Genomic DNA, 56,618 nt, shown 5'->3' with positions numbered 1-56,618 from the left:
TACGAGGGTAAAGCCAAGGTTCTTTACGAAGGTACGGAACCCGGAACGATCATTCAGTATTTCAAGGACGACGCCACGGCGTTCAACGCCCAGAAGCGCGGCACCATTGCCGGCAAGGGTGTCCTGAACAACATGATCACCGAATTCGTCATGACCCGTCTGGCAGAAATCGGCATTCCGACCCACTTCATTCGCCGCCTGAACATGCGCGAACAGCTTTGCAAGAAATGCGAAATTGTTCCGATCGAAGTCGTGGTCCGCAACATCGTTGCCGGTTCGATGGCCAAGCGCCTTGGTCTGGAAGAAGGCGAACGCCTGCCGCGCCCGATCGTCGAGTTCTATTACAAGGACGACGCGCTCGGTGATCCGCTGGTTTCTGACGAACATATCCTCGCTCTGGGTTGGGCAAGTGCCGAAGAGCTCGAGGAAATCGTTGGTATGACCCTGCGTGTGAATGACTATCTCTGTGGTCTGATGCGCGGCATCGGTCTGAAACTGGTTGATTTCAAGCTTGAGTTCGGTCGCGTCTGGGAAGGCGACTTCCCGCAGTTGGTTTTGGCCGATGAATTCAGCCCGGACAACTGCCGTCTTTGGGATGCGATCACCAACGAAAAGATGGACAAGGACCGCTTCCGCCGCGATCTCGGCGGCGTCGAAGAGGCCTATCAGGAAGTTGCACGCCGTCTCGGTGTCCTCCCCGAGTCCGCCGAAATAGAGCAGCTTAAAAAAGACGAAAACAAATAACCACAAGGCCGCGTTCGCGCGGCCTTTTCTTATGGCTGGCCGCCGCTTGGTGTCGGACAGCGTTTTGTTTGCAAACAGAACCCCGCGCGAGACCCGCGCATGCGAACTTAAAGGAGCTTCTCGTGAAAGCACGTGTTCATGTCACCCTGAAGAACGGCGTTCTCGACCCGCAGGGCAAAGCCGTTCACCACGCCCTTCAGGGCCTGGGTTTTGATGGCGTCAACGACGTCCGTCAGGGCAAATTCATCGAACTCGAACTGGATGGCACCGATGCCGCCAAGGCCGAAGCCGAGGTCAAGGAAATGTGCGAGAAGCTTCTCGCCAATACCGTGATCGAAGATTACAGCATCGAGCTGGCCTGATCACCACTGATCACCCGGACGGGCTTTGCCAAGGCTTGGCCCTTGTCCATCGGGATTAAGTAACGGACACTAATCGAGAGACGGTATTCCATGAAATCCGCTGTCATCCTCTTCCCCGGCATCAACCGGGAGAATGACGCCATCGCAGCACTTGCGCAGGCCACCGGCACCGAGCCGACCCTGGTCTGGCATGGCGACACCGAGCTGCCCAAGACCGACATCATCATGGTCCCGGGCGGCTTTTCCTATGGCGACTATCTGCGTTGTGGCGCCATGGCCGCCAAGTCACCGATCATGCGTGCAGTTGCCGAACGTGCCAAACAGGGTGTCACCACCATTGGCGTTTGCAACGGCTTCCAGATCCTGACCGAAGCAGGCCTGCTGCCAGGTGCCTTGATGCGCAATGCCAGCCTGAAATTCATCTGCAAAAGCACGCATCTGAAGATCGAAAACGCCGATACCCGCTTTACCAATCTTTATGGCGCAGGCGAGGTTGTCGAATATCCGGTCGCCCATCACGACGGCAACTATTTTGCCGACAGCGAAACGCTTGACCGCCTTGAAGGCGAAGGTCGCGTTGTGCTGCGCTACTGCGATGTCGATGGCAAAGTCGATCCGGCGACCAACCTCAATGGTTCTCAGCGCAACATTGCCGGCATCATCAACGAGGCAGGTAACGTCCTTGGTATGATGCCCCACCCCGAGAACGCAATCGATCCGCTGCATGGTGGCACCGATGGCCGCAATCTGTTCAAAAGCATGGTGGAGGCCGCATCGTGAGCACCAACGATTTCAACACCCCGATCACGCCGGAACTGGTCAAGGAACACGGCCTGAACGAGGAAGAATACAAACTCGTTCTCGAAATCATGGGTCGCGAGCCCAACATCAACGAGCTTGGCATTTTCTCGGTCATGTGGTCTGAGCACTGCTCCTACAAGTCCTCGAAAAAATGGCTAAAAACCCTTCCGACCAAGGCTGACTGGGTCATTCAGGGCCCGGGCGAAAACGCCGGTGTCATTGATATCGGTGATGGTCAGGCTGCCGTCTTCAAAATGGAAAGCCACAACCACCCGTCCTTTATCGAACCCTATCAGGGTGCGGCAACCGGTGTTGGTGGCATCATGCGTGACGTCTTCACCATGGGTGCCCGTCCGGTCGCAAACCTTAATGCCCTGCGTTTTGGTGAGCCGGATCATCCGAAAACCCGCCATCTTCTGAGCGGTGTGGTCGAAGGCATCGGCGGATATGGCAACTGCATGGGCGTTCCGACCATCGGTGGCGAAACCAACTTCCACGCATCTTACAACGGCAACATCCTGGTCAATGCGATGACCGTGGGTCTGGCCGATACCGACAACATCTTCTATTCGGCAGCTGCCGGTATCGGTAACCCGGTTGTTTATGTCGGCTCGAAAACCGGTCGTGACGGCATCCATGGCGCGACCATGGCATCGGCCGAGTTCGATGATGACAGCGAAGAAAAGCGTCCTACCGTTCAGGTCGGTGATCCGTTCACCGAGAAGCTTCTGCTTGAAGCCTGCCTTGAGCTGATGGCAACCGACATGATCGTCGCCATTCAGGACATGGGGGCCGCTGGCCTGACCTCGTCCTCGTTCGAGATGGCGTCCAAGGGCGGCGTCGGTGTTGAGCTGTGGCTTGATAAGGTCCCGATGCGCGAAGAAGGCATGACGCCCTATGAGCTGATGCTTTCAGAGTCGCAGGAACGCATGCTGATGGTTCTCAAACCCGGTTGCGAAGATGCCGCCAAGGCGATCTTTGACAAATGGGAACTCGATTTTGCCGTGATCGGTACGCTGACCGACACCAAACGCATGGTTCTGAAATGGCACGGCGAACTTGCAGGCGACCTTCCGATTGATCCGCTGGCCGAAGCATCGCCGGAATATGATCGTCCGTGGGAACCGACCCCGAAACAGGATCGCATCGATCCGGCAAGCCTTTCGGGCAAGATGAGCCACATCGACGCGCTGAAAACCCTGATCGCATCGCCCGACCTCGCGTCGCGTCGCTGGATCTGGGAACAGTATGATCATCTGGTCCGTGGCAACACCGTGATCCGTCCGGGTGGTGATGCCGGTGTTGTCCGTGTCGAAGGCACCAACAAGGGCCTTGCGGCGACCACCGACTGTACTCCGCGTTATGTCATGGCCGATCCGGTCGAAGGCGGCAAACAGGCTGTTGCCGAAGCTTACCGTAACCTGGTTGCAACCGGTGCCAAGCCGCTTGCCATCACGGACAACATGAACTTTGGCAACCCGGAACGCCCGCGCATCATGGGTCAGTTCGTTGGCGCCTGCCAGGGCATTGGCGAAGCCTGCATTGCGCTGGAATTCCCGGTCGTGTCGGGTAACGTGTCGCTTTACAACGAAACCAACGGCATCGGCATCATGCCGACCCCGGCCATTGGCGGCGTTGGCCTGATTTCCGATCTTGGTCACCACGCAACCATCGGCATCAAGCGTGACGACAGTGCGCTGATCATGATCGGTGCGGCCACCGGTGAGCTTGGTCAGTCGCTGTATCTCAAGACTATTGAAGGTCGCGAAGAAGGCGCACCGCCGCCGGTCGACCTTGGTGCGGAAAAACGTGCCGGTACTGTTATCCGCGAACTGATCGAACTCGGTCTGGTTCGGACCTGCCACGATATCGCTGATGGCGGCCTGCTGGTCACCGTTGCCGAGATGTGCCTTGCCGGCAATATCGGCGCCGACGTCTACCTGCCAGAAAGTGGTAGCGAAATCGCATGGCTGTTTGGCGAAGATCAGGGCCGTTACGTGATTGCCACCCGCGATCCGGACAAGGTTCTGAATGCCGCAAGCAGCGCAAATGTTGCCGCCGCCATCATCGGTCAGGCCGGTGGCGATGCGCTTTGCATTGACGGCGACGCCAAAGTGACCCTCTCCGAACTGCGCGCCCTGAACGAAGGCTGGATGCCGTCCTTCATGGCCGAAGCAGTTCAGTAAGCAGAACTGAATTCAAACATAAAACCCCGCCAGAGTAATTTGGCGGGGTTTTTGTTTAAATACAGAGGAAACAGCCCTCTGCAAGTCACGATATATATGGGAAAACGGCTAAGTGAGACTACGAACCAAGTCTTGAACAACACTAATTTTCCAAACAATCCCAATATCAGACTCTTCATTGATACGACCGCTGTACACCCCAAAAATCCGGAAATTCTCTCCGTTGGAAGTGCATAGATCGCCATCCTTCATAAATACACGGCCTTTCGGGCGGTAAGCCACAACGGGAGAGCCGGATTGTCCCTTTCGCGTTCGGCAATCAATCAAAAACTGTGGCAAGTTCTCGTATCCGATATCAATTTCTGATGCGACGAAACCAGTCGCCCATATCGCTAAACTTCCACCGCCAGTTCTTCCAAAAGGAAAGCCAATTACACTCAGCGGGTCTGCTGGCCCAACACGAAATTCTGAATTGGGATTATTCAAGTCATAGGGAAGCAGTGATACCCCATCCAACGAAGTTAGGGGCAATGCGACGACATCAACTTTAGCACCGAGAGTCGGGTGTTCGAACCACCTAGGCTCTCCATCCGCATTGTATAAAAGTTCGAGGCGCTCAACTCCATCGCCTAACGATCCTTGCTTGTTGTGCCTTACAACGATGCGGTCTGGAATTGCTGCATGTTTTTCATCAAGTAATTCGCCGGTTAAGTTGTTCCTGCCTGTAACATTATGTCTGTTCGTAATTAACAACGGCCCGATATTAGAACTAACCACAAAAGCTGTGCCAGTGGCCAAACGCACATTTTCGAAGAACATACCTATACAGAGAGACATTGCGGATGGTCTCGCAATAAGTACGTCTGGATTTTTCGGCTGTTCGTTCACTGACACTAGAGCTAAACGCCTCACTTAAAGCTGATCTTGGGGAATAGGCCCTTTTTCTTCGGGGCCTCGACCGGTCCAACCTGCTCTTCCACCGCAGAAGCGATCTTTGCGGCAATCGCACCATAAGCCTTGGCGTGATCGCCATCGGGTTCGGTATCGACAATCGGCTTACCTTCATCCGCACCCAGACGGATTTTGAGATCCAGCGGGATTTCACCGAGGAACGGCACGCCCAGTTCATCAGCCGCCTTATGCGCCCCGCCATGATCAAAGACATGATCGACATGGCCGCATTCCGGGCATTTGTAATAGGACATGTTTTCGATCAGGCCAAAGACCGGCACATTGACCTTGCGGAACATATTGAGGCCCTTTTTGGCATCCAGAAGGGCGATGTCCTGCGGGGTTGAAACGATGACAGCCCCGGTGACCGGAACGCGCTGCGCCATTGAAAGCTGAATATCGCCCGTGCCCGGTGGCATATCAACCACCAGCACATCAAGATCGCCCCAATCGGTATCGCGCAGAAGTTGCTCAAGTGCGCCCATCGCCATCGGACCACGCCAGATCACCGGCTGTTCTTCATCAACCATGAAGCCGATCGACATGATGCGCATTCCAAAGGCCGATGGTGGGATCATTTTGCCCTGATGTTCCTTGGACGGCACCGGCTTGGCATCGCGAAGCCCCATCATGCGCGGCAGGCTCGGCCCATAAATATCGGCATCAAGCAGACCGACCTTAAGGCCCTGAGCCACCAGCGAGAGTGCAAGGTTGACCGAGGTAGTTGATTTACCCACCCCGCCCTTGCCCGAGGCAACAGTTACGATGCTGCGCACGGTTGGCAGCTCAAGCGGCATCTGACCCCCACCCTGCGGGCGTTGTCCCGGCTGGGCCGGGCGTGCTTGTGACGCTTGCGGTGCACGCGGCTGCGGCGCGGCCTTCGGGCGCTCTGCGGTAAGGGCCACACGGGCTGTTGTGACCCCGTTCACAGCAGCCACTGCCTTTTCGGCAGCCTGACGCAAATCTTCGAGTGCGGGACCCCGTTCGGGATCTACCGCGATCATGACATTGACGGTTTCATCATGTATATCAATGCCTTGCACCATACCCTTGGTTGTGATTGATTGGCCGTCGACCGGGTCGATTACGGCTTCGAGGGCGGCAGTAATCTGTTCACGGTTGAGCGAAGTCATATTGCGGTCTCCAAATTTCGGCTTAAGTCCGTGGTCACACAGAACTTGCAGGCGCGTATCATTGTTTTGCAAGGCAAGCTGTCATATAAGGCCATAGTGCTCGGTAAGCAAAGATAAACACCGAACGGCAAGAAGAGGAAGAAACTCGATGCCTTGGAATAATCAAGGGGGCGGCGGCCCCTGGGGCGGCGGCGGAAATAACGGTGGCGGCCAGAACCCGTGGGGACAGCGTCCTTCGGGTGGCGGCGGCGGCGGAAATACGCCCCCCGATTTTGATGAAATGATTCGTAAAGGCCAGGAACGCCTGAAACGGCTGTTCCCCGGTGGTGGCGGATATAAGGGCTTTGTCCTGATTGGTATCGCAGTCATCGGGTTGTGGCTTTTGACCGGTTTCTACCGTGTCCAGCCGGGTGAACAGGGTGTCACACTTCTGTTTGGCAAATGGGTTGGCACTACAGGCCCGGGTCTGAACTACTTCCTTCCGGCCCCGATTGGCGAGGTCATCAAGCCGAACGTCGAGCGGACCAACCAGATCGAGGTTGGCTATCGCGGCGCAGGTACCGTTGCTTCCAATGGTTCGCGTGACGTGCCGGAAGAAAGCCTGATGCTGACGGGTGACCAGAACATTATTGACATCGACTATGTCGTTCAGTGGCGTATCAGCGATGCTGGCGCCTATCTGTTTAATGTTCGTGATCCGGAAAACACCATCAAGCTGGCATCGGAAAGTGCGATGCGTGAGGTGATCGGTAAAACCAACCTGGAAGAGGCCCTGACTGTTGGCCGTGTCCGGGTTGAGGAACAGACCCGCACCCTGCTTCAGACCATCATGGATGGTTACGAGTCCGGTATTTTCATTGCTGAAGTGAAAATGCAGAAGGTGGACCCGCCCCGTGACGTTATTGATGCGTTCAACGACGTGCAGCGTGCCCGTCAGGACCGTGACCGTTCCCAGAACGAAGCACTGGCCTATCGCAACGACATCATCCCGCGTGCAAAGGGTGAAGCTGAACGTCAGGTCCTTCAGGCACGTGCCTATAAAGACCGTGTCACCAAGGAAGCAGAGGGTGAAGCAGAACGCTTCAACTCCATCTACAATTCCTTCCTGACCGCCAAGGATGTGACGACCCGTCGTCTGTATCTTGAGACCATGCAGGAAATTCTTGCCAAGTCTGACAAGATCATCATGGAACAAAATGGCCAGGGTAACGGCGTTGTCCCGTATCTTCCGCTTCCGGAAGTTCAGAAACGCGCGAATGCAGGAGGCAACAACTAATGGCAAGTCCTAAACTTATTGCCGCTGGCGTCGTCCTTGTTATCGCTGCTGTTGTTGGCTCGATGTGCGTGTTTACCGTGCGTCAGGACCAGCAGGCACTTGTTCTTCAGTTCGGTAATCCGGTTCATGCGGTGTCCGAGCCGGGTCTGCATTTCAAACTGCCGATCCAGAACGTCGAATATTACGAGCGTCGTATTCTCGAACTTGATCCGCCGGTTCAGCAGGTTCTTCTGTCTGACCAGAAGCGTGTCAATGTCGACAGCTTCGCACGTTGGAGAATCATCGATCCCCTGACATTCCGTCAGCGTGCCACCAACTCTGCCAACTTCGTGCAGCTGTTTGGTCAGCGTCTGAACTCGGTCATCCGCGGTGAACTGGCACAGGCCCCGCTTGTGACGCTTCTTTCGGACAACCGTGCCCAGATCATGGAAAAGATCCAGGCAACGCTTGTTGATCCGGCCGAGGAATTCGGGGTTGAGCTGATTGATGTTCGTATCGGTCGTACCGACCTGCCGCAGGAAACCTCGCAAGCGGTGTATAACCGTATGCGTTCTTCGCGTATTGCCGAAGCCGCACAGCTTCGCGCAGAGGGTGAAGAGCTGAAAGCGAAGATTCAGGCCGAAGCAGATCGCGAACGGATCGGCATCATCGCCGAAGCCAACCGCCAGGCAGAAGTCCTGCGCGGTGAAGGCGACGGACAGCGCAACATCATTCTGGGTAAAGCGTACGGCAAGGACGCGGAATTCTTTGAATTCTATCGTTCGCTCGAAGCCTATAAAACGGCGCTTGATAACGGCTCGACCATGGTGCTTTCACCAGACAGCGAGTTTTTCCAGTACTTTAATAAGTCTGGCCCGGCGACAAGCCGCTAGACAAAACATGGGGGCGACCGGCATATTGGCTTGGTCGCCCTTTTTGTTTTTATAAATTAGATTTGTCAGGCCACGGTCTGAAAGATCACAAAGAAACGCCGGAACGTCCTTACTCATGAAGGAACTTGCAACAGCCATACTTCTGGCCATCGCGTTGGAAGGGATGCTTTACACGCTGTTTCCCGGCGGCCTGAAAAGGGTGATGGAGCTTGTTCAGGAAATTCCTGAATCGCAGTTGCGCATTGGTGGATTGATCGCCGCCGTCGTCGCCATTGGCGGAATATGGGCAGTACGGACCTGGCTTTAACAAGGCCTTTGCTGCCGCACTCAGGCCCTTTCGCCACGAAGTTGCGCTCACAATTCCTTGATTTTTCCCAGTCCCGCCCAATTTCTGCCAAAGTCGGGGTTAATTTCAGAAGGGTCTAAACTTCGTTCAATGTTTCAAATGGTGTCAGAACAGACAAGAACTGCTAGGAAATCGCTGCGGCACGGGGGGATTCCCCGTGCAAAGGGATTGACGAAGCAGGGCGCAGAATGTTCTGACGTCCTACGGATCGGAGGAATTTGCACAGGATATTACGTCGTTTCATCTTGCAAGGCAGCGAGCCTTACTGCGAAGAAACTCCTTATCCCCGCACAAATTCCTCTCGACCATTTAAAGCATTGAACGGAGTTTAGACCCTTTGACTTAAGCGACGGGTGAAATACAGTCCCGCCGCGCGCTGCATAAAGAGAATGACAAATACCGTGAACGCGGCAACGAACAGGATCAGACACATGCTAGACGCATTATACAACCCGGTGCGGACGAAGGTAACCGCAGCACTGGTGATTGTTCTCCTTGGCGTGACCAGTGTTTCGCAGATCGCGAATGCCCGCCCCGCTCCTGAGAGTTTCGCAGACCTGGCAGAAAAGCTTCTGCCCAGTGTTGTAAACATTTCCACAAGCCAGATGGTCGCGGAGCGACAGGGACCGGACTTCCAGTTCCCTCCCGGTTCGCCGTTCGAAGACCTTTTCCGTGATTTCATGGACCGTAACGGTCAGGGTGGCCAGGGCGGACAGGCTCCGCAACGCCGCCGTGCAACTGCCCTTGGTTCCGGTTTCATCATCTCGGCTGATGGCTATATCGTGACCAACAACCACGTGATTGACGGTGCCGACGAAATCACCGTTCGCCTGCATGATGGTGACACGCTTGACGCCGAACTGATCGGTCGCGACCCGAAAACCGACGTCGCACTCCTGAAAGTCGAACCGACAGAAGATCTGCCGTTCGTCAAATGGGGGGACTCGGACAATTCGCGCATTGGCGATTGGGCCATGGCGATCGGTAACCCGTTCGGCCTCGGCGGTACGGTGACTGCCGGTATCATTTCCGCGCGTAACCGTGACATCAATCAGGGCCCGTATGACGACTTCATCCAGACGGATGCGTCGATCAACCGGGGTAACTCTGGTGGTCCGCTGTTTAACCTTGATGGTGACGTGATCGGCATCAACAGCGCGATCTATTCGCCGTCCGGTGGTTCGGTTGGTATCGGCTTTGCCATTCCGTCCGCCATCGCACAGAGCGTTGTCGATCAGCTGAAAGAATATGGCCGTACCCGTCGCGGTTGGCTGGGTGTTCACATTCAGACCGTGACCGAAGACATCGCAGACTCGGTTGGTCTTGATGAAGCATCGGGCGCCATGGTTGCCGGCGTATCGGAAGACGGCCCGGCACAGGCTGCTGGCATCAAACAGGGTGACGTCATCCTGACCTTTGATGGCAAGAAAGTCGAAAGCATGCGTCGCCTGCCGCGCATCGTTGCAGAAACCAAGATCGGCAAGGATGTCGATGTGGAAATCTGGCGCGATGGCGAAAAGCAGACCGTTCAGGTCGAGCTTGGCGAACTTGAGGAAGAAGTCGTCGCAGCCAGCGCAGGCAGTTCCGAAGAACAGGAAGCCCCGGCTGTTGCCGAAGCCAGCATCGATGCCCTTGGCATCAAGATCGCCAATGTCGATGAAGGCCTGCGTCAGCGTTACAACCTTGCCGAAGGCACCGAGGGTGTCATCGTGACCGAGGTTGCCGGTGACAGCTATGCCGCCGAAAAAGGTGTTCGCCCGGGCGACATCATCATCGAGGCATCGCACAGCTCGGTTAGCTCGGTTGAAGATGTTGTTAATGCGGTCGAGACTGCCATTGATGATGACAAACGCACCATCCTGATGTTGATCGAAACATCAGCTGGCCCGCGTTACTTCGGCCTGACCCTGTCGGGCGACGAATAAGCCACCGGCTTACACAGACATCAAAAAAAAGGGCGGCCTGTTCATCAGGCCGCCCTTTTTGTTTAACGTGTTCGTGCGTTACGAAACGAAGTCCGACTTCGCATAACCCTGCAGATACAGCAGGGCGGTCAGATCGCCGTGATTGATGCAAATACGCGCCTGCTCCTGCACGGACGGCTTGGCATGGAAGGCGACCCCGGTCCCGGCAAGCGAGATCATCTGAAGATCATTGGCGCCATCGCCAACCGCAATCGCATCATCAACCGTGATGCCCTGCTCGGCTGACAGGTTTTCAAGTGCATCGACCTTGGCTTGGCGATCAAGCACCGGCTTCTGCACCTTGCCGGTCAACTTGCCATCCTTTTCTATCAGGACGTTGGCCTGATCGTAATCAAAGCCAAGCTCGGCCCGCACCGCACCGGTAAAGAAATCAAATCCACCCGATACAAGGGCTGCAAATCCGCCATTGGCCTTCATGGTTGTGACCAGTTCCCTTGCCCCGCCGGTATATTCAACGGTTTTCCAAGCTTCCTTGAGCATTTCGGTCGACATGCCATCAAGCAAGCCCACGCGTTCATCAAGCGCCTCTTCGAAATCAAGTTCGCCATTCATCGCACGTGCGGTGATTGCGGCCACCCGATCCTTGACCCCTGCAAACTCGGCCAGTTCATCAAGGGTTTCACCGGTGACAATCGTGCTGTCCATATCTGCAATCAGAAGCTTCTTGCGGCGGGTTGCGACTTTCTGGGTGATGGCATCAACCCCAAGATCCTCTTCGGCCAAGGCGGTATCAGCAACATCAAGCGGGATACCATCAAAGGTCATATCGCAGGCCTCGCCATCGGCAAGCCAGGTCACATCCCCGACCAGTGCGCCAGCCCCGGTCAGCGCGATCGCCGCATTATCAATCACAGCCTTGGTCAGCGCATTCGAATTCGGGGCGGCAATCAGGGTGAGAACCAATTTCATGGTTAACAGGCTCCTTGGCGGGAAAGGCATAAAACATCGTTGTCGCCTTTATCCGAATTGCGCCGGACTGTGGCAAGTACGTTTGTTGCCTGAGTCGATTTTGTTGCCCATCACCCTCAAATGTAGTATTGTTGCTACAAACTCAAGCGAGATAGATCATGGGTATCACGACAATCTCAAGCCGCGATTTCAATCAAGATACCAGTGGCGCGAAAAAGGCATCCAGAGGCGGGCCTGTTATCATTACCGACCGCGGAAAGCCTTCCCACGTTCTGCTGTCGATAGAAGAGTATCAACGCCTGACAGGCTCACTGCCTTCCATAGTTGAACTTCTTGCCATGCCCGGTGCAAACGATGTTGAGTTTGAACCCCAACCGTCCCGGATCAATATGAAGCCGGCTGACTTGTCGTAATGTTTATCCTCGATACGAACGTCGTTTCGGAACTTCGCCGCGCAGGACAAGGTAAGGCCAACCAGAACGTTGTCAGTTGGGCGCAATCAGTCGATGTCACTAGCCTTTATATTTCGGTCATAACTGTGCTTGAAATTGAGGCCGGTATTCTGCAGGTCGAAAGACGTGACACGCAGCAGGCAACGGTTTTGCGCAATTGGTTTGAACACCATGTTCTCAAAGCTTTTGAAAACAGAATCCTACCCATAGATGAAGCAGTAGCACGGCGCTGTGCACAATTGCATGTTCCAGATCCCAAGTCAGAACGGGATGCAATGATTGCTGCAAGTGCGCTGGTTCATGGAATGACCGTTGTCACTCGCAACACCAAAGATTTTGATCAAACCGGCGTTCCGCTGCTTGATCCTTGGAGCTAAACCATGCCCATTGATCAAACAGAAATTGGGGTCTTTGACATCAGAAGCGCCGAAGCCTTTTTCAACTCTGGAGTAAACGCTTACAAACGATATCAGTCTGCAGATGAAAGCCGCAAATCGACCCAAGATATTTTGTATGTCGTTATGGTTCTCACTCATTTGCGCGAATGGATAGCACCGGGCAAGAAATTCGGCAAAGGCGCCATTGCCGAAGATGCCGCTCACCAATTTGGAATTGATCTCTTTGAAGAATGCGCAGCTTTTAGAGACCTTCAAGGGTTATGCAACGGTACAAAGCATAGCCAAGCTCCGCGAACTGAAGTTGGCGGAGGCCTGAATATTGATGATTGGCCAAATGTGGACGACGTGCTCAATTTCGACAACAGGCCGCCAACATATCATATCCTTGCAACTCAACGCGGCAAGGTCCGCGTCGATTACGATGTTTGCGAACTAATTGAAGGCGTGATCAAAAGATATGACAAATGGTTTGGCCGAGATTCTCTGAATGACTGACCCCAGCTTCTTACCCGTCCTGATCGTCGCTGGCCCGACCGCCAGCGGGAAGTCAGCACTCGCCCTTGACCTGGCGGAGGCGTTTGACGGGGTGGTGATCAATGCTGACAGCATGCAGATCTATAAGGAACTGCGTGTGCTTTCGGCCCGCCCTGATGACAGTGAGACCGCGCGCGCGCCACATCGGCTGTATGGCGTGCTGTCGGGGCGCGAGCCGTGCTCGGCCGGTAAGTGGCGCGAAATGGCGATGGCCGAGATTGCCGAATGTCACGCCAACGGTAACCTTCCGATCATTACCGGGGGGACTGGCATGTATCTGAATGCCATGACCGAGGGCATCGCACCGATCCCGGACGTTCCAGCGCGGATTCGCGATCAGGTCACAAGCGAACTTGAAGAACTCGGTCACGCGGAATTCTTTGCCAAGCTTCAAGAAAACGATCCGGAAACCGCCGCCAACCTTGATGGCAGCAATACCCAGCGCCTGATTCGCGCGGCCGAGGTTTTTGCCCATACCGGGCGCGGATTGGCAAGCTGGCACAAGGAGCCGGTGATTACCCCGCCAGAAAACATGAAATTCAAGAAACTTTGTTACATGCCGCCGCGCGACATTCTGTATGACCGCTGCAACCGGCGTTTTGATCTGATGATCGAACAGGGTGCGGTTGACGAGGTCAAAGGACTACTTGCCCTTGAACTGCCTGAAACAGCCCCGGTTATGAAGGCCGTAGGCGTTCGCGAGATCGCGGCCTACCTTGCCGGCGAGACTGATCTGGCCACCGCCAAAGAGAAATCCCAACGCGAAACCAGACGTTATGCAAAGCGGCAATTAACGTGGTTTCGGCACCAAATGTTAGCCAAGGAAATCATCGACGCGCAATATTCGGAAAGTTTGGCAGCAAAAATGCGTCATGATGTTAACCAATTTCTGTTGACCACGCCAAAGTGAGGCGATAGGTTGGCGCTTCTGCCGCCTAAATGGCGGAAAACCGCCGTTTCGGCGGATTTTTCAACTCCAATTCGAGGATAATTGGATCATGTTTCAATCACGCGGTTATCACGCGACACGTTGTTGTCGTTAAGTAAAGAGGCTCGAAAATCATGGCAGAACGTATTTTAAGCGGTTCGGAAGTAGTGTTGCAGGCCCTTGCAGATCAAGGTGTGGAAGTCGTGTTCGGCTATCCCGGCGGCGCTGTCCTACCGCTATATGACGAGATATTTAAACAGAACCGGATTCGTCACGTTCTAGTGCGCCATGAACAGGCTGCCGTCCACGCTGCAGAAGGTTACGCCCGCTCGACCGGTAAGGTCGGCGTTGTGCTGGTGACCTCTGGACCGGGTGCGACGAACGCCGTTACCGGCCTTACCGACGCGTTGATGGATTCCATTCCAGTTGTCTGCCTGACAGGTCAGGTCCCGACTCATCTGATCGGGAATGATGCCTTCCAGGAAGCTGACACCACCGGCATTACCCGCCCGTGCACCAAGCATAACTATCTGGTGAAAAATCCGGATCGTCTGGCCCGCACGATGCACGAAGCTTTCCACGTTGCTTCAAGTGGCCGTCCGGGCCCGGTTGTGATTGACCTGCCAAAGGACATCCTTGTTGGCAAGGCACCGTATCTGGAGCCAGGTCAGGTTCAGCACCGCACCTATAACCCGGTGGTCAAGGGCGAACGCAGCCAGATCGAAGAAGCCATGGAAATGCTGGCATCGGCCAAGAAGCCGATCCTGTATTGCGGCGGCGGTGTGATCAATTCCGGTACACAGGCGTGCAAGCTTCTGACCGAATTCACCCGCATGACCGGCGCGCCGATCACCCTGACCCTGATGGGCCTTGGTGCATATCCGGCATCGGATAAGCAGTATCTTGGCATGGTCGGGATGCACGGTACTTATGAATCGAACATGTCTATGCATGATTGCGACGTTATGGTCGCGATTGGTGCACGCTTCGATGACCGTGTGACTGGCAACCTCGATTTCTTTGCGCCGAACTCGCAGAAAATCCAGGTCGACATTGATCAGAGCTCTATCAACAAGAACGTTCCGGTCGATATCGGCATCGTTGGCGATGTTGGTCATGTTCTTGAAGACATGATCAAGATCTGGAAAGCCAAGCAATACAAGATCGAAGCAGCAGCGCTTGATAGCTGGTGGAAAGAGATCGAAGGATGGCGTTCCAAGCACTGCCTGTCCTACAAGCAGCCCAAAGACGTCATCAAGCCGCAGCATGTTATCCGCTCGATCCATGCCGCGACCCGTGATCGCAAGACCTATATCACCACCGACGTTGGCCAGCACCAGATGTGGGCCGCCCAGCATTTCGGGTTCGAACACCCGTATGAATGGATGACGTCCGGTGGCCTTGGCACCATGGGCTATGGCATGCCGGCTGCCCTTGGCGTTCAGGTGGCACACCCGGATGCGACCGTGGTCTGCTTTACCGGTGATGCGTCGATCATGATGAACATTCAGGAATGCGCGACGATGACGCAGTATCGTCTGCCGATCAAAACCGTAATCCTGAATAACCGTTACATGGGCATGGTTCGTCAATGGCAGCAGCTTCTGCACGGTTCGCGCTATTCCGAAAGCTATAGCGAAACCCTGCCCGACTTCGTCAAACTGTCCGAGGCCTTTGGCTTTACCGGGCTGACCTGTGACAAACCGGCAGACCTTGATGATGCCATCAAGAAGATGCTGGAAATCGATGGTCCGGTGATTTTGGACGTTGCTGTTGATGACAAGGAAAACTGCTATCCGATGATTCCATCGGGCAAGCCGCATAATGAAATGCTGCTTGGGCAGGAAACCGACGGCAATGAAGCCATTGATTCCGACGAAGGGATGGTTCTGGTCTGATCCGCACAAACGAACTGTGCGCAACGAACTCATCAAATCAAAATGAAAAGGCCGGCGCGGGCGGCATGTTCTGCCCCTGACCGCGCCCTAGCGGAGCGAAACCGTGAAAGAAACCGAAATTTCGAAACACACCATATCCGTTCTGGTGGATAACGAGTCCGGCGTTCTGGCCCGTGTTATCGGGCTGTTTTCCGGCCGTGGCTATAACATCGAAAGCCTGACCGTTGCCGAAGTCGACGCCCAGGCCCACCAGTCGCGCATCACTGTTGTCACCTCGGGCACGCCCATGGTGATCGAACAGATCAAGGCACAGCTTTCGCGCCTTGTCCCGGTTCACAAGGTCAGCGACCTTACCCTTGCCGGGCCGAGTGTCGAACGCGAGCTTGCATTGGTCAAAGTGATCGCAGCGGGTGAAAAACGTGTGGAATCCCTGCGTATTGCCGACATCTTCAAGGCACGCGCAGTGGATGCGACAAATGATTCCTTCGTGTATGAAATCATCGGCAGCCCTGAAAAAATCGACGCCTTCATCAAATTGATGGAGCCGCTTGGGCTTTCGGAAATTTCGCGTACCGGTGTGGCAGCGATTTCGCGCGGCACACTGACGATGTGAGTTTGCCCTGCCCGGTGATCCGCATCGGGTAAGGCATTTGGGGCCTGCCCCATAATAATTATTACCATCCGCCACGCATGAAAATCAGCGTGGTCCAACGTCCAGAGGTATCGAAAGATGCGTGTTTATTACGACCGCGATGCAGATGTTAATCTGATCAAATCCAAAAAAGTTGCCATCATCGGTTACGGTTCGCAGGGCCACGCCCATGCGCTGAACCTCCATGATTCCGGCGTTAAGGAAGTTGTTGTTGGTCTTCGTGAAGGCTCCAGCTCACGCAAGAAAGCCGAAGCTGCTGGCCTGAAAACCATGACCCCGGCAGAAGCTGCTGCCTGGGCTGACGTTGTCATGATCCTGACCCCGGATGAGCATCAGGCTGCGATCTATGCCAACGAACTGCGCGACAACCTGAAACAGGGTGCTGCCCTTCTGTTCGCACACGGTCTTAACGTTCATTTCGGCCTGATTGAGCCGCGCGCTGACCTTGACGTCATGATGATCGCGCCGAAAGGCCCGGGTCACACCGTTCGTTCCGAATACAAGCGTGGCGGCGGTGTTCCGTGCCTCGTTGCTATCGAACAGAACGCATCTGGCAACGCGCTTGAAGTTGCTCTGTCCTATGCTTCGGCAATCGGTGGCGGTCGTTCGGGCGTTATCGAAACCACCTTCCGTGAAGAGTGCGAAACCGACCTGTTCGGCGAACAGGCTGTTCTTTGCGGCGGTCTGACCCAGCTGATCAAATACGGCTTCGAGACCCTGACCGAAGCTGGCTATGCACCGGAAATGGCATATTTCGAGTGCCTGCACGAAGTTAAACTGATCGTTGACCTGATGTATGAAGGCGGTATGGCCAACATGCGTTACTCGATCTCCAACACCGCAGAATACGGCGACTATGTCACCGGCCCGCGCGTGATCGACGCTTCGGTCAAAGACCGTATGAAAGAAGTTCTTGCTGACATTCAGGAAGGCAAATTCGTACGTGACTTCGTTCAGGAAATGCATTGCGGCCAGCCGATGTTCAAGGCAACCCGCCGTCTGAACGCTGAACACGAAATCGAAGAAGTTGGTACCAAACTGCGCGCGATGATGCCGTGGATTGCAGCAAACCAGCTCGTCGACAAAGAAAAGAACTAAGCACCGCTTAGCTCGTTCTTACGCAAACGGCCGTCCCGATGGGGCGGCCGTTTTGCTTTATGCGCCGTGTTTCATCTGCCGGACCGGGAACCGCAATTCGGTGGCCGCCCAGATCACAACACACAGAACCGACACGCCGGATCCAAGAGCAACCACAGCAGGCCAGCCGCCAATACCATAGGCGATGGCTGAACTGGCAGAGCCACAAGCCCCACCCAGGAAGTAACTGGCCATATAGCCCGTGGTCAGGCGGCTTCGGGCTTCCGGGTTAAGCCGGTAGACCTCGCTCTGGTTTGAGATATGCGCGCCCTGAATACCCAGATCGATCAGGACCACACCAAGCGCAAAGGCGATCAGCGACCATTGCCCCCAATATAGCAGCCCCCAGCTTAGAACGGTCATCATCAGGAAACCGCCGGTGCTGAGCCTTGCCCAGCCCTTGTCGGCCAGCTTCCCAGCAATGCGGGCCGCCAGAATGCCGATTGCACCAATCAGGCCATAAAGCCCGATCACGGCTTCGGACATGCCATATTGCCGCACCAGCATGAACGCCATCGAGGTCCAGAAAATCCCGAATACAGCATATTGCAACCCGCCAATCAGGCTGCGGCGACGCAAGACCGGTTCATCGCGAAACAGATGCAGGATCGAAAGATAGAGCGTGCCGTAGCTGGTATGAGAGGTCGGCGGGATATGCGGGATGATCCGGTAACAGGCCACCGAATAGAACGCCATCAGGACAGAGGCGACGATAAACACCGACCGCCATCCGGCAAGCTCGGCCATGATGCCCGAAAATGTTCGAGCCAGAAGAATACCCAACAAAAGGCCGCTCATCACCGCCCCCACCGCAGAGCCGCGCTTGTCATCTGTTGCAAGGTGGGCAGCCAGCGGCACAAGGATTTGCGCCGTGACACAGGTGATCCCGACCGAAATGCTAAATACCACCAGCATCAGGAACGATGGGGCCAACCCCATTGCCAGCAACCCCACCGCGGTCAGCGCCGAGGTCACGGTTAGCAACTTGCGCCGTTCATGATGATCACCCAACGGAACGACAGCAATCAATCCGGTCAGATAGCCAAGCTGTGCCACGGTCACCAGAAAACCGGCACTTGTTTCACTTAAACCATATTCGCGGGCAAGCAGTTCAAGCAGGGGCTGCACATAATAAAGACTGGCAACGGAAAGGCCGCTTCCGACCGCCATAAAGGCCAGAAGGCCGGTTGTCAGGGTGGGCTTGGCATGCATGTTCGGGTGGGCCTTAAGTCGGTTGGTGGTGGCGATACGATAGCCGCCAAATCAGCGACTTACAATGCGGTCCCTGACACAGGTGCCGTGCCAGCGTGGCACCGGTTGCTATCATCACGCACGGCAGCCATTCGTAAAAGACCCTGCTTTGCGCTGGATTTCAAAGGCCGTTCTGTTTAATTCTGGCCTTTAAAACTTTAACTCAAAGACGAGCATGATGAATGTCGGACTATATTGATATCGCCCCCGAGGTCGCAGAGGCCTTTGCCGCAGGCAAGCCTGTCGTCGCCCTTGAATCCACCATCATTTCCCATGGCATGCCCTATCCGCAGAACCTTGAAACCGCGCGCGCGGTCGAACAGGATGTGCGTGATAACGGTGCCATTCCAGCCACCATTGCCGTGATTGGCGGTCGCTGCAAGATCGGGCTTTCGCCGGAAGAACTGGAATATTTCGCCAAGGGAACCGACATCCTCAAACTGTCGCGCCGTGACATCCCCTATTGCCTTGCCAAGAAACGCGACGGGGCGACCACTGTCTCGGCAACCATGATCCTGGCTGAAAAGGCCGGCATTCGCGTTTTTGCCACTGGCGGCATTGGCGGCGTGCATCGCGACCTTGCAGGCAATTTCGATGTGTCGGCCGATCTGACCGAGCTTGGCAAAACCAGCGTTGCGGTTGTTTGTGCGGGCGCCAAGGCGATCCTTGATATCCCTAAAACGCTCGAACATCTTGAAACGCTTGGCGTGCCGGTCATTGCCTATGGCACCGACGAATTCCCGGCATTCTATTCGGTTGAAAGTGGTCAGAAGGCACCGCTTCGCCTTGATACCCCCGAAGAACTGGCAGCGTTCCTGAAATCGAAATGGGAATTTGGTCTTGAAGGCGGTGCAGTGATTGGCAATCCGCCAGAGGCCGACAAGGCATTGGCGCGTGAAGCCATCGAAGGGGCGATTGAAGATGCCCTGATCGAAGCAAAGGAAAAAGGTATTCAGGGGCGTGACGTGACCCCGTTCCTGCTGGCGCGTGTCACCCAACTGACCGAAGGTAAAAGCCTAGAAGCCAATATCGCGCTGGTGCGCAACAATGCCCGCCTGGGTGCGAAGATCGCGGCTTCACTAGCCGAATCCTGATCGCGCATTTCCAATAGCGACGAATACTGCCCCCCCCCTGTGCAATGCGCGGGGGGGTTTTATTCTACGCCGAGCGTCAGATTAAGAAGGTCTGGCGTTTTTTTTTCAGAAAGCCTAGGTCGTACCTTGATCGTCACGTACCGCATCAACAGAAGGCACATCAAGATCTTCGTGTGATTCTTCGGGGACACCATTTCGGGATGCTTCAAGCTTTGCCGTTGCCGAGACGAGTTCGCGAATGATCGCCGGAATTGCCGGTGACTGGATATCAATGCCGAGCTCGGAACTCTCGTAGCGCTTCAGGTCCTCTGAGAGGAACTGCAAATTCGACAGGAAAATATCTGTTGTCTTGCTCGTGAGCTGCAATTGCCCATTATGGCAGTTAGCGTTTTTGCGAAGGAGGCTGGCTATTTCTTCTATTTGTTCGCTTAACATTACCTACGCACTTTTTTGTTTCCCCTGAACCAGACTTCAGCATATCACCAAAATTCGCGTAGAATAAACGGATATAGAGCTTTAAATTACAAAACTAGCGAAAAATTCGCGTTATTTTGTATTGGAAGTATTTCAAATTACCCACTTTAGGGGTAGTCTCCTATGCTATTAGGATAGAATCGCTTGGAAAGTCGGAAATGACAGAAAATGAGGCAAAGCTTCTTGGGCAGCGTATCAACCTTTGCGAAAAGATTGCCGGCTCACGTGCAGCACTCGCCGAGCGCACGGGCATATCTGCACGCACACTGGAAAATTACAGTCATGGCCGCAATGACCCAAAGGCATCCGCCTGCGTTGCAATCGCCCGCGCAACAGATGTGTCGATCGAATGGTTGCTGACCGGGCAAGGGGCACCTGTCAACGAGCCCGCCACCGCTGGCGAAGAACTCGACCGCAAGATTATCTTTAATATCGCCTACTTTCTGGCGAGCAAATCCAAGGCTGTCAAAGCGGATCCGGACGAGTTTGCAGACCTGTTTCTTTCACTGTTTGACTATTGCCGTGAGAAACAGCAGGCAGATGGAAAGAGTTTCGATGTTGAGGCGTTCGAAAACGTGGTTGAGTTTGCGTCAAAGCAGTTTCACCGCCATAGCGGTTGAGCAGCTTGGTCAACCGGGCACGTAGTGTTCGACAATCATCACAAACATACCCCACCTCGGGAATGGCGACGTTTTCAATCACGCGGTCGCGTTTCACCTCGCTACGCCAACCCATCTGTGCGTACCAAAGCCGGATAGGGTTGTCCTTGAAGGCCCACAATGTCGGCGGCGTCAAACCATGATTTTCCATGAAATCCAGCATGGTAAGCATCATCAACGGTCCGACCTCCCGCCCGCGATAGTCCGGAAGCACGTAGGCTGCATGCATCTCGCCGGAACCTGTAATGGCATCGTCCCTGTTCGGGCAGCAAAAGCAAAATCCGACCACGTCATTATCGACCTCCAACACGAACAGTGCCTCCCCCCTTGAACGGGATTCGAACCAGTTCAGCCATTGAAGCCTTCTAAACTCCTGGTTTCTGCTTTGTAAAACGGCTTCGGGCATGAAAGCGTATGTTTCGCGCCAACAGAAGGCATGGATCTTCGAAACCGTTGAAACGTCTTCCTTTTTAGCAAATCTGATTGCAACCATAAGCTTATTCCCTTGATAAAAGTTCCCGGGAATAACATTACACATCTTTCGCGTGTTGCGATTTAGGTATAAATCTATCTACAGTTATCAGATCGTAATTTAGACCACAGATTGAGAACGTCGGAACAGTCACATGCTTGATATTGATCTGCAAAAACGACTGGACAGTGCAACCCTCGTGGGCCGTACAAAAAAGGCGCCCCTGTCAAAGCCACAGCTTTGGGGGATGGCGATTGCGATTGCCTTGTCTTCGGCGACAATCGGCGCGGTCACGCATGCTTATGTAACAAACCCGCCGGCACTGCATGCCGACGATCTTGGAAGACTGACGGTTCTCGTGAGTGAAAAAAACAGCACCGTCCCGGCTGACATATGGTCAGCAATGGAACAGCATATCGGTAAATCGGCCAATGAGTTCACGTCAAAAGACCAGATGAAGGCAATCGCATTCCTGCTTTATCTGGTCGACAAGGAACCGCAAGAAACCATCAATATATGGTGACGACCGAACTTGTCACGATGACCGGGTAATCGCGCAAACGACGCCACATTGTGCGGGCCGGATACGTATTGAGGCGGGTTTCGCTGATCCCCGAACGCCCATCAACAATCATCAGACTTTCAAAGAAATCGTCCGCCAACTGCATCTGCGCTGGCGCGGTCATGATTGTCTCGCCCTCGATGGTAAAGGCCGAATAAAAGCATAGCCGACAGGCCCGCTCCGAGGGCAACCATGCATCAGGCGTCATGACAGCAACCAACACACCCATGACCGAACCCGACACACCGCGCAAAACACGCGTTACCGGTACAAAAGGAACGCCTGATTGCTTGCCAAGAACTGGCGTCTGGATCTGAATATGTTCATCGCCATGCGCCATCGCCTTTGAGAAATACGGGCGATCCGAAAGATCCAAATTTGCCGCCGGGTGGCGCGTTGTATCAAATTCGAGAATACCTTTGCTGTTGATGAACAACAGGGCGCGAACGGCCTCGACCTGGGAGGTATAGTTCGCAAGGCTTCCCTGGATCACAACATCATTCATGCCGCCAGCATTCCGCAGAAGATCCGCAGACCGACGCATCAGACCATCCGTCTGATTAAGGATGTTCTCCACGTGTGTCGCCATCAGAAGAACGTTTTCTTCCAAAGACACATTATTGGCATTTGCCAATGCAAAGCCCGGCTGCCCCAAAAGGCCTAAAACGACAATCAGCCACTTTTTCATCATCTAACCCTGCGTTGCGGCACGCCCCAAGATATCATTAGATCTTAGAGCACACATCAACACAGGGTCAGATGCAAGCAGAACTGACAATTAGTCATTCGGGTTTTAAGGCTAACGCACAATTCCGGGCTTCAAACGCGTATCATCAATCGGTGCACCCCATACCGTTGCACACGGTAATACCCCGGCCCAGACATCAAGGTCATAGTCTTCCTCGTCATCGACCGGATCACCGCTACGGACCTTTGCCGAAACCTCGTTCAAATCAAAGCCAAGGAACATGGTGGCCTTGAGCTCCTGTTTGTTGGGATGGCGGATCTGCTCCCAGCGGCCGGGTTCGAGTTTTTCGGTAAACAGGCGCGAATGTTCCATCTTGCCCGCGTCATCAGCAACCAGTGTGCCCTTGCCATAGATGATCACAGAGCGGTAATTAGCCGAATGGTGAAAGGCAGACCGTGCCATCACCAAACCATCAAGAAGCGTGATACACAAGCAGGCCTCGGCCCCATCCGCAATCGCGGCCAAAATCCGGTTCTTGGATGCGCCATGGATATAAATGCGCTCCCCCACGCGCCAATGGGCCGTCGGGATCATCACCGGACGTCCATCAATCACAGTGCCAACATGACAGATCAGGGCGTCATCGATTATGCCGTGAATCTGTCCGGGGTCATAACTTGCCCGGTTATGACCCCGGACAACTTTGGTGTGGGGATGGACTTCGTATTGTTCAGACATGGCGGGACCTCGTAGTCAAAATATCAGGCGTCGAATTTGGCCCGATCATGGATCAAATTGGACTTTCCAAAAGGTCCATTATAATAAAAATGACAGAACCAATTTGATCGAGGCCACCAGCAATGCCACGCAGTGATTACAGCTGGATTTATCCAAGCCAGTCCGACAAAGCCGGGGACACGGGCGGTACAACGGCTTATCGCCGCCTGTATCACGGCATCAGATCGGCCATTCTTGATGGGCGCCTGCATCCGGGCGAACGCCTGCCGGCAAGTCGTGATCTGGCAAAATCGCTTGGCATTTCGCGTAATACGGTGGTGACCAGTTTCGATCTGCTGACTTCGGAAGGCTATCTTGAAACGCGCGTCGGTGCCGGAAGCTTTGTCGCCCGCGCTCTGCCCGACCGGGACATGCAAACCGGCGCCACTGCCAAGGATAGCCACAACACGGCAACCAAGGACCGCCCCTTGCCGCTCAGCCAAAGTGCCCAGCGCATGCTGACCTATCAGCGCCGCTTTCCGCGCTTCCGCGTGGCCCGCCCGTTTAACCCGGCGACCCCCGATCTTGATGGCTTTCCCTTTGATCTTTGGGCGCGGTTGCTGCGCCGGTCATGGCGCGCGCCCGATATTGATCTGACCATTCCCGATGATCCGCTTGGTTTGCCGTTGCTTCGGACTGAAATCGCCAAATGGCTGCGGCAATCGCGCGGGGTCAATTGCGATACCGATCAGGTCATGATTGTTTCGGGCGCCCAACAGGCACTTGATCTTGCTGCCCGTGCCCTTGTTGATCCGGACGATATCATCGCCACCGAAGATCCGGGTTATGAGGGCATTCGCGGGGTCCTCGCGGCAAGTGGTGCAGTTGTGCAGCCCGTCACCGTTGATGAAGACGGACTGGATGTTGACGGTCTTGGCAAAACACCCTCGCCGGCCCGGATTGTCGTGACCACCCCGTCGCGAAATTATCCGTTGGGCACGACCCTTTCGCTTGCGCGGCGCTTGTCGCTTTTGCAATGGGCGCGCGATAACGATGCCTGGATTGTCGAGGATGATTATGACAGCGACTATCGCTATGACGGGCCACCGCTTTCATCCCTGCAAGGTTTGGACACCGATAACCGGGTGATCTATGTCGGCACGTTCTCACGTGTGCTGTTCCCGGGTATCCGGCTTGGCTATCTTGTCCTGCCTCGGGCACTGGTTCCGGCCTTTCGCGGCATTCGCGGATTTGCCGATGGTGTGCCTGCACCAACCACACAGGCTGCCCTTGGTGCGTTCTTCGCCGAGGGGCATTTTGGCAGTCACGTGCGCAAGATGCGCATGCAATATGGTGAACGGCGTGCGCATCTGATGAACCTGATTACGGATCAGGCCTCCGATATTCTGTCAGTGATGCCGTCAGACGGCGGCTTGCACCTCTGTGCCCGTTCGATCAGTGATCAGGATGACATCAGAATGCAGGAAGAGTTGGTCAAGGCAGGGCTCGATTGCCGTGCACTGTCGTCTTATTTCCACCGGCCCCGCCCGGGAAATGAGCCCTCTCCTGTACGCGGACTGGTACTTGGTTTTGCCGGTTGGAAAAAAGATGTGCTTTCGGAAAGTTTCGGTGAACTGGTCCGAACCATCCGCCGTATGTCTTGATGTACCCCGAGCCAGAGAGAGCGCCTCGACTTTCCCTCTATACGCTGTCACAGTCGTGTCGCTCTCTCCCCCTTTGGCTTCACCCCCCCCGGAAATTACCAAATCACACAGGAAGACAGATGACTGAACGCCCGATCGCCCTTATGTGGTTTCGAAGCGACCTTCGACTGGCGGACAATCCGGCCCTTCTGGCAGCCGCGAAATGGGCCAAGCAAAATGATGGCGCTGTGCTTCCGGTCTTTATCCTTGATCCGGTGATTGCCGATCAGTTGGGCGGGGCCACTAAATGGTGGCTGGAACAAAGCCTGTCTGCGCTGAACAATGACATCGCCGAACTTGGCGACAGCAAATCGGATCGCGCCCTTCGCCTGTTTACGGGGGATGCAAAAACCGTTCTGCAAGGTATCGCTGACGAGAAAGCTGTTCAGACCGTATTCTGGAACCGGGTTTATGACAAGCCGTCAACCAAGCGCGATACCGACATCAAGTCAGCCCTTCTGGACCACGGCCTGACGTGTGAAAGCCACAAAGCCAATCTTCTGTTCGAACCATGGGATGTCAAAACCGGTTCGGGAACCGATTTCAAGGTCTATAGTCCGTTCTGGCGCGCGTGTCAGAAGCTCCCGCCACCGCGCGAACCCCACGGGGCACCCGACAGCATGGCGCTGTTCAAGGGCGAGGTTTCCGGGCAAATCAACATTTCCGATTTTGACCTCTCGCCAAAGCCCGTTGACTGGGCCGGTGGCCTTGGTGAGCGTTTCACCCCCGGCGAGCAGGGTGCCAAAGACCAGCTGTTTGATTTTATCGATGATCGACTTACCGATTACGCCGACATGCGCGATCGCCCCGATCATCGGGTGACGTCCGAATTATCTCCGCATTTACGCTTTGGCGAAATCAGCCCCTATCAGGTCTGGCATGCCGCCAGTCACTATGCCGATGCCAATCCCGGTAAAGGCAAGACCGCATCGAAATTCATATCCGAGCTCGGCTGGCGGGAATTCGCCCATCACATTCTGTTTCACGCCGAGGACCTCCGCACTGTCCCGTTACAAAGCCAGTTCAAGCATTTCCCGTGGGCCGACGAAGCAAAGGGCCTTCTTGCCTGGCAAAAAGGCCAGACAGGCTTTCCGATTGTTGATGCCGGCATGCGCGAACTTTGGCACACCGGCTACATGCATAACCGGGTGCGGATGATTGTCGGCTCGATCCTCGTAAAGCACCTTCTGATCCATTGGCAGGATGGTCTGGCGTGGTTTGATGACACGCTTGTCGATGCCTGCCCGGCCAACAATCCGTTTTCATGGCAATGGATAGGTGGATGCGGCGCCGATGCCGCCCCCTATTTCCGCATTTTCAACCCGGTGCTTCAGGGCGAAAAGTTTGATCCCAAGGGCGACTATGTTCGTCAATGGGTGCCCGAACTGCGCGACATGCCCGAACAATATATTCACAAGCCTTGGGAAGCCTCCCCGCTTATCCTAAAGGCCGCTGGCGTGACGTTGGGCAAGACATACCCCGAACCCCTAGTCGGCCTCAAGGAAGGCCGTGAACGGGCTCTTGGCGCCTATCAGGACATGAAAAAGGCTGCTGCGTAAGCATGCTCTGATCACGGTTCCATTTTTAGATACCAGATCAGGTTTTCAACGCTGTTTGGCTTTAACGGGCCGTTGGAGCATATCGCAGTATCAATCAAGGTGTCGAAACCTTGATACGCATCAAGGTTTAATACAGCCAAGCCAAAGGAGCAGCGCTGGTGTTTTACACCGTCGCCAAAGGCAACCATTCCTTCGGCACCATTTGGATGCGACACTTTCTTCACAAGCTTTTTATGTTTAATCAGAACTGCAGCATTTCTTTCAAAGTTCTTCCTTGAAACAGCAAGGCTTTCCGCCCCCCTTGGAACACCTGCATCCCAGAACCCGATACGGACATACCCCCGCCCATCATCCAGTATCCATTTTTGGGCAAACTCGGCGCCCTCATAGATGCCAGTGCGCTCAACTTCGCTTACAGACGTCACTGTTCTGCCGGAAGCCTCTGCAATATTCAACTGCATGGCCCGGCTTACAATCTGATCGTCAATAGCCTCAGGCGCTTCAAACGTAAAGAATAACGCCAGTATCGGGCGGATAACCAACCGAAACACATTCTCGAAGAATTCCCAATCAAGGAATAATCCGGGAAACCTCATTTCCAAAACATCTTCTGATCGGCAAAGTCTGCCATGGCCGTGGCAATCCCCAGAAGCCGATGATCAGCGCGTGCAGCAAACCAGCCTGACACCAGACCAACTGCAACCATACCATCTTTTGAAAGTTGTGGCGTCAAGGCCATCAAGCGCGCTTCTGCAATGGCAGCATCCTGAAGCTGCCCCAGGATTTCCTGCATCGTGGTCAGTTTGGAGCGGAACTTCTTGACCTTTTTTGCACCGTAAATGGCCCCAAAGAACTCCGTCCCATAACGCATCTGTTTGACATCCAAACGAAGCGCATGAAGTTGTGGTGTAGTTAGGCCAGCAACGTGATCACCGCGTTTGGTCACACGTTTATAGGCCTGCTCTAGGAGCGGCTCGGCCATTTCCGAAACCGGTGCGGCCATCGCCTTCATCTGTGCGGCACTCGCCCCGGACGCCCAACGGGAATAGCTCGCCCAAGCACCGAGCAGCAAAAGCAACTGTCCGTATTCCGGCTGATCAAGCATCTTGCGTGCATTCGCAAGCGCTGCTTCGCGTTGCTTTTCAGCAGCCTTGCGCAGTTCTCCAACACCTGTGTGATCAGGGAACCGTTCCTCGATCATCGGCAGTGTCTCGGTCAGGAACACGTCCCAATCGCGAAGCCCATCAAGCCCCTTGCTACACAGCTTCAACAACCGATGCAGCAAGACGGCCTCGCCGGCTGGCAGGTTTTTCTTAAACAGGTTGAGTGCCACCCGAAGACGGCGCATACCAACCCGCATCTGATGGCAACCTTCGATATCGAGATCCTGACGAACACAGACCTCGTTGCTGAGGATCATCGTAAGGCCCTGCGCAATCACTGCACGGAAAGCGGTTTCTGCCGACATATCCGGCGTCAATTGGACGGCTGCTGCACGATAGGCGCCGGGTCCCTTACCCAGATAAAGATCACGCCCGCGCGATGCCTTTGAGCGCATGCTAAGCAACAGCGGCACTGTGCGCTGCAGCTCAAGCGCAAGATCAAACAACGCGGCGGGATGGCCTTTTTTAAGCTCGAACTCGACCTCGGAAATCGGGACTTCCTTCTCGCCGGACCGGACAACACCCTGATCAATGGCAAGTTCCATCACCGCATCACGATAGGTCAGGTCAACCGCTCCGCGTTTAAGATCGCTTTCAAAAATGCGGTCGATCTTCTTTTTCTTCACAAACTTCTTGAGAAGCTTTTTGACGTCCTTGTCGGTGAAGCGATCAAGATCAAGAACACCCTCTTCAAGCTCGACCGTCCATTCATTGCGTTCCGGAAGCGCTTCACGCAGGCCATTGGTTGCCTTGACGGTCTGTTCCCAGCCATGGGCACCCTTTTTGCGCAGGCGGACAGCAAGGCCCTTTTCAGCCAACGAGAGTTTCGGCGTGTCGTGATAGATGGAGACAAGGTGTGTGGTCACCAGACGACGACCTTCCTTGACCTCGCGTAGGACCGGCGCGCTTTTGAGGCGCGCAACATGTTTCGGATCGATGCGAAGTTTAAGTTCGATCTCGATCTGCTTCTCGGCCATCTGGTTCCCCTACGCGAGTTATTGTCACAGCGCAGCCCACGCTGTTCCGCCACCAAGTAGTAACCAATTTTATGTTTCAGCGGGTTGAAACACGAAGCGGGAATGATGGTAGCGAAATGTAAGATTTTCGCAACAAAAGGCAGAAATGCCCTCGAAATCAAGCCTTAAACGACCGATCAGCACTTTGCTCAGGCATCTATTTTCATTTGAAAACAATCTGACTGGATCGCGTTCATTTGGCCCGGATTGCTGGCAAAAACCTTATCCTTTCACATCTGCAATCCCCCGTATCAAGGCATTGATGCAATGGCGATTCTGGGTGATTGCGATGCCTTATATTGATAACAGCAACGCAGCATTTGCGTATTGCGTTATGTCAGTTACAGTCTGTTCAAAATCAACCTGCCAGAGGGCGAAGATGCTTACCCAATCCCGGACTTTGAAAACAGCCCTGATCATGGGTGTCGCCCTGTTTATTGGTGGCTGCGAAACCACCCGGGAAATCAGTTACGATGCGTGGCAGGCCAAACAGGCGGAATCACAAGACACCGTGCCCTATACCACCGACAAGATGGTCAAAATCAATCTGAACTGGTCGCGTATCGGTCCGTTTTCACGCTATGACACCAAGCTTCGCGCCAATGCCTTTGGCGGCATGATTGATGTCTATGGCGCCCAGACCTGCCTCGGAAAATTCGTCCGTGACGACAGGTTGGCGCCCGCTCACGGCTGGTGGGAACTGATCTGTCCGGATGATAGCTATGCCGCCGGAAACTTCCGACTGACCGAGCAAGGAACCATGCAAGGGGCGGGTACGGCAGTCAACGGCGAGAAGGTCACGTTTGATCTGCCAATCCGCGACTAGAACGGAACTCATGCGAGCTGAAAAACAAAAAACCCGGCCAGAAGGCCGGGTTTTTTTGGCTACCGAAAGATGGTGCCCAGGGGCGGACTCGAACCACCGACACGCGGATTTTCAGTCCACTGCTCTACCAACTGAGCTACCTGGGCAAATCCGACTTTCGTCTCCGTTTCCGGAGTGTTCCCTGCGGAACGAGCGGGGTTATACAAACTCCTTTGGGGCTTGTCCAGCCTCAAATCGCATTTTTTTTGAGATCCCGCGTCGCGTTAAAATTCTTCTTCATCTTCAAGGTCTTCGAGATACTCTGGCGGCTCGCTGGCGGGGATGGCATAGCTTTCATTCATCCATTTGCCAAGGTCGCGATCCGCACAGCGTTTCGAGCAAAACGGCTTGTATTTTTCATCAGCCGGCTTGCCACAAACGACGCAGTCGGAGCTGGCTGTTTTCGTTGTCTTTTTTTCGTTCATGCTAGTGTATCTCCAACCGATAGGCATCGTTTTCAAGCGTCAGGTCCACGACAATTTGCGGCGCAGTCCCAAAGGCATTTGTCAGGATCTGGATCGCATCACTGCGGTTCGCACCCCCCCTTGCTACACCGGGGCTGACCGACAGAGTGACGTTACCTGTCACCCCGTTTCGGCTTTCCGCCACAACAGCGCGCAGTACCGAATTCAGCGCAGCTTCCATCAAAAGCGGCAGATGTTCCTGTTTGGCAAACAGTTCCGCGTGAAGCGATTCGCCTCCGCGCTGGCGGCTGAACTCATAAAGCCCCAATCGCGTAAAGCCGCCAATCTGGACCGCACCATCAAGTTCCGGGCCAAAGGCACCGCGCATTGCCGCATCGAACTTGTCACGCCCGGCGCGGGATTTCATCCGCAGCGGGTCAATCACGACAAGGCCGCCAATATTGCGCAGACGGATCTGATGCACGATCTCGTTTGCCGCACGCAAATTAACCTCGACCGCCTGGGCTTCACTGTCACGGCCGGCCTCTGCCCCCGCCGCATTGACATCAATTGCACAAAGGGCGGTTGCCAAGTCAATCGCGATCCACCCGCCCCCTGACAGGTCTACGCGCGGTACCACGGCAGACGCTATTTCGTCCTCAACGTCCTGATCGTCAAACAGCAGGCGACTTCCAACATGACGCTTAAGGTGATCATCAGACTTGCCCAGCATGGTCAGCAAGCCACGCAAGCGCACGAATTCGTCCGTGCCATCGACGATACATTCACCACCCGCCATCAGGTGGCGTTCAATGACCTGATCGGTTTCCGATTGGGCCTTGCTGACCAATTTTGGTTTTGACGCATCAGACAGCGACTTTTGGGCCTTTTGCCACTGCGCTTTCAGAAGTTTGTATTCGGCTGTGATGGCCTCAAGCGTCCAGTCGAGTGCGACGGAACGCAACATGATGCCATCACCGTCTGTTTGAAGCGCACTCAGCAATTCCTGAAGTTCGGCGCGTCTGCCGTCATCTTTGAGCTTGCGCGGCAATTCAATATGGTTTGCGCTTGGGCGCAGGATCATACCGACACCTTCGATCGCAATCCGCCCGGTAAGCTTGACACCCTTGTCTTCAAAGCCAAGGCGGGAAATCTGCACCAGAACCCACTGCCCTTCATGAAGCGGGCCGTTATAGCGATCAAAGGGAAGAAGCCCGTCAGGAATGCCATCAAGAGCGACCATGGCCGCTGCCATTTCCGGCATCAGTTTGGAAATACGTCCAAGATGAATATCAAACCGCGCCGGCCCACCCCGATCAATCCATAGTCGAGTCAGACGATCATTTTCGATCAAGGCAACTCTGCGCTCAAGCGCAACAGCGTCAATCAGCAGGCGGGAGTTATGAATGCCGCCAACTGCCATGATCAAACCTCTTTGGGGGTATAGCCAAGGCCGCGCAGAAGACCATCCACCTCGCAAAGCGATAGCCCGACGACGTTGGAGTACGATCCCGAGATGGCCTTTACGAAGGTCGCGGCAAAGCCCTGGATGGCATAAGCCCCGGCCTTGCCCTGCCATTCATCATGGGACAGATAGCGATTAAGATCATCTGTTCCGAGGGTGCGGAATTTTACCTGTGTCTCGATCACGCGCGAACGTTCCGTGCCATCGGGCGCAACTAGGCACATGCCACCATAAACCCGGTGACGACGACCGGACAGAAGGGTCAGGAACTTGCGTGCCTCACCAACGTCCTCGGCCTTGCCAAGCGCACGTCGGCCACAGGCAACAACTGTATCCGCAGCCAGCACAAAGGCCCCGCCATTGGATTTGGCAACAAAACGTGCCTTTTCCTCAGCAAGGCGAAGCGCCAAGCGACGCGGACTTTCATCCGAATGGGGTGTTTCGTCGATATCGGCGGGAACGACCTGATCTGGCACAATTCCGATCTGCGCAAGCAGCTCAAGACGGCGCGGCGATGCAGATGCCAGTATCAGTTTTGACAAGATGCGGCTCCCGGATATCCGTTCCCAGACCATTTCAATCAAAAATGTGATGAATACTCACATTTCCATTTGGGCAGCAAAATGCACCCTGACGGCAAAGGTAAACGCACCGCCAGACAAGGTCAATTTGCGCTTGATCTTGGTTTCAGATTACTTGAAACGGAAGGTGATACGACCTTTGGTCAGGTCATAAGGGGTCATTTCGACGCTGACACGGTCACCTGCGAGAACGCGAATACGGTTCTTGCGCATTTTGCCCGATGTGTGGGCAAGGATTTCGTGGTCATTGTCCAGCTTCACGCGAAACATCGCATTGGGCAGAAGTTCAACGACAGTGCCCTGAAACTCGATAACGTCTTCTTTAGCCATGTGACTCCTAGCTTTCGTATTGCAATATCAAAATACCGGTGGGCCGCAAACTGCTCTGAACCGGGCAAAAGGTCAAGTCCTTTCACGTCCAAAGCAGGGCGTTACAGCACTGCGTTAAACGAATAGCGTAGACTCTGTCTTGCCAAATCGTCCTGAAACCGATCGCGCGGAAAGAACACCAGCTTACGCCTTTTCCAATGGCCACTTGCGCCCTAAGATGCCTGCTTGATCCTGACTTCTCGTGAAGGCCACCGCATGACCAATCCTCATACCACTGAAATTCGCCTTGCTGAACGTGATGACGCACCGGCACTCCATGCCATGATTTGCGAAATCGGCAAAGCCACAGGATGTGCGGATAAAATTGCCAGTTCGCCCGAGGATCTGGCACGTGACGGGTTTGGTGAAGACCCTGCGTTTGATGCCCTGATTGCGATTGCTGATGACACGCCGGTGGCCATGTGCCTGTTCTTTCCAAGCTATTCGACATTTCGCGGACGCGCCGGGCTTTATATCCAAGACCTTTATGTCGCACCAAGCCATAGGGGTGGCGGCTTTGCCAAGCGTCTGGTCGGGGCCGTTGCCAAACACGCCCAAGCAAGCGGAAAGTCCTATATCCGCTTATCCGTCGATGCGGAAAACATGATTGCCCAACGGTTTTACGAGAAACTTGGCATGCGCCATGCCGAGGATGAGAAAATCTATGTGCTGGATGGTGCAGCGTTCGACGCCCTTGCCAGATAGAACCAAGGCACGCGGTCAAACTTTTGGCGCAGGACCAATCGGGAAACGGTCAAGAATGCGCTTTTTGATCTGATCACGCACCTGACGATAGGCTTCAAGGCGGATTTCACGCGAACCCTCGACAATCGTGGCATCAAAGGTATTCCAGAATTCCACATCACAGGCCATCGTGCGGGTCATCTCAACCGCGCGGTGCTGGGCTTCTGGTGACATGGTGATGATCAGATCAAAGAAGCCGTCTTCAAGCTGATCAAAGGTTTTGGAATTGTATGAGGAAATATCAAGACCGATTTCCTCCATCACCGCCACGGCAAAGCCATCAAGGTCACCGGCACGCACCCCGCAGCTTTCGACATAGATGCGGGTTCCGTGATAGTGACGCATCAGGGCAGCAGCCATCACCGAACGCACGGCATTGTAGCTGCAGGCAAAAAGAACCGAGCCGGGGAGTTCTTCTGCCACCGTGCCTTAACCCCGGATGTGAAGGACACAAATCAGCGTAAACAGGCGACGGGCCGTATTTTCATCAATCGTCACCTTGTCGGCCAGAAGTTCACGCAGCTGTTCGGACCCTTCATTGTGAAGACCGCGACGCGCCATATCGATGGTTTCGATCTGGGCGGCACTGGCCTTCTTGATGGCGTCATAATAGCTTTCGCAGATCATGAAATAGTCTTTGACGATCCGGCGAAATGGTGAAAGCGGCACGGGAATGGTGGTCAGGTTTTCGGTATCGTCATCGCCACGCACATCCATATAGATGCGGTTGTCCTCAATACGCATATGGACCGAATATGGCCCTTCAAACCCGCCTGCCGGTTCGAAATGGTTTTCTTCCAGAAGGTCGTAAATTGCTACCGCCTGCTCGTGCTCGACCTCAGGACGGCGCCGTACCTTGTACTTTTCGTCAAGATAGATACCGGCAATACATTGGTTTTCTGCCATGGCTCTCTCGCTCCGGTCCCCTCACACGCTGCATTGCAACAGCTTACATCTGGTTTGAACGGATCGCTACTGAAAGTCCATGCGCCTGCAAACCTTCGCTTTCTGCAAGGGCGATGGCGGCCGGGCCGATCTTTGCCAGACTTTCGGGTGTGCACTTGATCAGCGATGACCGCTTGATGAAGTCGAGAACCCCAAGGCCGGACGAGAACCGCGCCGAACGCGCCGTTGGCAGGACATGGTTCGGCCCGGCAACATAGTCGCCAATGGCTTCGGGGGTATAACGGCCCAGGAAAATCGCACCGGCATGGTGAATGTCTTCTGCCAATGCATCCGGGTCGTCTACCGCCAGCTCCAGATGTTCCGGTGCGATCCGATCCACAAGAGCCGGAGCCTGCGACAGATTTTCGACCAAAACAATTGCACCAAAGTCGCGCCAGCTCGCACCAGCGATCTCTGCACGCGGCAGCGTTTCCAGATGGGTATCAATCGCCACCTGCACCTGATCAGCAAAGGCTGCGTCATCGGTAATCAGGATGGATTGTGCAACCGGGTCATGTTCCGCCTGCGACAAAAGGTCTGCTGCCACCCAGCTTGCATCATTGCTGCCATCGGCAACAACGAGGATCTCCGACGGCCCGGCAATCATATCAATGCCGACCTGACCAAATACGCGGCGCTTGGCTGCTGCTACGAACGCGTTGCCCGGACCGACGATCTTGTCGACCGGCTTGATGGTTTCCGTGCCATAGGCAAGGGCTGCAACCGCCTGCGCACCACCGATCCGGTAAATCTCGTCAACGCCCGCAATACGGGCTGCGGCCAGAACCAGCGGGTTCATTTTGTTGTCCGGGGTCGGCACAACCATAACAAGGCGCTTCACACCGGCAACCTTGGCCGGAATGGCATTCATCAGAACCGAAGACGGATAGGATGCCAGTCCACCCGGTACATAAAGACCAGCCGCCGAAACAGCCCGCCAGCGCCAACCAAGCTCGACACCACTTTCATCGGTGTAACGCTCGTCTGCTGGCATCTGCTTTTCGTGATAGGCGCGAATGCGGGTCGCGGCCAGTTCGAGCGACTTCAAAAGATCAGCATCAATGTTGGCAACCGCGGCATCAACTTCGGCAGCGGTAACCGCCATGCCCGATGCATCGATGCTCAGCCGGTCAAAGCGATTGGTATATTCGCAAACAGCTTCGTCACCCCGCGCGCGGACGTCATCGATGATGTTGGCAACGGCGGCATCAACATCGGCATCCGATTCCCGCTTCATACCCAGAAGCTTGACGAAATCTTCCTCAAAACTTTTATCCGTGATGGAGAGCTTAAGCGGCATTGAGCACCTCGGAGAAACGGTCGATCCAGGGCTGGATATCGGTCGGACGGGTTTTAAGTGCTGCACGGTTGACGATCAGACGCGAGGTCACGTCAGCAACATGTTCGATTTCACGCAGACCATTGGCCTTAAGCGTATTGCCCGTCGAAACAAGGTCGACGATGCGACGGCACAGGCCAAGTGTCGGGGCCAGTTCCATCGCGCCATTCAGCTTGATGCATTCGGCCTGAACGCCGCGTTTGGCAAAATGAGTGCGCGTGATGTTCGGGTATTTGGTTGCCACCCGGACATGTGACCAGCGCGACGGGTCATCGCCTTCGATCATTTCTTCGGGTTCGGCAACAGCAATCCGGCAATGCCCGATATTGAGATCCAGCGGTGCATAGATGTCCGGGTAATCGAATTCCATCAGGACATCATTGCCGCAGACACCGATATGAGCGGCACCAAAGGCCACGAAGGTCGCAACGTCAAAGCTGCGCACGCGGATGATATCGATATGCGGATGATTGGTGGCAAACCGAAGAGCACGGGATTTCGGATCATCAAATGCCGCTTCCGGTTCGATCCCGGCGGACCGCACCAATGGCATCACCTCGTCAAGAATGCGCCCCTTGGGTAGGGCAAGCACCAGCTTTTCGTCACTCATCAATCAGTCGCCTTACGCGTTTTTCAGTTATCCGGTGGCCTTGAAATCAGGCCGGAACCCGAACACGTTCGATCTGCGCCCCACAGGCCGCAAGTTTCTCTTCAAGTCGCTCATAACCACGGTCGAGATGGTAAACACGGTTAATAACCGTCTCGCCCTCGGCTGCCAAGCCTGCAAGCACCATCGAAACCGAGGCACGAAGATCGGTTGCCATGACCTCTGCCCCCGACAGCTTCGCACTGCCGCGTACAATCGCCGAGCGGCCATGTACATTGACATCAGCACCCATACGGCTCAGTTCCGGCACGTGCATAAAGCGATTTTCAAAAATCGTTTCGGTGATCATTGAGGCACCGTTGGCAACCGACATCAGCGCCATGAACTGAGCCTGCATATCGGTCGGGAAGCCGGGATAAGGTTCGGTCATCACATCAACGCCCTTAAGCGTGGCGCGGTTACCGCGGACCTTCATGCCGTCTTCGGTCTCTTCGACTTCGACACCGGCGGCACGCATTGCATCAACAAGGCTGTCAATCAGCTCAAGGCGCGTACCCGTCAGTTCGATCTCGCCGCCAGTAATGGCGGCAGCAATCGCATAGGTACCAGTTTCGATACGATCCGGGACAACCGAATATTCCGCGCCATGCAGGCGCGGCTTGCCGGTTACTTTCAGGGTATCGGTGCCAATGCCTTCAATCTCGGCCCCCATCGCGACCAGACAATGGGCCAGATCAGAAACTTCAGGCTCACGCGCAGCATTGCCAATCGTGACCACACCATCGGCAAGGGAAGCTGCCATCAGCGCGTTTTCCGTCGCCCCGACTGAGACCTGCGGGAACAGAATGTGACCGCCCTTGAGGCCTTCGGGTGCGCGGGCTTCGATATAGCCCTCTGTCAGGTGTATCTCCGCCCCCATGGCTTCCAGTGCCTTAAGATGCAGGTCAACCGGACGGTTACCAATTGCGCAGCCACCGGGTAGCGACACACGCGCAACACCGCAGCGAGCAACAATCGGACCCAGCACCAAGACAGATGCGCGCATTTTGCGCACCAGATCATAAGGTGCCGTGGTCGAGGTGATTTCCTTGGCAGTCATTTCCAGAACGCGACCTGTATGACCGCCATTCGGTGCATGCCCGTTCAGATGCAACGCCACACCGTGCTGGGCCAGAAGGTTGGCCATCGAGGTGATATCTGCAAGATGCGGCAGGTTTGAAAGGGTCAGCGTTTCATCTGTCAGCAAGGCTGCTGCCATCAGGGGCAAAGCCGCGTTTTTGGCACCGCCGATTGCAATTTTGCCCTGCAGCCGGCGACCACCGGAAATCTTGATCTTGTCCATTCAGTCCTCTTTGTGCTGTGCGCATTGGCACAGCAAACGCGTGTCTTGGCGTGTCACCACCAGATTTGTGCCATCCCTTTATCACAGGCGCGGCAAAGTGACACCTTTTTGGCCCATATATTTCCCTGCGCGATCCGCATAGGAGGTATCGCATTCACTTTCCGCTTTCAGGAAAATGAACTGACATGCACCTTCATTGGCATAAATGCGGGCCGGAAGCGGGGTTGTGTTGGAGAATTCCAGTGTCACATGCCCTTCCCATTCCGGTTCAAGCGGTGTGACATTGACGATGATGCCACAGCGGGCATAGGTCGATTTCCCCAGACAGATCACCAGCGTGTCGCGCGGGATGCGGAAATACTCCACCGTGCGCGCCAGGGCAAAACTGTTGGGCGGGATCACGCAGACATCGGTCTTGCGGTTGACGAACCCGTCATCGGAAAATTCCTTGGGATCGACAATGGCCGAGTCGACATTGGTGAAAATCTTGAACTCGTCGGCGACACGGGCGTCATAGCCGTATGAACTGACACCATAGGAAATCACACCGTCGCGTTTGAACCCGTCAACGAACGGCTCGATCATGCCTTTTTCCTGCGCCATCTGGCGTATCCAGTGATCCGGTCTTACCGACATAGTGCCACCCCTGTTTTTGCGAAAATCCCAACCACGTTCAGCACCCACGGTTTTACCCGCCCGTTGGCACCAAGATCAACCAAACGATGCGCTAGTCGACCAGTGCCTCGCGGAAAAAAGAACGCCGGCGATCAGTCGTCGCTTTTTTCGCCCTTGTCCGATCCGCCCTGGTCGCTTTTACGCGTGCGCTGCTGTTGCTTGCGCTTGGCCAGATTGGCGCGGAGCGCTTCGGCTTCACGTTTCAGGCGCTCCTCGTTCACAGCCGGGCGCATATCAGATTTTTTGGCAGTCATGGTGCAACAACCGTTTCATCAGATTTCTGGGGATGCTTGATTGGCCCGTTATAAAACAGCACGCGAAAAATTACAGCCGATCTTGACGAAAACAGGGCGAAAAGCCCTGCCACGGGAACAATCGAAAAACTTCGCATAATTCAGGCTTGACCAATTACTGATACGTGGCCTATAACCCGCCCGCACCGCAAGGGCTCATGCTGCTGTAGCTCAGGGGTAGAGCACTCCCTTGGTAAGGGAGAGGCCGGGAGTTCAAATCTCCCCAGCAGCACCATTGCCCACCGGTCAGCCTGATTATCGGGCTGCTGTAGCTCAGGGGTAGAGCACTCCCTTGGTAAGGGAGAGGCCGGGAGTTCAAATCTCCCCAGCAGCACCATTTTCCAAGTACAAAACAATTACAGATATAATATGCGCCGGCGCTAGGCCGTCTGCAAAGAGATATTGCAGTCTGAACACGCATGTGGCAACATTGGAACAAAATAAGAACAAATTTGTTCATTTAGTTAAGACGAATACGCTTATGCAAAAGCAATCTATCATAATGACAATTGTTCAAACCTGCAAATTGCAGACGCCTGGATAGACTTTTTAACTGTATTGTGTTTGTTTTGGGCTCAACAAACGAACCGCGTTTAAAGGGAAAACATGAAAGACGAACCTCTCTCAGCAAAAGACGAATTGAGATCCTTCTTAAATGGTCAGAAATTCGGCACTATCATGGCTGACCCTCCCTGGCGGTTCCAAAATCGGACCGGAAAGGTAGCTCCCGAGCATAAAAGGCTCGCACGCTATCCAACAATGGAGCTACCGGATATCTGCAGCCTCCCTGTATCTGAACATGTTGAGGACCGCGCACACTGCTACCTCTGGGTCCCAAACGCACTTTTACCTGATGGTCTTAAAGTTATGGAATCTTGGGGGTTCCAATATAAATCCCATATTGTTTGGGAAAAAATCCGCAAAGACGGTGGCCCTGATGGCAGAGGAGTAGGATTTTATTTCCGAAACGTGACAGAAATATTGCTGTTCGGAATACGGGGACAAAGTGCAAGAACCTTGGCACCCGGTCGATCGCAAGTAAACTTCATTTCGGCACCTGAGCTAGATGATGTTCTGGAAGAACCTAATGGCGACCTCCTAAAAACCCGCAAACGAGAACACTCCAGAAAGCCAGACGAACAATACGAAATTATCGAAGCTTGCTCTTGGGGACCTTATTTGGAACTCTTTGGAAGAGGACGGCGAAAAGGCTGGACTGTTTGGGGAAATCAGGCAGAAGATGATTACAAACCAACTTGGAAAACTTACGCCTACAACTCCTCCTTGAACACGGCACCAGCAGAATAATTTCCGCTTGAACTAGCCGCAAGAAATGATGTTACATTGAAGCAGTGATTTGATGCTGCTTCTTTTTTGGAGGATTTTTTTGGAAGAAGTCTGGAAACCGGGAAGCTTCACAAAAAATTTCTCGTGGGGTCGAAATAGTAACGGCCTAGTTGAATTGCATTCAATTATTCGGGCTGGGTTTAACGATGCACTTGAAGATGTTCCAAGAACTGAGTTCCGCGAACGCATCAAGAAAAGCGGTCACACCGAATACATTCCGATTAACTTTTTTCTATTCAACAGGACCATCGCCGGCGTCGATATGATTTGCGCCGATGAACTGGTATTTCAGGCACTATCTTGGGACCACTCCCCCGCTTTTGATAAAGTAGCACTTTTCGCTTTTCTATTTAGCTATGTCGGCAAATGGAAGAAGGCTGCTGCATATCAGCGGCGCCCAGCCCTTTGGGCAAATGCATATGTACTTGAACGCGTTGCGTCTAAGTACAACTGGAACACCAAAAGCGTTACCGCAGATGATATCCAGAACTTTGTACAAAACGACCCACGATACAAAGCTGAAACTAGCCGCAAATTAGCAACAAATCTAAATTTTTTGCTACATATCGGTAAAGTGCAAGATTTTGGCGAAAAGCGCCCCGGGAGATGGTGGGTTGATTGCCTGTTTTTAGCACTTGATCGACTTATCGAAGACTCCTTGATTGACGGTCGCACTTATCGCACTTCGGAATACATAAATTTACTTAGTCACAGTAAATTTTTCGAGCTTACTGGCGGGGAAAACCTAGAGAAGCAGCTCGCCACCACTCACCTTATAAGATTATACACTGCCCTTGGTGGTCGCGATCGTCTTTCAGAAGACGCTGTCAGAGATAAAATACTCCAAGAAGAACCTCAGTTTCAGTCAATGCGAGTTAATGATTCCAGACCAAGAGGAGCAACACATCTTACCAACCCAAGAATCCTAAAAAGCATCTCTCCATTCTGTGCGGACCTTGCCAAAAAAGCAGGCTTCGACGTCATATCGCCCGATGAAATGGACGAAATGCAAGCCGCTGAATTCATTAGAGGACGGACGGAGTCTGCGTTAGCTGTCCTCAATGAGAAAGGAATTCGTCCAAATATGACAATTGAAGAACTATTAAAAATTACCAGGGGCGGTGCATGACCACATTACTTGACACCAACATCGTAATTGCAATGCTCGATAACAATGACCGTTTTCATAAGTGGGCTATTGAAAAGTTCAATGAATGCAAGACCCAAGGCCCCATGGTTATTTCGGATATTGTCTATTGTGAAGCCTCGATAGGCATGGAGAGCCTAGAAGCGATGGATGAGGCAATATCCCGACTTGGGATAGATAGAATACCATCCTCAAACCAATCTCTTTTCAGAGCAGGTCGCGCATTCAAACATTACAAAGAAGTCAACCGCGGCCCCAAAACAGGAGTACTCCCAGACTACACGATAGGAGCGATTGCCGAAACAGCAGAGGTCCCTCTCTTAACAACCAATCCCGCTGACTACACTAGCTACTTTCCAGCTATCACGATTATCGATCCATCTGCAACAACATCATGATTTGCATCAATTTATATTTTTTTTCAGATATTTTTGAACCGACGGTCAAAGAAAAGGAGCTTCAAAGATAATTTACGTGGCTTCTGCATCCAAAATAATTCGCATAATAAATCTCGGATTCATTCGTAAAAAGACTGGTACCACTCAACAAAGCGACCAATACCGGTTTCAATCGAGGTGGCTGGCTTGAAGCCGACCGCATCGGTCAGGGCATCGACATCGGCATAGGTTGCCGGAACGTCGCCATCCTGCATCGGCAGCATGTTTTTCTCGGCCGTCTTGCCAAGTGCCTTTTCGATCGTTTCGATCATATACATCAGCTCGACCGGGCTGTTGTTGCCGATATTAAACACCCGATAGGGTGCCGAACTGGTTGCAGGATCCGGTTTGGCCGAATTCCAGTCCGGGTTTGGCTGGGCGACTGTGGAGATGCAGCGATAGACGCCTTCTACGATGTCATCAATATAGGTGAAATCGCGGCGCATCTTGCCTTCGTTAAAGACATTGATCGGTTTGCCTTCAAGGATCGCCTTGGTGAACAGGAACAACGCCATATCCGGGCGCCCCCAACGACCATAGACGGTAAAGAAACGCAGACCCGTCGTTGGTAGGCGATAGAGATGGCTATAGGTATGCGCCATCAGTTCGTTGGCCTTTTTCGATGCCGCATAAAGGCTGATCGGGTGATCGACATTGTGATGCACGGAGAACGGCATTTCCGTATTCATGCCATACACCGAGCTGCTTGATGCATAGACCAGATGCTTCACATTGTTGTGGCGGCACCCTTCAAGAATGTTGGTAAAGCCAACAAGGTTGGCATCAATATAGGCATGCGGATTTTCGATCGAATACCGCACGCCAGCCTGGGCGGCCAGATTGACCACATAGGTCGGCTTTTCAGTGGCGAACAGATCGGCAATGCCTTCGCGGTTTTCGAGGTCCATACGGACGAACTTGTAACCGGGCTTGCCTTCCAGACGTGCCAGACGCGCTTCCTTGAGGTTAACGTCATAATAGTCGTTGACGTTATCCAATCCGACAACAGTCGACCCCTGCTCCAACAATTTCAGGCAAAGATGGGAACCGATAAAACCGGCGGCACCAGTGACAAGTACCTTTTCATTGGCCGGAATGATGAAGTCAGACATGCGCGTTGGAATTCCTGATTAAAATACAGATGCAAGCGCTCAGCACGCTACTTGGAAATTCGAAATTTCTGATACCAGCAAGGGTGGCAATGTGCAAGCCATCAACCATGGCAATGCATGTGCGAAACACGCGATCAACAGGCACGCGTTGCAAACCGAGACTCGGGAACAAATTTCTGCTATGGTTGAAAAGTTATGAAGTCCGTTTCAAGGCGAATTGCGACGTAAAGACAAATGATTTCAGCGGGTCAAACCATAGCCAACCCTAGTGGCGGCGGATTGGGCGTTATCCTGAATGTTCGGGAAATCGCGCAAACTGCTGACGGGCGCGTTTTGGCCGAATATGAAGCCATCGAAGTCAAACGTCAGGGCGGAAATTCCGCATCTGTATCACCTTATGCAATTAATGGCGCTGGATCGGAGGCTGCACGTACCCGCATTGTCGACCCACGCACCCTGACAGAGGCACAAGCAGTTGCTGGTGGTGTCAGCCGCGCGGAATACCGTGAAGCGCGTGAAGCCAATGCCGATAATGGCATCAGCCAGAATGGTGTTTCCGCCGATGGCGACCTTGACCCAGCAGAGGAAGCCGTCGTCAATCAACTGCGCGCGCGTGACTCTGCTGTGCGTCAGGAAGAACAAGCTCATGCGGCCGCAGCCGGACCCTATGGATCGGCCCCGCAATACACTTATCAGATTGGCCCGGATGGCAATGCCTATGCCATCGGCGGGCATGTTGATGTAAGCGTCTCGATGTCGGGCAGTGCAGATGACCGTGACCGGGCACTTGCTACCCTGCAGAATGCAGCACTTGCACCGAATGCACCATCAGGTGCAGATATGGCGGCCTTCCGTCAGGCCAGCCTGCAAAGAGCAACCAGTGATGGTAGTGAATCGACAAATACTACCAAAGAATCCACATCAAATTCCGCAGCATACCGAAACGGTGAGCCGCAAAGCGTCTCGATCACCGTATAATTTTGTCTTCGTGTATCTGCTTGCCCCCTAATTATACTATTCAATACGCAACAAAACACTTACCCTTACGCCTATGCTCTTATTCACCCGGATAGTTCACCTAATCAAAAACTATCCTGCCGTTTGACAGGGGCTTGGTTTTGTTGAATGCTGCGCTCGCGTCCGGGGGGACGCTTGGATTGAAAATATCAGAATCGCGCGAAACCGTGTTGTTACGGTCCGCGTTTCCGAGGTCACTCGTCCCATCATTTGTAGTGAGCTTTGGACAAGAACAGGTACGGCATAAAAATGAACATCCTGCTAGCAGACGATCACGATCTCGTCAGAGACGGGATCACTTCCTTCCTTAAACTCGCAGCGCCGGAAGTTGAAGTCGCGCAGGCGAAAGACTTCGCAGAAGCACTTGCCGTCGTTGACGGGGAAACCAGCGTTGACCTGACCATCCTTGATCTGAACATGCCCGGCATGAACGGATTGTCCGGTCTGACCGTCATGCGTCAGAAACATCCGGAGATTCCGGTGGTTATTCTGTCAGGTTCTGTCAAACGCAGCGACGTTTTGAACGCACTGGAACATGGCGCGTCTGGCTATCTGCCAAAGACGCTGTCGGGCAAATCCCTGATCAATGCCCTGCGCTTGATCCTGTCGGGCGAAAAATACATTCCGTCCGCATTGCTTGAAGACGATGGCTCGCAAATTCGCCCGGGCGAGATTGATCTTGATGGCTTGGCGCCTGACAATCCCCTGCGTCAGCTGACCAACCGTGAACGCGAGGTTCTCGGCCTTCTGACCAAAGGCTTGTCGAACAAGGAAATCGCCAAGCAACTGACGGTCCGTGAAATCACCGTAAAGGTACATCTGACCGGTATTTTCAAGAAGCTTGGCGCGGCTAACCGCACGCAAGCGGTCAAAATTGCCATGCAGTTGGGTTGGGAAGCCTGATCGCAGCCAATCAAGGCCAAAAGATCAAAGCCCGGCAATTTGCCGGGCTTTTTCTTTGGGCTTCTGACATCATTTCGTGAAACGTCGGTCCTTCTTAGGCTGCAAACACTTCGCAAAGCTCGTCAAGTGTTGCCAGAAGCTCCTTGAGGTTAAGCGGCTTGGACATCACCATGACCGGTGCATCTGTGCCATCTTCATCTTCAACAGGCTTCTCGGCATCGCCGGGATGACCGGTCATCACAATGACCGGCAGTGCTGGATTGCGTTCCCGAAGTTCCTTGACCAGGGTGTTGCCGTCCATGTGGGGCATCCGGATGTCTGTAATCAGAATATCGGGTTGAACGATGCCGGCGATCGCCAGTGCGTCTTCGCCGTTGCTCGCAGCCGAAACATTAAAGCCCTGCGCTTCCAGATAGGCCGAGATGATTTCCATCGCGTCCAGTTCATCATCAACCACAAGGATGCGGATATTGCCGCGTGCGGCTGCGTTCGTAGGCACCTGCGACAGCCATCCGTCATCAAGCGTTCCGTCAGACAAATTGTCTACCTCGGTAATTTCGACATCGGCGAGCGGCAGGGTGATTTCAAAGCATGCACCATCACCTTCGTTTCGCACATCAATCCTGCCACCCATGGCCTCAACAATGCCGAAACTGACCGAAAGGCCAAGCCCGGTGCCTTTGCCGACATCCTTGGTTGTAAAGAACGGATGGAACAAAAGATCAATCGCAGCTTCGGGCACACCACCGCCATTATCATTAACCGAGAGTTTCAAGGCTTTGCGTGCCTCATCAACCATGGCACAGACCCGGATCAGGCCGCCGATGCTTCCGGCGTCATCGCCATTTTCATTGATGGCATCGCGCGCGTTGCTCAGCATATTGACCAGAACCTGTTCAAGCTGAACCTGACGACCATTCACAAAGCAGCGCTGCCGCGGCGGAACGACATCAATGGCGATGCCCGACAACCTGCAATCATGCTCAACCATGTCAACGGCCCGCTCAACCGCCTTCATCACATCAAAGGGGGCAAAATCATCGTCATCGGGGCGACTGTAAATCTGCAGGTGCTTGATGATCTCGGACATGCGTTCTGTCTGCGCACTAATTAGCGACAGACGTTCGCGCTGAAAGGCCGGTTTGACGGCATCAAGATCATATTGCAGAGCACAGGTATCCGCCGCCATGCGGATCACATTCAAAGGCTGGTTCATTTCGTGGGCCACGGATGCCGCCATCTCGCCAAGTGTTGCCAGCTTGGAGGTCTGAACCAGTTGACGTTCAACCTTGCGCTTTTCCGTTACATCCTCTGCCAGCATGAGCATCGCTGGCGCACCTTCATGGGTGAAGGCAATGGCCGAGACTTCAAGTTCGACATTTTCGCCTTCCGGACGTTGGCAAATGATGGTGAAGTCAGCGCGCCCCGGGTAACCGTTGCGATAACGGGAAATGTATTCTTCGAGTGCTTCACGGCTTGAGGGATGAACCATCTCCATAAAGGAGCGCCCGACCAGCTTGTCACTGTCGCCGGCGCCCAATATGGTCACCCCCTGCTGGTTCATATAGACGATCTCTTCGCCGCTCAGGACAGAGATCAGCTCTGGCGCCAGTTCAACCAGCTTGCGGTAGCGTTCTTCACTTTCCTTAAGCGCACGCTCCGCACGTGAACGTTCGATCGCATAGCGGATCGACCGGCGAATGGTACGACCGTCGGGAAATTCCTTGGTCAGGTAGTCTTCTGCGCCGTGCTGAAGGGCCTCAAACGCCAGTTCTTCGTCCTTGTGACCCGTAAGAACAACAACAGGGGCAACATTGGCACAGCTGCGCACGCGCCGGATGGTGTCAACGCCAGAAGAATCCGGCAATGTCAGATCCAGCAGCACAACATCAAAAAGTGCCTCGGCCCCGTCGCCATTCAGAACCGCCATCGCAGAGGCAAGATCGCTGCAATGTTCGATATCAAATGGTTCCCCGGTTTCCTCCAAAAGGGTGCGCACCAGAAACGCATCCCCGGGATTATCTTCGACAAGAAGAATTCGAAACCGTTGTTCAGGCATTGCAGTCTTTTCCAACTATCAGAGAAACGGATTTCCGTCCCACATAGTGGGGATCGAAAACCCGTTGATTCTGCATGCTTTCACCAATCCTAGCAATCCTGAACATCAACAAGCAGACGTCCCTTCACCTGACCTTTAAGGATCTTCTCCCCCCATGGCAGGATGTCAGAAAGCGCAACCTTGGTAGTTGCCGCTGCAAGCTGGTCCTTGGGCAGCTCCTTACCAAGGCGTTTCCATGCACGCACACGCGCTTCATATGGGCACATCACCGAATCAATCCCGATCAGTTTCACGCCGCGCAGCAGGAACGGAATGACCGTTGCCGGCAAATCCGGACCACCGGCAAGCCCGCAGGCAGAAACAACGCCGTGATACTTCATCTCGGAAAGCACATGTGCAAGGGTCGTGCTGCCAACACTGTCAATCGCACCAACCCATCGTTCGGTCAGAAGCGGCTTGCTGGTATCGGTAAGTTCACTGCGATCAATGATGGTGCTTGCGCCAAGATCACGCAGATACTGATGTGTTTCCGCGCGCCCGGTCGACGCCGCCACCCGATACCCAAGCGACGAAAGGATGGAAACGGCAACCGAGCCGACACCGCCGGCAGCCCCGGTTACAAGAACTTCACCATCCTGGTCTTTTGAAACGCCCTGCTCTTCAAGCGCCATCACGGCCAGCATTGCAGTAAACCCGGCCGTGCCTATTGCCATGGCCTGCGATGCATCAAGACCATCGGGCAATGGCACCAGCCAGTCGGCTTTTACCCCGGCAAACTGGCCATAGCCGCCCCAATGGGCCTCACCAACCCGCCAGCCCGTCAGAACAACTTCGTCACCGGGCTTGTAGCGATCATCGGTTGATGAAACGACCTCGCCAGAAAAATCGATCCCGGGGACATGGGGATAGGATCGCACCAGTCGCCCGAGCCCGTTCAGGACCATGCCGTCCTTGTAATTCAGGGTCGACCATTTGACCCGCACCAAAACCTCGCCTTCAGGCAGGTCGTCTATGGTCAGGTTCTTGAATTCTGCTGTGACGCTTTTTTCTTTCTGGTTTAGCACCAGTGCGCGAAATACTTCACCCATGGTTTCCTCCCGATCTGTTCGGTTGATTGATCAAGAGTATGGCGAGCCGCACATTGCGTCAAACCCGAGCGTCGGTATTGGTCAGGGAAAAGGCTCAATCGCTCGGAGAGGTTGCCGCTGGTTCAAACGCACTATCTGTGCCACCGGTTATCGCAATGACAATGACGACAAGCACCAGAATGGCCAGATAGATGAACAATCGACGTGACGTTGTGCTGGCTTCTGGTTCATTGGGAACAACTTCGCGTTGCACGTTATCGGGCAAGCTGCGATAGGATAACCATCCCAGAAGTGGCACAATCACAAGATCATCCAGCCAGCCCAAGCCGACCAGGATATCGGGCAACAAATCAACCGGACTGACCAAATAGATCAGTCCGGCCACCAGCAACAGTTTGGATTTCAACGCAACATCCTTGCGCAACAAGGTGCGCAGAAGATTTGGAATGATCATCCAGACCGATGCATTTTTCACAGATTTATATCCGTCTTAACGATGGAGCGGCGTGACAAAGGCAGAGTAGGCAACTTCGATGGCGCGTTCAAATCTATCGCGCTCCTTGGCCGTGTAGCCCTGCTTTTCTTCAACCTGCCCCAGCGAATTGCACCCCGCAGCACATTCCATACGCACAGTTGTTGGCAACTTGAATTCATAGGTAGCACCCAAGGTCTCACTGCCTTTGAGCGGCATCGCCTCAATCGATTTTGCCTGCAAATCGCTAGGCGGTACCGTCATCCAGGCCAGCACCAGACCAAAGCCAAGAACGGCAAGCATCGCCAATTTATCAAAATACAGCATGTCGTGTCCCAACCGCATTTCTGTTAATTGTTATTCGCAATTAAGAAATGCCGCGGCGACCGGTTTGTTCCCGTAAAAGTAAAAAAGCGTTAACTTTTTAAGCGCCTTCAAGTGTTTCAAACACATCCGCACCCGGCGCGTGACCGAGAACGTTCGCCTGATGCCAAAGCGCATAAAACAGCAAATGCCAACAAGCGGCACCTTCGCGCTTTCCGGGGGTATTGAACAGCTTTTCCACCCGATCCGCATCGGCGATTTCGGCAATACCAGCCTGCCCCGCCACCAGCGGGCCAAGTTGTTTGCCCCTGCCAGAAATCCACTCTGAAACCGGCACCGTAAAACCGCGTTTTTTGGCAAAGGGTTGAGCCATGGGTAGGCAGCGATCCAGCCAACTGCGCAACAGGAACTTGCCAACACCTTTGCGAACCTTGAGACGGTCGGGCAATTGATAGGCAAATTCGGCGACCACCGGATCCAGGAAGGGTGTTCGTCCCTCAAGACCATGAGCCATCAACATGCGATCAAGCTTCAGAAGCAAATCATTGGGCAGCCAGTCAGAACAATCGACCGCCTGCGCAATCGAAAGACGTGAACGTTTCCCACGGGCTTCCCGGCTTTCAGAAGCGGCAATACCGTCACGCCATCCTTCGAGCACGCCGGGACGCAAGACATCGATCTTGTCAAACGTCCCCTTGGAGCGCATAACCCGCCCGCCAAGCAAGAGTGGACGCATCACCGAACGATACCGCCCATAGCCGCCAAACAACTCATCACCACCTTCGCCAGACAGCACTACCTTGAAATCGCGCGCGGCTTCCTTGGCAAGTTTGTAGGTCGGAAGAATGGCGTAATCTGCCGCCGGATCATCCATGCGTGCTGCGACCTCAGGCAGAAGTTGCCAGAAATCACTCTCCGAGAACATCACCTCGACATGGTTGGCATTGCAGGCCTTTGCGACATCACGGGCCAGTTCGCGTTCGTCATGTACGCTGGTCGCTTCAAAGGCGGCCGTATAAGCCGTTACCGGTCTTTCATTAAGGCGATGCATCATACCAAGCAAGGATGCGCTATCCACGCCTCCAGACAGGAACATGGCGTAATCGACATCAGACCTTTGATGCAGACGGACCGTTTCCTCAAACACCCGATCCCACTCATAAAGTGCGCGATCAAGATGACTGCCAACGGCACCCGTGTCACTTAGAACCTGACGACGGCGCCGCTCCACGATACGTCCGTTCTTCAGGACGATGGTTTCACCGGGCTGCAGTCGCTTGATCCCGTCAAGGATCATGTCGGACCCGGTCGTGAACTGAACCTGCAGCAGTTCGGATCTGGCATCCTCGCGCAGTTCCCGTCCCACAAGACCAGCAGATACCAATGCCTGCGCCTCGGACGCAAAAGCAAAATACTCAGGGGTCTCGACGTAATAGACCTGCTTGATGCCAAACGGATCGCGACACAGCACCACCTGATTGTCGATCTCATCGTGAATGGCAAAAGCATACATGCCCCGCAGCTGATCAAACCCGGCAATCCCATCGCGCGCAAACACACGAAGGGCGGTTTCACTGTCCGAATGGGTTTTAAATCCCTCTTCGCCGAGTTCTTTTCTGAGTTCGAGATAGTTATAAATCTCGCCATTGGCGATCAGGGCACTACCATTCTCATGATAAAGCGGCTGGTCACCGGAATTCAGATCAATAATCGCAAGACGGGTCTGGATAAATCCGACAGGGCCTTTGAGATAACGCCCGTGACCATCAGGGCCGCGGTGCGCCAGGGCATCTCGCAAACGATCCAGCACATCCGGATCAAGGGTTTGCTTATCCTTGGCGATATAACCAGCAATTCCGCACATTAGGCATTCCACCACACCACCCTAAAGTGGCTTACATACATCAACCTAAACAACCCTAGATACACCTTATGGGATCAGTTGTTCAAATGCCTCGGCAGCCTGAGCCCAACCCCACGCACGTTGATTTTCGAGAGCTGCTTTGTGCTGCTCTTCCCATAGGAGATCATCATTTAGAAGTTGGGCAGTGCGTTTGGCAAATAAATCGTCATCGCTAGCAACAAATCCGGTCTCACCATCGACAATGCGCTCGGCCACGCAGCCAACATCCTGCACCACGCAAGGAACCCCCATAGCCTGAGCTTCCCCCAACGCTAGGCAGAAGGTTTCTCCAAAGTCTCCCCGATAGGGCATGACACGCGCGTGTTGCATCTCATCCAAGAGTTGGTTTTTGGGTACAGGCCCACGTAGAATAACTCCTTTATCACGCAATGTATCGGCGTGATCAAGAATGACCTTCATTCGCTGGGCTTTTTCATCTCCCGCGGAACCATAGGTTTGAGGTCCAGCAAAGACATGAAGCTCTGCATCCGGCGACAGAGGATGGATTTTTTCACTCCAGATATCCACGAGCCAATCAAGTGAACGCAATGGATTTGAGGTAAATATCGCGCGCTTTTGTCGAATTTCGTTGCTGACCTTTGCGGTAATAAACCTGTTCTCGATACCATAAGGAATAACAACTCGATCGCCACAAGGCGCCCAGTTTGGATAAGTCAGGAGATGGTGAAGCCCCGAAAAAACAATGGCTGGCCTAATTTTCCATAAACGCGAGAAATAACGCCATTTAAGCAAATACTTGGCCGGGTTGTGTATCCAAAAAATCGTCCGTTTTGCTCTTGGCATGCATCCCAACAGTTCATGCCCACGATTGGCAATATAGAGATCGGCAATCTCCGGGAAACCATCAGTTAGAGGACGCCACTTAACTCCATTGTTTTCATGAGGTTCATCACACTTATTGATGATCGTAACATCATGCCCGCGATCTGCCAGCCCCTCTGCCAACGAGATAAATGCCGTTTCAGCGCCGCCAAGAGGGCGTTGCTCCAACGTAAAACCGTCAAATTTGATACCAGCGTCAGCCAGAACGATTGTCGCCATAAGATCAATTTTCCTCGTGCTTGGCTTTTAGATACGAAATGACAGGAAACAAGCCCGCAAAAAGAGCTATCAGGAAACCGATACCCCCTTCCTTGTATCCTTTACGGCCGATGTAGCAGCGAATAAAGCGCGAGAAAAAACGCCTGATATTATTCGAAAAACTGCCTATTTTGCCACTATCACGCAAATCAGCTGCACGCGCAGTAGAATAACTGTCCAATCGCTTAATCATGTCCGAGATATTGCGATCAACATAGTGCCGCACCGGATGCGTCAACTTCGACCCTCTCTCGCCTTGAAAGGCAAGAGATGGGTGAACTCTTTCTGGTCCCCAGCGTTTGCAACCTGCACGAAACAATCCCGGATAGGCGGGCTTCCCAAATGAAGCGCCCCAACCATTTAACACCAAACGATCTCCAACATAGTTGTGAACTATCAGGTGATGAAAACCAAATTTACTGGTTCTGATTACTTCACGGATTTCCTTCGCCAGTTCTTCAGAAACATGCTCGTCGGCATCAACCTCAAGAACCCAGTCGCCACTAACTTGAGAAAGCGCGTAATTTCGGCGTTCACCTTCCATTTCCCAGCTGCCAACTAGAGTTTTTGCACCTGCCTGCTTGGCTATTTTCTCCGTACCATCGGTACATTTATCACACAGAACAATGATTTCGTCGGCAAAGGCAACGTGCGACAAACAAGAAGGGAGACGTTCTTCCTCGTTATGGGCAGTAATCACAACTGATAGTTTTTGCGTCCCATTTATCATTGAATGGCTCCATTCTTGCGCGCAAGCAACGCACGTGCGCCATCAAAAACCTTTTCAACAGGCAAGCTATCCATCCGGCTCTCATGAGAGCGCCAAATTTCGCCAGATTTCCAGATCTCTTCAAAAGATTTGTCGGTTCGCACATGTGCCGTAATCGGGCCACAAGGCCCATAATTATCTTCCCTTGTTGGGCCGAACAGGCCAAGGGTCGGAATGCCAGCTGCGGCCGCCATATGCATCAAACCGCTGTCATTTCCGACGTAGAGGTCACTACGTTCCAGACAGGCTTGAACTGTGAGCAAATGCTCGTCTCCAAAAATCACAGTGCGATCTTCGGCTTTTAAGGACTCAATCACAGGCTTAGCTGCATCGCGCTCGCTCGGAGCCCCCACCACAAGTAGATGGGCATTTGGTAAAAGGCCATCATTTGCACGAATACGCGCAATCAATTTAACGAAACGCTCAGCAGGCCAAGTTTTTCCACCCCAGTTCGCAGATGGCCCAACAGCCAACAATGCCTTGCCATGATCGGGGATTAGTTCTCTTGCGCGTGCGTCATCCTCAGGACGGGTCCAAATCATTGGCAATGGCGCCGGTTCAACACCGATCAGCTTTCCAAGCTGTTCAACACGGTGCAAGTCGTCGTCATTCCCCGGCAACACAACCCGTTTCCGCCCCGGCAACACATAGGCCGTCGCACTGCCGCGCAAATCGACGATGATGTCCCACCAGGTCAGGACGACTGATTTCCAGAGCTTCCACCAATGGCCGCCGCGCTTTTGCTTTGGCATTTCGATGATACGTTCTAGGTTCGGCACACCTTCGAAAATCGGGGCTGCAACCGGGCCACAGGCAACCGTCACGCGGATGCCGGGATAGGTTTCGACATAGTGGCGCAGCACAGATGTCGAAAGCACTGCATCGCCCAGACGGTTTGACGTAATGAACAGCAGGCGCACGGGTTACAGTTTCTCCAGCTCGCCGGCGACATGGATCCATTCGCGGCGATCATTGCGTGCGGCTTCGGACTGGCTGGCAAAGAAGGACCGGTCGGTCAGAAGCTGGGATGTGATATTACCAAATGCGGCCTCGTCCGGGACGATATAGCCGGTTTTGCCGTCCTCGACCCGGCTTTTGGCAATGCCGCCATAGGACACAACCGGTGTTGCAGCGCCCAGCGCATCAACAAGCCATTGCCCGACATAATCCGTGCCGTATTTGCCGTGATGGAGAAACGCGCGCGCATTGGCGACGGTTTCTGCCATATCCGCTTCGGGTTTGGGATGATGGACGCGCACACCCTTGTCGATGGCGGAGCGCACCATATCCAACAGGTCTTCCGACACGCTGTCATTTTCGCCAGCCATGGCGCTAAACAGGTCGTGGGCGTAGACTTCCAGGATCGCATTCGGCGCCTTGGGCGCGACATAGGTTTCCCAAATGCGAATGATCTGGGCAATCCCCGTCGAGCTGTTGGCAACGGTCACCGCCAATTCATCGCGCGACTCAAATGCCCAGTGCATGTTCGATGCCATGACAAAGGATGTAGTGGCGCCGGGCCTGACCACAATCGGCTTTTTGGCCAGATCGGCATCAAAGGCCTTTGCCTGCGCGTCATCGGTAAAGATGACCTGAACTTTCTTTTCCTGCAGAACCAGCCGCACATCATCGGCATTCAACCTTGCCGGATCACCATCAAACCAAAGTGCGACGGTTGCCCCATCGGGCACGCTTGCATGGCTGAGCAACGCCGGATCGCGCCAGACAATCACGGTATTGACCGCATCACCGCCGAACGGCGGCAGTTCAGCTTCAAGCTGTCGCCAGGCAACACCGTGCATGTCCTTGTCGATGCCGCCATTCCGGCGCGCTTCGACCTTGTGACCACGGGCAACAAGGGACTCTGCCAGGGCAATGAAAGCGCGCTGGCATGTTCCAAGCGGACGGGCTTCGCGATCCTTGGGATCAAAGCCGATAGACTGATCAAGCATCAAGATTTTCATAAGTTTGGTTCTATCCGTTCGACGGCGTTTTATGAAGGGTTTTCTTATAGCTTATCCGGCCTTTGTCCGCACAGACAGGTCTTGCGAAATTTGCGTGATTGCCCCACATTTCGCCCAAACAATTCCGTTTAACCGGAGCCATAAATATCATGAGTGAGACTTTCTATGCCCTTTTGCCGGATCGTGCGGTGATCCGTGTGAGTGGTCCGGACCGGGTCAGCTTCCTGCAAGGGCTTGTATCAAACAACATCGAAACCATTTCGCCCGAGAAATCAGGCTATGGCGCACTTTTAACGCCACAGGGGAAGTTCCTGTTTGATTTCTTTGTCTATCATCAGGATGAAGACAGCCTGCTGATTGAATGCGAGCGCGGTGAAAATGGCGCGCGCGCGGCCGAACTGTTTAAAAAGCTTCGCATGTACAAACTGCGCGCCAAGGCCGAACTGACTGATGTCAGCGACAGCTACGACGTCGTGGCTGTGTTTGGCAAAGATGCGCTGAGTTCGCTGTCGCTTAAGGCAACACCGGGTGCAACGGCCCATATGGCCGATGGCATCAAGGCGGTCGACCCCCGTCTTGCCGAAATGGGTGCGCGTGTTCTTCTGCCGAAAAATGCGTTGGCCGAAATGGGTGCCATCGGCGCGCAGGAAAGCGATGTTGAAACCTATCACCAGATGCGCGTTTCGCTTGGCATTCCCAATGGCAGCGAAGAAATGGAGGTCGAGAAATCCATCCTGCTTGAAAGCGGCTTTGAAGAGCTGGGCGGTGTGGATTTCAAAAAGGGCTGCTATATGGGCCAGGAACTTACCGCTCGCACCAAATATCGCGGCCTTGTGCGCAAGCGCCTGTTGCCAGTCAAGATTGACGGCCCCGCACCAAATGCGGGCACGCCGATCATGAATGGTGACAAGGAGGCCGGTATTATCCGGTCTGTCCATGGTGATTTCGGTCTGGCCTTGATCCGGCTTGAGCGGATTGAAGGCGATGCAGAACTGTTTGCGGGTGATGCAAAGATCACGGTTTCTGTGCCTGACTGGGTTCAGTTGCCGGAAAATGCGGCCTGAGTTCGCCCAAAAACCGATACCGATGTATCAAACGGGTTCCGCCTCGCGGGGCCCGTTTTTCGTTAAAACCTGTTGCAATGCACCAACAGCCCCTATGTTAAAAGAAAAGCAAAAATCGGGATTTGCGATGAAACTGTGGAACAGGGTCCTTTGTATCCGGGGCTTGATGGCCGTGCTTTGCGCGCTTGTCATCACACCTGCCATGGCTGCAATTCAGCAAGCTGCGCCGGATTTAAGCGACGTGCCCGTATCCGATATGTCGATTTCTGAAGCCGAAAAGGAGCTGGCGACAATCACCGAGGCCTATAACCGTAAGGGCCATCAGATCAAGCAGATGGCCCTTGGCACGTTACTTCGATTTTACCCGCAGAAGATTGTACCTTGCGGGGCGATTGTCACCAATGTTCGTGATTGTCTGGACAATTACTGGCCTGACCTAAAGACCTATCCGGGTCATTTTCTGGGGCCGGATGAAAAACCGGCACTCAAGCCGACCATCGAACAGGCCCGCATGACAGAGGAAAACTACCTTGATGCGGTAGAACGCCTGAATATGTTGCTGCGTGCTGTGCGCTATGAAAGCACCCTTCCGCCAGAGCAACGCTATCGTGCGCAGCTTGATGCCGTGATCACACACCTGACAGAACTGCGCGAGGCGGAATATCACAACCGCCTTCTTTACGAGAAGCTGTTCAAGATCGGCGGCATCATCCTGTTGCTTCTGGGCCTCGTGGTTGGCGGGATGCTGGTGATGAAACACCGCACCCAACGCAACGACCCGTCATCGCAATAAGACAAAAATAACAGCAACGAGTTGCCCCGTTGCCGTTTTTATCTTTTTCACGCGTCGAATTTACGAGCGGTAATTACTTACCAAGTGCAGCCTGTGCTGCGGCAAGACGAGCAATCGGCACGCGGTACGGGGAGCATGAGACGTAATCAAGTCCCTGTGCCTCGCAGAAGGCAATCGATGCCGGATCGCCACCATGCTCGCCACAGATGCCAAGCTTGATGTCGCTGCGGGTCGCCCGACCACGTTCGGCCGCCAGACTGACCAACTCGCCAACGCCATCCTGATCAAGCGATACAAACGGATCACCGGCAAAGATATCCTTGGCGATATAGGTATCAAGGAAGCGCGCCGCGTCATCACGTGACAGACCAAAAGTGGTCTGGGTGAGGTCGTTGGTGCCAAAGCTGAAGAATTCGGCTTCTTCGGCGATTTCACCGGCACGCAGTGCTGCGCGCGGCAATTCGATCATGGTGCCAACCAGATATTTCAGCTTGGCACCTTTTTCGTCTTCGACCTCGGCTGCGACCTTGATGATCGCGGCCTTGAGGATTTCAAGTTCCTTCTTGC

At 54.0% G+C, this 56,618-nt stretch carries 60 protein-coding genes, 3 tRNA genes and 1 pseudogene (2 of these 64 running past the window's edge); 31 read left to right on the top strand and 33 right to left on the bottom strand.

What is annotated here, in order from left to right; translation table 11 throughout:
- From purC to purL, 4 genes are all read left to right on the top strand, one after another.
- Window positions 1-744: the 3' portion of a phosphoribosylaminoimidazolesuccinocarboxamide synthase gene (purC, locus tag UF64_RS08330; protein WP_044828107.1), read on the top strand. 21 nt of this gene lie to the left of the window's left edge; 744 of the gene's 765 nt are visible here — the last part of the coding sequence; the start codon falls outside the window, past its left edge; the stop codon is at window positions 742-744.
- 122 nt (window positions 745-866) lie between these two features.
- Window positions 867-1,106 carry a phosphoribosylformylglycinamidine synthase subunit PurS gene (gene purS, locus UF64_RS08325; RefSeq protein ID WP_008891731.1) on the top strand — a complete coding sequence of 80 codons (240 nt, stop codon included), beginning with the start codon at window positions 867-869 and terminating at the stop codon, window positions 1,104-1,106.
- A 90-nt stretch (window positions 1,107-1,196) separates the two neighbouring features.
- Window positions 1,197-1,886, top strand: coding sequence for a phosphoribosylformylglycinamidine synthase subunit PurQ (gene purQ, locus UF64_RS08320; protein WP_044828106.1), 690 nt, complete (start codon window positions 1,197-1,199; stop codon window positions 1,884-1,886).
- Window positions 1,883-4,093: a phosphoribosylformylglycinamidine synthase subunit PurL gene (purL, locus tag UF64_RS08315; RefSeq protein ID WP_044828105.1), complete on the top strand. Its 2,211-nt coding sequence runs from the start codon at window positions 1,883-1,885 to the stop codon at window positions 4,091-4,093. Before purQ ends, purL begins: the two co-directional genes overlap by 4 nt.
- A gap of 108 nt (window positions 4,094-4,201) precedes the next feature.
- Here the strand turns inward: purL and UF64_RS08310 are convergent, their stop codons facing one another.
- Window positions 4,202-4,912: a trypsin-like peptidase domain-containing protein gene (locus UF64_RS08310; RefSeq protein WP_052657505.1), complete on the bottom strand. Its 711-nt coding sequence runs from the start codon at window positions 4,910-4,912 to the stop codon at window positions 4,202-4,204.
- An 89-nt stretch (window positions 4,913-5,001) separates the two neighbouring features.
- Entirely contained in the window at window positions 5,002-6,177 is a 1,176-nt protein-coding gene (locus UF64_RS08305; protein WP_044828103.1) for an Mrp/NBP35 family ATP-binding protein, read from the bottom strand.
- 148 nt (window positions 6,178-6,325) lie between these two features.
- On the opposite strand from UF64_RS08305, the gene hflK reads away from it, so the two are divergent.
- The 4 genes from hflK (at window position 6,326) to UF64_RS08285 (ending at window position 10,596) form a co-directional block, all read left to right on the top strand.
- Window positions 6,326-7,453 carry an FtsH protease activity modulator HflK gene (gene hflK, locus UF64_RS08300; protein ID WP_044828102.1) on the top strand — a complete coding sequence of 376 codons (1,128 nt, stop codon included), beginning with the start codon at window positions 6,326-6,328 and terminating at the stop codon, window positions 7,451-7,453.
- On the top strand, window positions 7,453-8,325 hold the full coding sequence (gene hflC, locus UF64_RS08295; protein ID WP_044828101.1) for a protease modulator HflC: 873 nt from the start codon (window positions 7,453-7,455) through the stop codon (window positions 8,323-8,325). Before hflK ends, hflC begins: the two co-directional genes overlap by 1 nt.
- A gap of 115 nt (window positions 8,326-8,440) precedes the next feature.
- A complete protein-coding gene (locus UF64_RS08290) occupies window positions 8,441-8,632 on the top strand; it encodes a DUF2065 domain-containing protein (RefSeq protein WP_008891737.1) in 192 nt (63 codons plus the stop codon).
- Between the two features lie 470 nt (window positions 8,633-9,102).
- A complete protein-coding gene (locus UF64_RS08285) occupies window positions 9,103-10,596 on the top strand; it encodes a DegQ family serine endoprotease (protein ID WP_044828100.1) in 1,494 nt (497 codons plus the stop codon).
- Between the two features lie 78 nt (window positions 10,597-10,674).
- Here the strand turns inward: UF64_RS08285 and serB are convergent, their stop codons facing one another.
- A complete protein-coding gene (gene serB / locus UF64_RS08280) occupies window positions 10,675-11,565 on the bottom strand; it encodes a phosphoserine phosphatase SerB (RefSeq protein WP_044828099.1) in 891 nt (296 codons plus the stop codon).
- 158 nt (window positions 11,566-11,723) lie between these two features.
- On the opposite strand from serB, the gene UF64_RS08275 reads away from it, so the two are divergent.
- The 7 genes from UF64_RS08275 (at window position 11,724) to ilvC (ending at window position 17,525) form a co-directional block, all read left to right on the top strand.
- Window positions 11,724-11,978 carry a type II toxin-antitoxin system Phd/YefM family antitoxin gene (locus UF64_RS08275; protein ID WP_200892655.1) on the top strand — a complete coding sequence of 85 codons (255 nt, stop codon included), beginning with the start codon at window positions 11,724-11,726 and terminating at the stop codon, window positions 11,976-11,978.
- On the top strand, window positions 11,978-12,394 hold the full coding sequence (locus UF64_RS08270) for a type II toxin-antitoxin system VapC family toxin (protein ID WP_044828097.1): 417 nt from the start codon (window positions 11,978-11,980) through the stop codon (window positions 12,392-12,394). Before UF64_RS08275 ends, UF64_RS08270 begins: the two co-directional genes overlap by 1 nt.
- A gap of 3 nt (window positions 12,395-12,397) precedes the next feature.
- Window positions 12,398-12,910 carry a hypothetical protein gene (locus UF64_RS08265; RefSeq protein WP_044828096.1) on the top strand — a complete coding sequence of 171 codons (513 nt, stop codon included), beginning with the start codon at window positions 12,398-12,400 and terminating at the stop codon, window positions 12,908-12,910.
- A complete protein-coding gene (gene miaA / locus UF64_RS08260; RefSeq protein ID WP_044828095.1) occupies window positions 12,903-13,859 on the top strand; it encodes a tRNA (adenosine(37)-N6)-dimethylallyltransferase MiaA in 957 nt (318 codons plus the stop codon). The genes UF64_RS08265 and miaA overlap by 8 nt, the downstream gene beginning before the upstream one ends.
- A 152-nt stretch (window positions 13,860-14,011) precedes the next feature.
- Entirely contained in the window at window positions 14,012-15,775 is a 1,764-nt protein-coding gene (locus UF64_RS08255; RefSeq protein WP_044828094.1) for an acetolactate synthase 3 large subunit, read from the top strand.
- Between the two features lie 103 nt (window positions 15,776-15,878).
- Window positions 15,879-16,388 carry an acetolactate synthase small subunit gene (gene ilvN, locus UF64_RS08250; protein ID WP_044828093.1) on the top strand — a complete coding sequence of 170 codons (510 nt, stop codon included), beginning with the start codon at window positions 15,879-15,881 and terminating at the stop codon, window positions 16,386-16,388.
- A gap of 117 nt (window positions 16,389-16,505) precedes the next feature.
- The gene (ilvC, locus tag UF64_RS08245; protein ID WP_044828092.1) at window positions 16,506-17,525 is read left to right on the top strand and encodes a ketol-acid reductoisomerase; all 1,020 of its coding nucleotides are present in this window, start codon (window positions 16,506-16,508) and stop codon (window positions 17,523-17,525) included.
- Window positions 17,526-17,582: 57 nt separating this feature from the next.
- Here ilvC and UF64_RS08240 read toward each other — a convergent pair whose 3' ends face one another.
- Entirely contained in the window at window positions 17,583-18,776 is a 1,194-nt protein-coding gene (locus UF64_RS08240; RefSeq protein WP_044828091.1) for an MFS transporter, read from the bottom strand.
- A 221-nt stretch (window positions 18,777-18,997) separates the two neighbouring features.
- Between UF64_RS08240 and UF64_RS08235 the strand changes: the two genes are divergently transcribed.
- On the top strand, window positions 18,998-19,909 hold the full coding sequence (locus UF64_RS08235; RefSeq protein WP_044828090.1) for a pseudouridine-5'-phosphate glycosidase: 912 nt from the start codon (window positions 18,998-19,000) through the stop codon (window positions 19,907-19,909).
- Window positions 19,910-20,023: 114 nt separating this feature from the next.
- On the opposite strand, the gene UF64_RS08230 is transcribed toward UF64_RS08235, so the two are convergent.
- Entirely contained in the window at window positions 20,024-20,275 is a 252-nt protein-coding gene (locus UF64_RS08230) for a hypothetical protein (RefSeq protein WP_152630644.1), read from the bottom strand.
- A gap of 266 nt (window positions 20,276-20,541) precedes the next feature.
- Here UF64_RS08230 and UF64_RS21140 point away from each other — a divergent pair.
- Window positions 20,542-20,745 (top strand): annotated as a pseudogene (locus tag UF64_RS21140) (helix-turn-helix domain-containing protein); the annotation flags it as partial.
- Between the two features lie 103 nt (window positions 20,746-20,848).
- Here the strand turns inward: UF64_RS21140 and UF64_RS19900 are convergent.
- Window positions 20,849-21,535, bottom strand: a complete 687-nt coding sequence (locus UF64_RS19900) for a GNAT family N-acetyltransferase (RefSeq protein WP_161794607.1) — start codon at window positions 21,533-21,535, stop codon at window positions 20,849-20,851.
- A 133-nt stretch (window positions 21,536-21,668) separates the two neighbouring features.
- On the opposite strand from UF64_RS19900, the gene UF64_RS08220 reads away from it, so the two are divergent.
- The gene (locus tag UF64_RS08220; protein ID WP_044828087.1) at window positions 21,669-22,037 is read left to right on the top strand and encodes a hypothetical protein; all 369 of its coding nucleotides are present in this window, start codon (window positions 21,669-21,671) and stop codon (window positions 22,035-22,037) included.
- Here UF64_RS08220 and UF64_RS08215 read toward each other — a convergent pair.
- Both UF64_RS08215 and UF64_RS08210 read right to left on the bottom strand, forming a co-directional pair.
- Window positions 22,024-22,764: a hypothetical protein gene (locus UF64_RS08215; protein ID WP_152630643.1), complete on the bottom strand. Its 741-nt coding sequence runs from the start codon at window positions 22,762-22,764 to the stop codon at window positions 22,024-22,026. The genes UF64_RS08220 and UF64_RS08215 overlap by 14 nt on opposite strands.
- A gap of 111 nt (window positions 22,765-22,875) precedes the next feature.
- Entirely contained in the window at window positions 22,876-23,502 is a 627-nt protein-coding gene (locus UF64_RS08210) for a pyridoxamine 5'-phosphate oxidase family protein (RefSeq protein ID WP_044828085.1), read from the bottom strand.
- A gap of 122 nt (window positions 23,503-23,624) precedes the next feature.
- Here UF64_RS08210 and UF64_RS08205 point away from each other — a divergent pair, with 122 nt between their 5' ends.
- Complete coding sequence (locus UF64_RS08205) at window positions 23,625-25,145, top strand: PLP-dependent aminotransferase family protein (protein WP_044828084.1); 1,521 nt, start codon at window positions 23,625-23,627, stop codon at window positions 25,143-25,145.
- A gap of 119 nt (window positions 25,146-25,264) precedes the next feature.
- The gene (locus tag UF64_RS08200; protein WP_044828083.1) at window positions 25,265-26,743 is read left to right on the top strand and encodes a deoxyribodipyrimidine photo-lyase; all 1,479 of its coding nucleotides are present in this window, start codon (window positions 25,265-25,267) and stop codon (window positions 26,741-26,743) included.
- 11 nt (window positions 26,744-26,754) lie between these two features.
- On the opposite strand, the gene UF64_RS08195 is transcribed toward UF64_RS08200, so the two are convergent.
- Together UF64_RS08195 and UF64_RS08190 are read right to left on the bottom strand one after the other, a co-directional pair.
- On the bottom strand, window positions 26,755-27,339 hold the full coding sequence (locus tag UF64_RS08195; RefSeq protein ID WP_044828082.1) for a hypothetical protein: 585 nt from the start codon (window positions 27,337-27,339) through the stop codon (window positions 26,755-26,757).
- Complete coding sequence (locus UF64_RS08190) at window positions 27,336-28,883, bottom strand: CYTH and CHAD domain-containing protein (RefSeq protein WP_044828081.1); 1,548 nt, start codon at window positions 28,881-28,883, stop codon at window positions 27,336-27,338. Before UF64_RS08190 ends, UF64_RS08195 begins: the two co-directional genes overlap by 4 nt.
- A 418-nt stretch (window positions 28,884-29,301) precedes the next feature.
- Here UF64_RS08190 and UF64_RS08185 point away from each other — a divergent pair, with 418 nt between their 5' ends.
- A complete protein-coding gene (locus tag UF64_RS08185; RefSeq protein WP_152630642.1) occupies window positions 29,302-29,748 on the top strand; it encodes a hypothetical protein in 447 nt (148 codons plus the stop codon).
- 70 nt (window positions 29,749-29,818) lie between these two features.
- Here the strand turns inward: UF64_RS08185 and UF64_RS08180 are convergent.
- From UF64_RS08180 to infA, 5 genes are all read right to left on the bottom strand, one after another.
- Window positions 29,819-29,894 (bottom strand) — tRNA-Phe (locus UF64_RS08180).
- A gap of 117 nt (window positions 29,895-30,011) precedes the next feature.
- The gene (locus UF64_RS08175; protein ID WP_044828079.1) at window positions 30,012-30,212 is read right to left on the bottom strand and encodes a DNA gyrase inhibitor YacG; all 201 of its coding nucleotides are present in this window, start codon (window positions 30,210-30,212) and stop codon (window positions 30,012-30,014) included.
- Between the two features lies 1 nt (window position 30,213).
- Complete coding sequence (locus tag UF64_RS08170) at window positions 30,214-31,614, bottom strand: ribonuclease E/G (RefSeq protein WP_044828078.1); 1,401 nt, start codon at window positions 31,612-31,614, stop codon at window positions 30,214-30,216.
- Between the two features lie 2 nt (window positions 31,615-31,616).
- Window positions 31,617-32,198: a nucleoside triphosphate pyrophosphatase gene (locus tag UF64_RS08165; protein ID WP_082049641.1), complete on the bottom strand. Its 582-nt coding sequence runs from the start codon at window positions 32,196-32,198 to the stop codon at window positions 31,617-31,619.
- A 150-nt stretch (window positions 32,199-32,348) separates the two neighbouring features.
- On the bottom strand, window positions 32,349-32,567 hold the full coding sequence (infA, locus tag UF64_RS08160) for a translation initiation factor IF-1 (protein ID WP_007092059.1): 219 nt from the start codon (window positions 32,565-32,567) through the stop codon (window positions 32,349-32,351).
- Window positions 32,568-32,822: 255 nt separating this feature from the next.
- Here infA and UF64_RS08155 point away from each other — a divergent pair, with 255 nt between their 5' ends.
- Window positions 32,823-33,311: a GNAT family N-acetyltransferase gene (locus UF64_RS08155; protein ID WP_044828076.1), complete on the top strand. Its 489-nt coding sequence runs from the start codon at window positions 32,823-32,825 to the stop codon at window positions 33,309-33,311.
- A 15-nt stretch (window positions 33,312-33,326) separates the two neighbouring features.
- Here UF64_RS08155 and UF64_RS08150 read toward each other — a convergent pair whose 3' ends face one another.
- The 7 genes from UF64_RS08150 to UF64_RS20720 form a co-directional block, all read right to left on the bottom strand.
- Window positions 33,327-33,773 carry an arsenate reductase ArsC gene (locus UF64_RS08150; RefSeq protein WP_044828075.1) on the bottom strand — a complete coding sequence of 149 codons (447 nt, stop codon included), beginning with the start codon at window positions 33,771-33,773 and terminating at the stop codon, window positions 33,327-33,329.
- 6 nt (window positions 33,774-33,779) lie between these two features.
- On the bottom strand, window positions 33,780-34,256 hold the full coding sequence (locus UF64_RS08145; protein ID WP_044828074.1) for a UPF0262 family protein: 477 nt from the start codon (window positions 34,254-34,256) through the stop codon (window positions 33,780-33,782).
- A 43-nt stretch (window positions 34,257-34,299) separates the two neighbouring features.
- Window positions 34,300-35,595 carry a histidinol dehydrogenase gene (gene hisD / locus UF64_RS08140; RefSeq protein WP_044828073.1) on the bottom strand — a complete coding sequence of 432 codons (1,296 nt, stop codon included), beginning with the start codon at window positions 35,593-35,595 and terminating at the stop codon, window positions 34,300-34,302.
- Window positions 35,585-36,244, bottom strand: coding sequence for an ATP phosphoribosyltransferase (hisG, locus tag UF64_RS08135; protein WP_008891763.1), 660 nt, complete (start codon window positions 36,242-36,244; stop codon window positions 35,585-35,587). Before hisG ends, hisD begins: the two co-directional genes overlap by 11 nt.
- Window positions 36,245-36,290: 46 nt before the next feature.
- On the bottom strand, window positions 36,291-37,583 hold the full coding sequence (gene murA, locus UF64_RS08130) for a UDP-N-acetylglucosamine 1-carboxyvinyltransferase (RefSeq protein ID WP_044828072.1): 1,293 nt from the start codon (window positions 37,581-37,583) through the stop codon (window positions 36,291-36,293).
- 81 nt (window positions 37,584-37,664) lie between these two features.
- Window positions 37,665-38,219 (bottom strand): dCTP deaminase, encoded by a 555-nt coding sequence (dcd, locus tag UF64_RS08125; protein ID WP_044828071.1) that lies wholly within the window; start codon window positions 38,217-38,219, stop codon window positions 37,665-37,667.
- 131 nt (window positions 38,220-38,350) lie between these two features.
- Window positions 38,351-38,512 (bottom strand): hypothetical protein, encoded by a 162-nt coding sequence (locus UF64_RS20720; RefSeq protein WP_200892654.1) that lies wholly within the window; start codon window positions 38,510-38,512, stop codon window positions 38,351-38,353.
- Window positions 38,513-38,711: 199 nt separating this feature from the next.
- On the opposite strand from UF64_RS20720, the gene UF64_RS08120 reads away from it, so the two are divergent.
- From UF64_RS08120 to UF64_RS08100, 5 genes are all read left to right on the top strand, one after another.
- A tRNA-Thr gene (locus UF64_RS08120) sits at window positions 38,712-38,786 on the top strand.
- A 27-nt stretch (window positions 38,787-38,813) separates the two neighbouring features.
- A tRNA-Thr gene (locus UF64_RS08115) sits at window positions 38,814-38,888 on the top strand.
- A 269-nt stretch (window positions 38,889-39,157) separates the two neighbouring features.
- Window positions 39,158-39,859, top strand: a complete 702-nt coding sequence (locus UF64_RS08110; RefSeq protein ID WP_044828070.1) for an MT-A70 family methyltransferase — start codon at window positions 39,158-39,160, stop codon at window positions 39,857-39,859.
- A gap of 52 nt (window positions 39,860-39,911) precedes the next feature.
- Window positions 39,912-41,027 (top strand): hypothetical protein, encoded by a 1,116-nt coding sequence (locus tag UF64_RS08105; RefSeq protein WP_044828069.1) that lies wholly within the window; start codon window positions 39,912-39,914, stop codon window positions 41,025-41,027.
- Window positions 41,024-41,443 carry a type II toxin-antitoxin system VapC family toxin gene (locus UF64_RS08100; protein WP_044828068.1) on the top strand — a complete coding sequence of 140 codons (420 nt, stop codon included), beginning with the start codon at window positions 41,024-41,026 and terminating at the stop codon, window positions 41,441-41,443. Before UF64_RS08105 ends, UF64_RS08100 begins: the two co-directional genes overlap by 4 nt.
- Before the next feature lie 119 nt (window positions 41,444-41,562).
- On the opposite strand, the gene UF64_RS08095 is transcribed toward UF64_RS08100, so the two are convergent.
- A complete protein-coding gene (locus UF64_RS08095; protein ID WP_044828067.1) occupies window positions 41,563-42,594 on the bottom strand; it encodes an NAD-dependent epimerase in 1,032 nt (343 codons plus the stop codon).
- A 234-nt stretch (window positions 42,595-42,828) separates the two neighbouring features.
- Here UF64_RS08095 and UF64_RS08090 point away from each other — a divergent pair, with 234 nt between their 5' ends.
- Complete coding sequence (locus UF64_RS08090) at window positions 42,829-43,572, top strand: putative metalloprotease CJM1_0395 family protein (RefSeq protein WP_044828066.1); 744 nt, start codon at window positions 42,829-42,831, stop codon at window positions 43,570-43,572.
- 288 nt (window positions 43,573-43,860) lie between these two features.
- Window positions 43,861-44,514 (top strand): response regulator transcription factor, encoded by a 654-nt coding sequence (locus tag UF64_RS08085; RefSeq protein ID WP_044828065.1) that lies wholly within the window; start codon window positions 43,861-43,863, stop codon window positions 44,512-44,514.
- Window positions 44,515-44,608: 94 nt separating this feature from the next.
- Here UF64_RS08085 and UF64_RS08080 read toward each other — a convergent pair whose 3' ends face one another.
- From UF64_RS08080 to UF64_RS08040, 9 genes are all read right to left on the bottom strand, one after another.
- Window positions 44,609-46,573: a response regulator gene (locus tag UF64_RS08080; RefSeq protein WP_044828064.1), complete on the bottom strand. Its 1,965-nt coding sequence runs from the start codon at window positions 46,571-46,573 to the stop codon at window positions 44,609-44,611.
- 89 nt (window positions 46,574-46,662) lie between these two features.
- The gene (locus UF64_RS08075) at window positions 46,663-47,661 is read right to left on the bottom strand and encodes an MDR family oxidoreductase (protein ID WP_044828063.1); all 999 of its coding nucleotides are present in this window, start codon (window positions 47,659-47,661) and stop codon (window positions 46,663-46,665) included.
- A gap of 94 nt (window positions 47,662-47,755) precedes the next feature.
- Window positions 47,756-48,136, bottom strand: a complete 381-nt coding sequence (locus UF64_RS08070; RefSeq protein ID WP_235285002.1) for a YkvA family protein — start codon at window positions 48,134-48,136, stop codon at window positions 47,756-47,758.
- A 15-nt stretch (window positions 48,137-48,151) separates the two neighbouring features.
- Entirely contained in the window at window positions 48,152-48,460 is a 309-nt protein-coding gene (locus UF64_RS08065) for a hypothetical protein (protein ID WP_152630641.1), read from the bottom strand.
- Window positions 48,461-48,557: 97 nt separating this feature from the next.
- The gene (gene asnB, locus UF64_RS08060; RefSeq protein WP_044828061.1) at window positions 48,558-50,321 is read right to left on the bottom strand and encodes an asparagine synthase (glutamine-hydrolyzing); all 1,764 of its coding nucleotides are present in this window, start codon (window positions 50,319-50,321) and stop codon (window positions 48,558-48,560) included.
- A 66-nt stretch (window positions 50,322-50,387) separates the two neighbouring features.
- Window positions 50,388-51,422 (bottom strand): glycosyltransferase family 4 protein, encoded by a 1,035-nt coding sequence (locus UF64_RS08055; RefSeq protein ID WP_044828060.1) that lies wholly within the window; start codon window positions 51,420-51,422, stop codon window positions 50,388-50,390.
- 4 nt (window positions 51,423-51,426) lie between these two features.
- Window positions 51,427-52,191: a glycosyltransferase family 2 protein gene (locus tag UF64_RS08050; protein ID WP_044828059.1), complete on the bottom strand. Its 765-nt coding sequence runs from the start codon at window positions 52,189-52,191 to the stop codon at window positions 51,427-51,429.
- A complete protein-coding gene (locus UF64_RS08045) occupies window positions 52,188-53,150 on the bottom strand; it encodes a glycosyltransferase family 9 protein (protein WP_044828058.1) in 963 nt (320 codons plus the stop codon). Before UF64_RS08045 ends, UF64_RS08050 begins: the two co-directional genes overlap by 4 nt.
- 3 nt (window positions 53,151-53,153) lie before the next feature.
- On the bottom strand, window positions 53,154-54,194 hold the full coding sequence (locus UF64_RS08040; protein ID WP_044828057.1) for a glycosyltransferase: 1,041 nt from the start codon (window positions 54,192-54,194) through the stop codon (window positions 53,154-53,156).
- A 149-nt stretch (window positions 54,195-54,343) separates the two neighbouring features.
- On the opposite strand from UF64_RS08040, the gene UF64_RS08035 reads away from it, so the two are divergent.
- Window positions 54,344-55,258: a folate-binding protein YgfZ gene (locus UF64_RS08035; RefSeq protein ID WP_044828056.1), complete on the top strand. Its 915-nt coding sequence runs from the start codon at window positions 54,344-54,346 to the stop codon at window positions 55,256-55,258.
- A gap of 256 nt (window positions 55,259-55,514) precedes the next feature.
- Complete coding sequence (locus UF64_RS08030; RefSeq protein ID WP_152630640.1) at window positions 55,515-56,051, top strand: hypothetical protein; 537 nt, start codon at window positions 55,515-55,517, stop codon at window positions 56,049-56,051.
- A gap of 73 nt (window positions 56,052-56,124) precedes the next feature.
- Here the strand turns inward: UF64_RS08030 and ppdK are convergent, their stop codons facing one another.
- Window positions 56,125-56,618 carry the 3' end of a pyruvate, phosphate dikinase gene (gene ppdK, locus UF64_RS08025; protein ID WP_044828054.1) on the bottom strand. Its footprint extends 2,167 nt past the window's final position, so the window shows 494 of its 2,661 coding nt (coding positions 2,168-2,661); its start codon lies off the right edge, out of view; its stop codon occupies window positions 56,125-56,127.

The sequence above is a fragment of the Thalassospira sp. HJ genome, from assembly GCF_000948415.1.
Lineage (GTDB): Bacteria > Pseudomonadota > Alphaproteobacteria > Rhodospirillales > Thalassospiraceae > Thalassospira.
Note: the sequence above shows the minus strand (reverse complement) of the source record. Positions and strands in the feature narration are given on the sequence as shown.

Coding starts and splice junctions, on each gene's coding strand:
- hisG (WP_008891763.1), bottom strand. CDS start 36,244: ATGAGTGACGAAAAGCTGGTGCTTGCCCTACCCAAGGGGCGCATTCTT.
- UF64_RS08240 (WP_044828091.1), bottom strand. CDS start 18,776: ATGCATGCCAAGCCCACCCTGACAACCGGCCTTCTGGCCTTTATGGCG.
- UF64_RS08270 (WP_044828097.1), top strand. CDS start 11,978: ATGTTTATCCTCGATACGAACGTCGTTTCGGAACTTCGCCGCGCAGGA.
- UF64_RS08190 (WP_044828081.1), bottom strand. CDS start 28,883: ATGGCCGAGAAGCAGATCGAGATCGAACTTAAACTTCGCATCGATCCG.
- infA (WP_007092059.1), bottom strand. CDS start 32,567: ATGGCTAAAGAAGACGTTATCGAGTTTCAGGGCACTGTCGTTGAACTT.
- UF64_RS08100 (WP_044828068.1), top strand. CDS start 41,024: ATGACCACATTACTTGACACCAACATCGTAATTGCAATGCTCGATAAC.
- UF64_RS08030 (WP_152630640.1), top strand. CDS start 55,515: ATGTCGATTTCTGAAGCCGAAAAGGAGCTGGCGACAATCACCGAGGCC.
- UF64_RS08085 (WP_044828065.1), top strand. CDS start 43,861: ATGAACATCCTGCTAGCAGACGATCACGATCTCGTCAGAGACGGGATC.
- UF64_RS19900 (WP_161794607.1), bottom strand. CDS start 21,535: ATGGTTGCAATCAGATTTGCTAAAAAGGAAGACGTTTCAACGGTTTCG.
- hisD (WP_044828073.1), bottom strand. CDS start 35,595: ATGCCGCTTAAGCTCTCCATCACGGATAAAAGTTTTGAGGAAGATTTC.
- purQ (WP_044828106.1), top strand. CDS start 1,197: ATGAAATCCGCTGTCATCCTCTTCCCCGGCATCAACCGGGAGAATGAC.
- UF64_RS08075 (WP_044828063.1), bottom strand. CDS start 47,661: ATGGGTGAAGTATTTCGCGCACTGGTGCTAAACCAGAAAGAAAAAAGC.
- ilvC (WP_044828092.1), top strand. CDS start 16,506: ATGCGTGTTTATTACGACCGCGATGCAGATGTTAATCTGATCAAATCC.
- UF64_RS08310 (WP_052657505.1), bottom strand. CDS start 4,912: ATGTTCTTCGAAAATGTGCGTTTGGCCACTGGCACAGCTTTTGTGGTT.
- UF64_RS08290 (WP_008891737.1), top strand. CDS start 8,441: ATGAAGGAACTTGCAACAGCCATACTTCTGGCCATCGCGTTGGAAGGG.
- UF64_RS08170 (WP_044828078.1), bottom strand. CDS start 31,614: ATGGCAGTTGGCGGCATTCATAACTCCCGCCTGCTGATTGACGCTGTT.
- UF64_RS08215 (WP_152630643.1), bottom strand. CDS start 22,764: ATGAAAAAGTGGCTGATTGTCGTTTTAGGCCTTTTGGGGCAGCCGGGC.
- UF64_RS08275 (WP_200892655.1), top strand. CDS start 11,724: ATGGGTATCACGACAATCTCAAGCCGCGATTTCAATCAAGATACCAGT.
- miaA (WP_044828095.1), top strand. CDS start 12,903: ATGACTGACCCCAGCTTCTTACCCGTCCTGATCGTCGCTGGCCCGACC.
- UF64_RS08285 (WP_044828100.1), top strand. CDS start 9,103: ATGCTAGACGCATTATACAACCCGGTGCGGACGAAGGTAACCGCAGCA.
- UF64_RS08155 (WP_044828076.1), top strand. CDS start 32,823: ATGACCAATCCTCATACCACTGAAATTCGCCTTGCTGAACGTGATGAC.
- murA (WP_044828072.1), bottom strand. CDS start 37,583: ATGGACAAGATCAAGATTTCCGGTGGTCGCCGGCTGCAGGGCAAAATT.
- UF64_RS08265 (WP_044828096.1), top strand. CDS start 12,398: ATGCCCATTGATCAAACAGAAATTGGGGTCTTTGACATCAGAAGCGCC.
- UF64_RS08210 (WP_044828085.1), bottom strand. CDS start 23,502: ATGTCTGAACAATACGAAGTCCATCCCCACACCAAAGTTGTCCGGGGT.
- UF64_RS08090 (WP_044828066.1), top strand. CDS start 42,829: ATGATTTCAGCGGGTCAAACCATAGCCAACCCTAGTGGCGGCGGATTG.
- hflK (WP_044828102.1), top strand. CDS start 6,326: ATGCCTTGGAATAATCAAGGGGGCGGCGGCCCCTGGGGCGGCGGCGGA.
- dcd (WP_044828071.1), bottom strand. CDS start 38,219: ATGTCGGTAAGACCGGATCACTGGATACGCCAGATGGCGCAGGAAAAA.
- UF64_RS08050 (WP_044828059.1), bottom strand. CDS start 52,191: ATGATAAATGGGACGCAAAAACTATCAGTTGTGATTACTGCCCATAAC.
- UF64_RS08195 (WP_044828082.1), bottom strand. CDS start 27,339: ATGAGGTTTCCCGGATTATTCCTTGATTGGGAATTCTTCGAGAATGTG.
- UF64_RS08110 (WP_044828070.1), top strand. CDS start 39,158: ATGAAAGACGAACCTCTCTCAGCAAAAGACGAATTGAGATCCTTCTTA.
- UF64_RS08200 (WP_044828083.1), top strand. CDS start 25,265: ATGACTGAACGCCCGATCGCCCTTATGTGGTTTCGAAGCGACCTTCGA.
- UF64_RS08080 (WP_044828064.1), bottom strand. CDS start 46,573: ATGCCTGAACAACGGTTTCGAATTCTTCTTGTCGAAGATAATCCCGGG.
- UF64_RS08185 (WP_152630642.1), top strand. CDS start 29,302: ATGCTTACCCAATCCCGGACTTTGAAAACAGCCCTGATCATGGGTGTC.
- serB (WP_044828099.1), bottom strand. CDS start 11,565: ATGAAATTGGTTCTCACCCTGATTGCCGCCCCGAATTCGAATGCGCTG.
- UF64_RS08145 (WP_044828074.1), bottom strand. CDS start 34,256: ATGGCAGAAAACCAATGTATTGCCGGTATCTATCTTGACGAAAAGTAC.
- UF64_RS08220 (WP_044828087.1), top strand. CDS start 21,669: ATGCTTGATATTGATCTGCAAAAACGACTGGACAGTGCAACCCTCGTG.
- UF64_RS08175 (WP_044828079.1), bottom strand. CDS start 30,212: ATGAACGAAAAAAAGACAACGAAAACAGCCAGCTCCGACTGCGTCGTT.
- UF64_RS08235 (WP_044828090.1), top strand. CDS start 18,998: ATGTCGGACTATATTGATATCGCCCCCGAGGTCGCAGAGGCCTTTGCC.
- UF64_RS08255 (WP_044828094.1), top strand. CDS start 14,012: ATGGCAGAACGTATTTTAAGCGGTTCGGAAGTAGTGTTGCAGGCCCTT.
- UF64_RS08040 (WP_044828057.1), bottom strand. CDS start 54,194: ATGAAAATCTTGATGCTTGATCAGTCTATCGGCTTTGATCCCAAGGAT.
- UF64_RS08205 (WP_044828084.1), top strand. CDS start 23,625: ATGCCACGCAGTGATTACAGCTGGATTTATCCAAGCCAGTCCGACAAA.
- asnB (WP_044828061.1), bottom strand. CDS start 50,321: ATGTGCGGAATTGCTGGTTATATCGCCAAGGATAAGCAAACCCTTGAT.
- UF64_RS08035 (WP_044828056.1), top strand. CDS start 54,344: ATGAGTGAGACTTTCTATGCCCTTTTGCCGGATCGTGCGGTGATCCGT.
- UF64_RS08065 (WP_152630641.1), bottom strand. CDS start 48,460: ATGCTGTATTTTGATAAATTGGCGATGCTTGCCGTTCTTGGCTTTGGT.
- UF64_RS20720 (WP_200892654.1), bottom strand. CDS start 38,512: ATGACTGCCAAAAAATCTGATATGCGCCCGGCTGTGAACGAGGAGCGC.
- UF64_RS08305 (WP_044828103.1), bottom strand. CDS start 6,177: ATGACTTCGCTCAACCGTGAACAGATTACTGCCGCCCTCGAAGCCGTA.
- UF64_RS08095 (WP_044828067.1), bottom strand. CDS start 42,594: ATGTCTGACTTCATCATTCCGGCCAATGAAAAGGTACTTGTCACTGGT.
- UF64_RS08055 (WP_044828060.1), bottom strand. CDS start 51,422: ATGGCGACAATCGTTCTGGCTGACGCTGGTATCAAATTTGACGGTTTT.
- hflC (WP_044828101.1), top strand. CDS start 7,453: ATGGCAAGTCCTAAACTTATTGCCGCTGGCGTCGTCCTTGTTATCGCT.
- UF64_RS08105 (WP_044828069.1), top strand. CDS start 39,912: ATGCTGCTTCTTTTTTGGAGGATTTTTTTGGAAGAAGTCTGGAAACCG.